We start from the raw sequence: 57,671 nt of genomic DNA on the forward strand, positions 1-57,671 counted from the left end.
GGCATTGTGTACAAGGAATCTTCCTTCGGACAGACACGCTTCATGATTCACCATGTGAACAACACGGGCAAAAGCGTAAAAATGTATGTTGTAGCGACAAACAACAACGCATACACGGCGTCCATTGACCAGCAAAACATGGGCTTTGCAGGACCGTCTCCTTTTGCAACGGTAGCTGGAAAGTTGTCGATTGACCGTTGGTTCCAATCCATGCAGAATGGTACCGGACAAAAGAAAGTGTACATCCAGCCAGGAGAAAGCAAGCTGATTCTCAATGATCTGAGCGTTCTTCCGATGAAACAGGGACAAGTCATTTCCTTGTATTCGGATGTATTCAGTGACTATGAACTGGATTACAACATTATCATGATCGAAGAAAACAAGGACCCGATGGAAGTATTGTCGAGCCTGCCAGTTCTGGATCGTGATGGGGTTCACAACCGTGGTACCTATCCAAATGCAACACGGATCATTACGTACGATCAAGAAGTAGGGTCCAAGCCTGCACGTCTTCCACTTGGAGACAATGCAAGTGATCCAAACCTTGTGGGAACGGACCCTATGGCTTACACGGAAGCTTCCAACGCAGGTAACTTCGGTGTATTGTACAAAATTACATTGAATAATGTTGCTCCGCGCACGTTGATTTCATTCAACCCTCGTGGAGGCAGATACTCAGGTGTGGCACTCGTGAACGGACAGGTCGTTCAGATTTCCACAGGTAAATCTGTAACTGCACCTAATGAGCAAAGCGTAATGTATCGCACAGGTTCGTACGGCGAGAGTGTAACTATTCTCTTCTCGGCGGCACCAGGAAGTAACTTGCCTGTTAACCTGCTGTTCACGCCGCTTCCGGCTGAAAAGTAATATCATGAACATGCACGGACGGTTTGGAGTGAAAGCTTATATCATATATACCCGTTCACCCCAAAAGTCGCCCGAACGATTGATCATCTGAACCGTCAGGAAGGGACTCCATCAAAATGTAATGTCATTAGCTCAAGCTAGACTAATGGCAATGCATGTGTATGGAGTCCTTTTTATGTGATGTTGAAATGACCTAACCCGGTGTCTTCGTTGACTCTAATCGTAATTTGATGCATTATTAGAGGTATACAAGAAAGCGAAAGTTTTCGCTTTTGCCGAATAAACTGTCGCTTTATGAATGATGCAAAATGCTCGTATGACAGGAGGTGCTTAAGATCATGCTGTCGACAGAACAGATTATTTCGACCATGTCCTCACAGGGGCTTCGCATTACCGATCAGCGGAAAACACTGGCCCGGTTATTTGCCGAGTCTCCCGGGTATCTTACACCCAAGGACGTCTATGAATATATGGGTAAGACTTATAGCGGACTGAGTTTTGACACAGTATATCGTAATTTGCGGGTGATGCAGGAACTGGGTGTACTGGAACAGGTCATCTTCGAAGATGGCGTTAAATTCAAAGCACACTGTAGTGAAGATCATCATCACCATCATATGATCTGTCTGAAGTGTCAGAAGACATATCCAATTATTTTTTGCCCGATGCAGCTTGCGGATGCGCCTGAGCAATTTCAGGTTGTGGACCACAAGTTTGAGGTATTTGGATATTGCAAGGACTGTGCTGAGCATGCTCCGGCCAAAGCGGCATCGGGACATCAACACGCTCATGGGAAGCACTGACCATGAAGTTATCGCGCAGAATTGCACAGGCACCCATTCGGGTGTACCGCAACTATATCTCTCCATTAACACCGCCAACATGTCGGTTCTATCCGAGCTGTTCGGCTTACGCTATGGAGGCGATTGAAGTGCACGGTGCGCTCAAAGGCTCGTTGTTAACAGCGAAACGTATTGCCAAATGTCACCCGTTTCATCCAGGTGGAGTGGATCTGGTGCCACCAAAGGCGGAGAAATCCATGATGGTATCGGAGTAACGAGGTAGCTGGATGCAATCAGTTGGCATGGAGGCAGGCCGGGATTGAACTTGAGGATGCTGTCCACTTGACAAAGGGGTCCGCATTTCAGTATATTTTTCCTATATGATTTTCCAGTGAAGGGATAAGTACAGACACACCCCCAGTGCAGAGAGCCGGATGAGCTGAGAACCGGTCTGGGAGGAGGATGGAATATGGTCCCGGAGGAACCTCTTTCGAGCGTGCAGACAGTGATTTCAGAGCTGCTGTCGTAAGGCTGAGGCGTGATCCAGCGTTAATGGGCGGTCGAAGGACCGACAGAGCCTGTGTTTTGCGAAAAACATGGGGAATTTGGGTGGTAACACGTGAGAGCAACTCTCGTCCCATAGGGGCGGGAGTTTTTTGTGTTCTTTTTTAGTTGTTTTGGACGAAGGGATCACATGAAGCAGGAACATTTGAAGGAGGAGAAGTCATTCATGGCTGACCAAAAAACATTTTATCTGACAACCCCGATTTATTATCCGAGTGACAAATTGCATATTGGGCATGCGTATACAACTGTGGCGGGAGATGCGATGGTTCGTTACAAGCGTCTACGCGGTTACGATGCTCATTATCTGACAGGAACCGATGAACATGGCCAGAAGATTGAGCGCAAGGCACAAGAGAAAGGACAGACACCGCAAGCTTTTATCGACGATATCGTTGTGGGGATCAAGGAACTGTGGAACAAGTTGGACATTTCCAATGACGACTTTATCCGTACAACCGAAGAGCGTCACAAAACCATTGTTCAGGATATCTTTGACCGTTTGCTGAAACAGGGAGATATCTACAAAGGTGAGTACGAAGGATGGTACAGCATTCCGGATGAGACGTATTACACGGAGACTCAACTGGTGGATGTAGAGAAGAATGAGAAGGGTGAGATTATCTCGGCCAAGAGCCCTGATAGCGGACACCCGGTTGAATTGGTCAAAGAAGAATCCTACTTCTTCCGTATGAGCAAATATGCAGATCGTTTGTTGAAATATTATGAAGAGAACCCAGGCTTTATTCAGCCGGAATCCCGTAAGAACGAGATGATCAACAACTTCATCAAGCCAGGCCTTGAAGATTTGGCCGTATCGCGGACTACATTTGAATGGGGCGTCAAAGTTAAAGGCGATCCAAAACACGTCGTTTACGTGTGGATTGATGCGTTGTCCAACTATATTACAGCTCTGGGCTACGGTTCATCCGATGCATCACTGTATAACAAGTTCTGGCCTGCGGATGTACATCTGGTAGGGAAAGAAATTGTTCGTTTCCATACGATCTACTGGCCAATTATGTTGATGGCATTGGATCTGCCTTTACCGAAGAAAGTCTTTGCACATGGCTGGTTGTTGATGAAAGATGGCAAGATGTCCAAGTCAAAAGGCAATGTCGTTGATCCAGTGACTCTGATTGATCGTTACGGTCTCGATGCACTGCGTTATTACCTGCTGCGTGAAGTACCGTTTGGTTCCGATGGTACATTTACACCGGAGAGCTTCGTAGAGCGTGTTAACTCCGACCTCGCGAACGATCTGGGTAACCTGTTGAATCGTACAGTTGCCATGGTGGACAAATATTTTGAAGGCAAAGCCCCGGCGTTTGCTTCGAATGTAACGGAATTTGATGCTTCGCTGGAAGAAGCAGGCCATGCTACAGTGGAAAAAGTGGAACAGGCCATGGAAAACCTGCAGTTTTCCGTAGCACTGACAGCGATCAGCCAGTTTGTCAGCCGCACCAACAAATATATTGATGAGACGCAGCCATGGGCGCTGGCTCGTGATGAAGCAAAACGCGATGAATTGGCATCCGTTATGGCTCACCTGATCGAAAGCTTGCGAATTGCTTCGATTCTGTTGCAACCGTTCCTGACACGTGCTCCTCATAAAATCTGGGCACAGCTCGGTATTCAGGAAGGTGAACTTACGGCTTGGGATACAGCCAAGCAATGGGGTCTGGTTCCAACTGGAAACGCATTGCAAAAAGGTGATCCAATCTTCCCGCGTTTGGATTCCGAACAGGAGATTGCTTATATCTCCGAAGCGATGACTGGTGGCCAAAAAGCAGCAGAGCCTGAAGCAAGTCAAGCAGATGCTGGAGCTTCAGCAGCTGTTGAACCGGTAACTGCACCTGAAGGTACGGAAGAGATCGGGATTGACGATTTTGCTAAAGTTGAACTGCGTGTGGCGCAAGTCATTGCCTGCGAACCGGTTAAAAAAGCGGATAAGTTGCTGAAATTGCAGCTCGATCTCGGTTATGAGCAGCGTCAGGTCGTATCTGGGATTGCGAAGTTCTATTCACCAGAAGAGATGGTTGGACGCAAAGTTATCTGTGTGACGAACCTCAAACCAGTGAAACTTCGTGGTGAACTGTCTCAGGGCATGATCCTTGCAGCATCCCATGGCGACCAACTAACACTGGCTACAGTACCGGACAATATGCCTAATGGCGCACAAGTGAAATAAGAATTGAGTTATGAAATTGATTCAAATTCTGTCATAAAAATGACACAAGGTGGCCCGATGTAATTCGGGCCCCTTTTTTTGTTGATATAAATCGCATCTTAAGGGAAGAGAACAAGCATATACTGTTATGAACTCTGTACTTCAGGAAAGAATGAATAGGACGAGATAGCTTGACAACTGGGTTCAGGTTACCTATAATTCTTTCAGTAATGTTTACGATTAAGAGATGCGGAGTGAATCATAATGACATTTTATAAAGTGCAACATCAAGTTCAGGATAACCGGGCTGGGAAGACGGGCAAAAGAGGGAACATGAAGTTACTGTGGACGGGTTTGCTTATTCTCACTTTGCTGGTATTGTCAGCGTGTGGGCAGGAAAGTTCCAATAGTGCGAAGATTGTGGAAGGCAAGGTAAACGTTGTGACGACATTTTATCCTGTATATGCTTTTACGACTGCAATCGGTGGTGAGGATGCCAATGTCATTAACCTGCTGCCAACGGGAGTAGAGCCGCATGACTGGACTCCGAAGAGTCAGGATATTGTTAATACGTCCAAGGCACAGCTGTTTTTCTATAATGGAGCTGGACTGGAAGGATGGGTGCCAAATTTCCTGAAGTCGCTGAATAGTGATACTCAGGTGAAGTCTGTTGCCGTCAGCGAAGGGGTTAAGCTGTTAACCGCTGAGGGTGATGATGGGCACGGTCACGGCGAAGAGCACGAAGACGAGCATGCAGATGAACATACAGATGAGGCTACCAGTGAAGATGTCGCTGATCATCATATTGATCCACATACGTGGGTTAGTCCGAAATCAGCCATGATCATGGCTGAAAACATCAAAAATAGCCTGATCGAGGCTGATCCTGATCACAAAGCAGGTTACGAACAGCGTTATGAAGCGCTTCGTTCGAAGCTTGAGACGCTGGATCAGCGTTTTACAGATGAATTGGCTACCGTACCGAACAACGAAATTGTTGTCTCGCACCAAGCGTTTGGCTACCTTGCACGTGATTATGGATTAACCCAGCATGCCATTATGGGACTTTCCCCGGATGCTGAACCGACAGGACAGGATATTGTGAAGCTTGCGAAACTGGTTAAAGATGAAGGCATTAAGTATATTTTCTTCGAAGAGCTGGTATCTGACAAATTGGCGAAAACACTGGCAAGTGAAGCAGGAGTGGAGACCATGGTTCTTAATCCGGTTGAGGGATTGACCAAGGAGCAGGCAACAAACGGGGATGATTATTTCACCCTCATGGAGAAAAATTTGCAAAATCTGCTGATCGCATTAAAATAAGATAGAATGAAGAATTCAGATCGAAGAGTCTTTACCGTTAACGGTGAAGGCTCTTAGGACGCTATGGGATTCTTATATATAATGAAGGGCGGCTTTGCCATGCAGCAAATCATGCCACTATGTCATGATCCAATTATAGAGATCGAGAAACTATCATTTTCCTACGGGGACCAGCGAGTGATTGAGAATCTCGATTTTATGGCCCAGGAGCGGGACTTTGTCGGGATTATCGGTTCCAATGGGGCGGGTAAAACGACATTGCTGCGCATGCTGGTAGGACTTCTTCCTCCTGCGCAGGGAGATATCAAACTATTCGGAGAGTCGATCCGCAGGTTCAAGGACTGGGACCGAATCGGGTATGTGCCGCAAAAGAATGCATTTAACCCGTTGTTCCCTGCGACCGTTCGTGAAGTGGTCATGTCAGGCTTGTATAATAACAAAAACATGTTCCGTCGTATGTCTCGCAAATGTCAGCAACAGTGCACGGATGCGATGCAGGTCATGCGGATCGAGGATCTGGCGAACAAACGAATTGGTCAATTATCCGGCGGGCAGCAGCAGCGTGTATTTTTGGCACGAGCACTTATCAATCACCCGGATCTGTTGATTCTGGATGAACCTACCGTAGGTATTGATGCTGAATCACAGGCCAGTTTCTTTGAACTGATTACCCATATGCATGAACATCACCGTATGACTTTTCTGATGGTGTCTCATGATATGGATCGAATGGAGAGTTATCTGGGTTCTGAAGCTGCGGTAACGAATGGCAAAATTAATTTCCATGTCCGTCATTCGCATGAGGTACAGGATTGTGCTGAGACCAATCTGCAACATACCACTGCACAGGTACGCTAGCCGTATTTATGGCCCATTAGATTAGAGTAAGGCCGAAGGAGTCGTGTTTGTTTTGGAAATATTAATGAGTGATTTTTTTCAGCGTGCCCTGGCGGGTGGGTTGTTAATTGGCATTACCGCTCCGTTAATCGGACTGTTCCTGGTCTTACGGCGGTTATCCATGATTGGAGACACCTTGTCTCATGTGACCATTGCCGGTGTTGCACTTGGATTCCTGATTGAAGTGTATCCCATTGCAGTGGGCTTGATATTTGCCGTGCTTGCTTCATTTGCGATAGAGAAATTGCGCAAAGCGTACAAGAGTTACGCCGAATTATCGATTGCCATTATCATGTCCGGTGGCGTGGCTCTTGCTTCCTTGTTCTTCACGCTGGGCAAAGGATATAATGCAGATGTCATGAGTTATTTGTTCGGCAGTATATATACGTTAGACGCTACGGATCTGAAGCTTGTCGGTGTGGTTACGCTGATCGTGGTGATTGTAGTGGCATTGTTACATAAGGAATTTTTCCTGCTTAGCTTTGAGGAAGATGCGGCAGCGGTTACAGGGTTGCCTGTGAGAATTCTGAACATGTTGATCACTGTGATGACAGCACTTGTCATAAGCACGGCGATCAAGATTGTCGGTGCGCTTCTGGTGTCAGCGCTATTGACCATTCCGGTAGCAGTCAGCCTGTTGATGGCCCGAAGTTTTAAATCCGCTATTATTTTGTCCGTGGTGATTGGCGAAATTGCCGTAGTCATTGGACTGGTTGTAGCAGGTATCTGGAACCTCGCACCTGGAGCAACGATTGTATTACTGCTGATCATGATGCTGATTCTGACGATGATTGGAAAAAAAGGGTTCCGAGCCTGACGATTGAACGAGCAAGCACGTGAGCCCGGGGAAGGGAGACATCCGCTTCATGCCTGATGTTAATGTATGGATGGCTTTTGTAGCAGGTTTGGTCTCATTTATATCACCATGTTGTCTTCCGCTGTATCCATCATACCTCTCCTACATTACAGGTATGACGGTGCAACAATTGAAGGATGACCGCAATCAGCGCGAAGTCCGCTTTAAGACCATGACGCATACGCTGGCGTTTATTTTAGGCTTCTCGGCTGTATTTTATTCGCTTGGCCTTGGTGCTGGACTATTTGGCCAATTTTTCAATGATAACCGAGAACTGATTCGGCAATTGTCTGCGATTCTGATTATGCTTATGGGGTTATTTTTGCTTGGGGTGTTCAAGCCGCAGTTTCTGATGAAGGAACGCAAGCTGGATATGAAATGGAAGCCTGCAGGATATCTGGGCTCTTTTATATTTGGGATTGGTTTCTCAGCAGGATGGTCGCCTTGTATTGGTCCCATTCTAACAGCGATCATTGCGATGGCTGCGAGTGAGCCCACAACCTGGCTGGCGCTGATTACAGGTTATACGGCAGGGTTTGCCATACCGTTCTTCATTTTGGCGTTTTTCATTGGTTCGACACGCTGGATCTTACGGTATTCCAATGTCATGATGAAAGTCGGCGGAGCATTAATGTTGTTCCTTGGGGTATTGCTTTTTACAGATCAGATGACGAAGATTACCATCTGGTTGCAGCAGATTACACCAGACTGGATGATTATTTAAACGGATGAACTGAATTTAAGTATTATTATGTATGGCATAGCAGGCTACATGTTACCAGAGACACTCTGGGTCATGTAACCTGCTTTTTAATCGTTTGTTAGAAATGCATATACCAGCATATCATTATAAGCAGTCCTGTTTTTCGTTTAGGTGAAGTAATCAATATTGGCTAGTGGAAAATGTTCAAAGATCCGTTCCGTAATGAATTCGCGCAGCGCATCTTGCTGGTCATCCTTATACACATACTTATACTGGCCCCAGCGGCCCCATTTCATCTTGCGTTTCTCGATATCCATCTCCAGCTTGGTTTTGGGATATCGCTTTTCAATGGTCGCTTTGGCCGTTTTGGTAAAACGGTGCTGGATCATCTCAAAGGTAAGATCCTTGGTTGCTTCCTCTGGAAGTGTATCTGCCAGTTTCTGCAACAGCTCCGAGTATCCTTCTTCCCAGCCTTCATACCACATAATCGGAGCGATAATGAATCCCAGGGGATAACCAGCGTGTGCAATTTTGCCAGCAGCTTCAATGCGTTCCTCAAATCTGGAGGTAGCCGGTTCAAAGTTTTTGATGACATAATCCGAATTGACACTAAACCGGATACGGGTGTGGCCGTTATGTTTAAGATTCAGCAACGGATCAACGTGATGATATTTGGTTACAAATCGCAAGCGCCCGTATTCTTCATCCGCCATAAAGCGGATCAGGTCACTTAGGTTCTCCGTGATATGCTCGAGTCCTACGGGATCAGACGTACAGGCGGCTTCAAATCGTGTGATTTCAGGCGCGCGTTCTTCGATGTATCCTTTTGCAGCCTGAATGATCTCCTCGGTATTAACATAGACACGGACATAAGGTTTCGCACCAAGTGTAGTTTGAAGATAACAATAATGGCAGTGCCCCATACAGCCTGTAGAAATGGGAATGGCATATTCCGCTGAAGGTTTCGACTGGTCGAACTTAAGTGTTTTGCGTACACCAACGACCAGAGTACGCTTTGCCATCCGATATTTTTCTTGTTCGGTTTCACCCGGCAAGTTTGTGATACGGTTATGGGATGTGGTCATTTGATAAGGGATGTTTTTGGATGTGACCCATTCCATAATCCGTTTGCCTTTATCATATTCCAACGCACCGGGTTCAAAATACACCAAATCGGGAATAAAGGGTTTAGTGCCTTTTGCTTTACGAACTGGCGGTGAGGCTACACTTGTACTCACGAAATCACTCCTTTCGATGCGGAACTTTGTTTAGTTTGCCTCGTATGGGGAGAAGTCACGCCTGCCAATTACTTGTGTAACAGCGCGCTCTGAACTGTGCAGGACTTGCCAATGCGTATTGATAACATGTATCATTATAAGATAGGGACCAGGCACGAATAGGGGCCGGTCAGAGAGAAAAGAGGGAAGCAGATGCCAACGCCCAGTATGGAAGATTATTTGGAGCGTATATACAAATTAATTGATGAAAAGGGCTATGCTCGTGTGTCTGATATAGCTGAAGGACTGGAAGTACATCCTTCATCGGTGACGAAGATGATCCAAAAGCTGGACAAAGACGAGTATCTGATCTATGAAAAGTACCGCGGACTGGTGCTTACACCAAAAGGCAAAAAGATGGGCAAACGTTTGATGGAGCGCCATCATCTGCTTGAACAATTTTTGACAACGATTGGTGTTCAGGAACAAAATATCTACAATGATGTTGAAGGCATTGAACATCATCTGAGCTGGGACTCCATTACATGCATCGAGTCCTTGGTTGAATACTTCCGTCAGGATGAGAGCCGGTTGCGTGACCTCAAAAATCTTCAGGACGTCATGAGTAATACGGAGTCTTAAGTTTCAGCAGTGGAATACACATGGTGATATACAATGAATCGTATCCTGTGATCAAAGGATGCTTCTTGCCGTTTTAATGGCAGGAAGCATTTTTTTGTTTGTATTCACACCATAATTTGGTGATTTTCGCAACTAAACGAACAGTAGGAGCGTCTATTAAACTAGTAGAATTTACCGCAAATTTATAATGATTTTGGAGGACTGCACTAATGAACGTTCGTAAAGGATTGATGCTGCTGCTCATTTTTGTACTTGGATTACAGACAGCAGGCATGACAGCACAAGCAGCCGGGCAGAAGGAAATCGCTATTTTTCTAGACGGCAACCGTTTGGAATCGGATGTATCACCCTACATCTTGCCCAAAGTAAATGTAACGATGGTACCTCTGCGTGTTATTAGCGAAGGACTGGGTGCGTCTGTTTTATGGTCTCAAGCTACTCGTACCGTGACCATTCAGAAATCCGATTCGGTCATCTCTATGACAAGCGGGCGCCAGCAGGCGACCGTGGATAACGCTGTAGTTGGTCTGGATGCATCGGTCGAATTGAAACAAGGTCGGGTCATGGTACCCATTCGATTTGTCAGTGAGAACCTTGGCATTCGAGTGAACTGGAATCAGTCAGCCCAGACTATTGATCTGTACACAGGAGACGAATCAGTCCCAACTCCTGAACCAACCCCGGCAACCCCAGCGGAGCCTGGAGGCACGGGCACTGTACCAGCTTCTGAAGAGATGCGGGGAGCCTGGATTTCCACAGTGAATGGAGACTGGCCTACATCCGGTGCCAAGGGAAATGTAGAGAAGCAAAAACAGGAGTATACAAAACAGCTAGATACTTTGCAAGGTATGGGCATTAATGCCGTATTTGTCCAAGTGAGAGCCAATGGGGATGCCATCTATCCTTCAGGTCTGGTACCTTGGAACAGCGTATTAACAGGAACACAAGGTAAAGATCCAGGTTATGATCCCCTCGCGTTTATGGTCGAGGAAGCACACAAACGAGGTCTTGAGTTCCACGCCTGGTTTAATCCGTTTAGAGCAACGAACTCAGCGAGTACATCGAACTTGGCTGCAAATCACATCTCGAAGCTTCATCCCGACTGGATTGTGAATGCATCCGGCAAATTGTACATTAACCCGGGCATCCCGGAAGCCAGACAGCATATTATCGATACGATCATGGAAGTGGTCAATCAGTATGATATTGATGGCGTACATCTGGATGATTATTTCTATCCGTCCAATGTGACTTTTAATGATGATGCAGCCTTCAAAACTTACAACACATTGAATACCAAAGACCGTGCTGAATGGCGTCGGGACAATATCAATCAGTTTGTTAAGCAGCTCGGGCAGAGCATTCACAGCGTGAAAGCTAACGTTGAATATGGAATTAGTCCATTTGGTGTATGGCGTAACAAATCTGTTGATCTGACAGGTTCTGATACCAAAGCAGGAGTAACCGCGTATGACAGCATGAATGCAGATGTGCGGACATGGATTAACCAAGAGTGGATCGACTATGTCGCTCCGCAGGTGTATTGGAGTATGACATTGAGCGTAGCCCGATACGACAAAGTCGTGGACTGGTGGGCGAATGAAGTGGCTAACACAAATGTAAAATTGTATATCGGTCACTCTCCTTATAAGTTAGGTACGCCGGAAATTGGCTGGCAGACTTCACAGGAGATCATCGATCAGCTGAACTACAACAAGAAGTATGGTTCGGTCAAAGGGGATATATTCTTTAGTTCACAATACCTGACGAAGAATCCTCTTGGCTTGATTGCCAAATTAAAAGCCTACTATGGTCTATAAAACATTTTAACAATACAGTGATAAGACAAACCCTTGTTCTCATAGAGTGGCAGTAGAAATGTGGCTGCCTGGAGAACGGGGGTTTTGTTGTGTTAATTAACGCGGTGTTTGAAGGTGGAGGCGTGAAGGGAATCTCACTTGCGGGAGCTGTGCAGGGTGCTCAAGACTGCGGCATTCAGTTTAATCGAGTGGCAGGCACATCATCCGGTTCCATTGTAGCTGCTCTGCTAGCGGCCGGTTACAGGGCCGAGGAGATGAAAGTCATTATTGAGAATACCCCCTTTGTTTCATTGCTGCGTCGTTCCCCCATATTTAATACCCGATGGATTGGACCCGCGGCAAGGCTGTTCTTGAAGAAAGGACTATATTCGGGAGAAGCGCTGGAATCATGGATTCGCAAGATGCTGGAGCAGAAAGGGATTCGCACATTTGCTGACTTGCCGCAAGGCAAGTTGCTTATTACGGCGTCCGATATATCCAATGGGACCATTCTGGTGCTGCCAGACGATATTCGGCGGTTCGGCATTGATCCTGCCAAGCTGGATGTTGCAAAAGCGGTACGTATGAGTTGCAGTATTCCATATTTTTTCGATCCGGTAGTCATACGCAAATCACCAGTATTCTCCAAAGGACTTCCTTTTCAAGATCAGTTCGTGTATGTCGTGGATGGTGGATTGCTTAGCAATTTTCCGTTGTGGCTCTTCGATGGTGATCGTTCGGAACGAAGAGGAGACGTTATTCCGGTTGTCGGATTCAAAATGGTGGGGAAGACGGAAGTGGAACCTGCCCGGATTAAAGGACCGCTAAGCATGCTTCAGGCCCTTGTGGAGACGATGCTCACAGCACATGATGAACGCTATATCGAACAGATTAACCGGTTTCGTACAGTGAAGATACCAACGCTTGGGATTAAACCAACGCAATTTCATTTATCGTTACAGGACAGCACAGCCTTATATCGATCAGGTGCAACCGCAGGGAACGAATTTTTCAACGGATGGAATATGAAAATGTATGATGAACAGCTGGACAAACAACGAAAAGAATTGCGCAAGAAACAAGCAGAAGCTCCACCTCTGATTCCTGTATAAACGTAAAAAAAGCAATTCTCCACAAGTTGGGAGAACTGCTTTTTTGTATGTTCAGTAGCTTTTAGTGAAATTTCGGAATATCTTCATCGCTTTTCCCTTTTTGTCCTTGAATCACTTGGAAAGGATAATCCTTACGTTTCTTTGAAGAGCCGCTGCTCTTTCTGGCACTGGACTGTGCATTAACTTTCGCCATGGTTCGTGCCGATGGTTTAATCTTCGGTGATTTGGTTTTGCTTGCCCAGCGACGAGGCGGATATTTGTACAGCAGGAATACGGCTCCGAACACGACCAGAGGAATAATGATCCTGGATGGACTAGCGTTCCCCAGCCAAGTCAAGACTCCAACAGCAGCTAGTGCGATGAACGTCCAAAATAAGATTGCCTGCTTGTTCATATCATTCACCCTTTCACAGGATCGAGTGTTGCAACAGGTACTTCTGAGGTAGCAGAGACATTGGCAAGCTTGGCATCCAACTCACGCATACGGTTAAACGAAGCAATAGATACTTCTACCTGTTCGTTGGTCGGTTCTTTTGTTGTCAGCAATTGCAGCCACAATCCCGGGTATCCGAGATAACGCAGTACAGGGATATCACGTACCGAATTCGTGAGCTTTAACAGTTCAAAAGAAATGCCTAGCACAACTGGCAATAACAATAGACGCTGACCCATCCGTTCCCAGAGGTTATCGTACGTGAAAAGGGAGTATAGAAACACTCCAATGATGACAGTCAACATAATGAAACTGCTTCCGCAGCGGTAGTGCAGTCGGCTGTACTTTTGCACGTTCTCCGGTGTCAGTTCTTCACCAGCTTCATGTGCGCTGATTACTTTGTGTTCCGCTCCATGATACTGGAAGAGACGTTTAATCATCGGCGTCTGTGAGATTAACCACAGATAGGCGAGTAACAGGATCAGCTTAATGCCGCCTTCCAGTAAATTATGCAAAAACTGATTGTCGAATGCATTTTTGAATAGAAAATTCTCGATAACAACAGGAAGCAATGTGAGCACAACTTTACCAAAAAGGAATGAAAGAATGGCTACGGCGGTCACACCAATAATCATGCTAAGGCTCCAGCCCGAACCTTCTTTCTCTTTTTGCTTGGCTTTCTCTTCCGGTTCCAGTTCATCATCAGCATAAGCGTCAGCAGAATAATTAAGATGTCTGCTACCTTTAACACTTGAATCTATAATGCTGACAATTCCGCGTAATAAAGGAATCCGCCGCAATTTCGTGACCCAGGACTTGTCTTGCTTGGGAACTTCCAGATACGTAATTTCGCCGTCTTTTCTACGAACAGCTGTAACGTTGACATGTTTCCCACCGAACATTACGCCTTCAATGACAGCTTGCCCCCCATAGCTGACAGGCTTGGATTGTTGAGGCAAATTATTCACCTTCCTATTCTGTTCTAGGCCTTCGCGATCAAAGGCAGTTTTATAACCCTATTGTATCGAATTTTAAGCGCAATTTCTAGTTTGTGAGTCAATCCTTGAAGGATGTTGTTAAGATTGTCCTGTTTTGAACATACTACCTCGTAGAATCAGGCAGAAAATTCGAGGCATAGTACGGGATTATCAACTGAATGAAGGAGAATATCGATGACAGAGCGTACGCATGAAGATACATTGCGAGATGAAGGCCAACGTCCGAAAGAACGGCAGCAAAAAGACAGAGGCAGGCGCCCTACCCAGAGGCAAGGTCAAGCTCACTACTACACGAAGCCATTTTCCTTTGCGTTAGAGCTTGGCTTCTTTGCCGGTTTTATCTGGGGCGGGCTGCATTGGCTATTCTATCTGCTGCATTTTACGATTGTACCTGTCGGATTTCTGGCCGAGCCTTTTTTCAAACATGAATATATATATACCGCAGCTGGACATTTGACAGGCTGGTTGTTTTTTATCGTTTTTTCCATCTTGGCTTCCTTGCTCTACACGTTCACGATTAGAAAATTAAAAGGACCGGTACCCGGCATGGTGTATGGAATTGTCTGGTGGCTGATTCTCTTTATACTGGTAGGACCGAAACTCGGGATGATGAAGCCTTTGAACGGTTTAACGTGGGATTCGATCATCACGGAACTCTGTTTCTTTTTGCTATGGGGGCTGTTCATTGGTTACACGGTGGCCATGGAGTACACGGATGAACGCAAACGCGAGCCGGAGCAAGCGGGGGCATAGCGCAAAAAAGCTTCTCAATCCGGCAATGGCTGTGTTAAAATAGCAGATGGTTATTTGCAGAGAGGGTGGAGCAGCGATGAAACGAATTATTGTGATCAATGGTCCGAACCTGAACATGCTTGGTGTACGTGAACCGGGCATCTATGGAACGCTTAGTCTGAAGGATATTGAGGACAAAATTCGCAGACAGGCTGATGAAATTGGCGTCTCCATCGCTTTTTATCAATCGAACCATGAAGGGGACATCATTGACCGCATTCATGCAGCGATGGGTGAGGCAGACGGAATAATATTGAATGCCGGAGCATTTACCCATTATAGCTATGCTATACGTGATGCAATCAATGCTGTAAAAGTCCCTACGGTGGAAGTACATCTATCCAACATTCATGCACGCGAAGCGTTCAGACATCATTCAGTGATTGCAGCGGAAACAATCGGGCAGATTGCCGGATTTGGCGAAGTAAGCTATGAACTGGGATTGCTGGCTCTTGTGCGTCATCTGGACAAACAAACCTGAGCCGGGAACCCGGGAATGTGAGAGAAAGAAGGGTTACCGATGGAAAACAAACGAGTAAATAAGTTGCGTGAAGCCATGCGTGAGCATGAACTCACTGCAATGCTGATTACAAACCCGATTAACCGTCGTTATATGACGGGCTTTACAGGCTCGGCGGGATATGTGCTGATTACGGAACAGGATGCCTATTTGCTGACTGATTTCCGATATATGTCACAAGCGCCTCAGCAAGCCAAAGGATTTACTGTTGTCGAGCACGGAGCCAAGCCGATGGATACGGTGCGCGAACTACTGACATCCGCGAATATTAAAGCAGTTGGCTTCGAGCAGGATAGTGTTACATTTGGCACGCACTCCGCTTATGCTGAAGCACTGCAGTCTATTGAACTGAAAGCTGTATCCGGGATCGTGGAACAACTTCGTATATTCAAGGATGAAGACGAGATCGCGGTCATGCAGAGAGCAGCAGATCTGGCGGATGCCACGTTCAGCCACGTTTTGCAGTTTGCAAAACCAGGTATGACGGAGCGTGAAGTGGATCTGGAGATGGAGTTTTTCATGCGCAAACATGGAGCAACGTCCTCTTCGTTTGACACCATTGTAGCATCGGGTGAACGTTCTGCTATGCCTCACGGTGTAGCAAGCAGCAAGGTCATCGGACAGAATGAGTTAATTACATTTGACTTTGGTGCACTTTTGGACGGATACTGTTCAGATCTGACACGTACCATTGCAACAGGTACACCTGTACCTGAACTGCGCAAAATTTATGACATTGTACTGGAAGCTCAGTTACATACGCTGGAGAACCTGAAACCGGGCATGACCGGACGGGAAGCAGATGCATTGGCTCGTGATATCATTGCAGGTCACGGATATGGAGATCAATTCGGACACAGCACAGGCCACGGTCTGGGGATGGAAGTTCACGAAGCTCCTCGCTTGTCCAAGCTTAGCGACGATGTATTGAAACCGGGTATGGTTGTTACCGTTGAACCGGGTATATATATTGACGGGCTTGGCGGCGTGCGTATCGAGGATGACGTAGTGATTACCGAGACGGGTATTCATATTCTCACGAAGTCGGACAAGAAGTTCACCGTAATCGGCTAAATTACAGCCACAGGGATATAAGACGATTTTTAATGTGTTATTTAAATTGAAAATAAGAAATTTCACCATAACGGAGAATGCAGAACCAATCTGAAGAAGCGAAGCGTTCGCCTTTATCACCGGATTTTCCCATGGATAATGGGATCAAAAAAATCTGGGGATAACAGCGGTCGGAGGATGGTACTGCAATCGAAGTGAACGAGGTGGCCTTTCTTGGGCTCATTTTACATATAACTTTAACCCATCGTTTTATATCACCTACTTTTTAACCATATCAGGAGGGATTTTTTGTGATTTCAGTAAACGATTTTAAAACAGGCTTGACCGTGCAAGTAGATAACGATATCTATACCGTGCTTGATTTCCAACACGTTAAACCAGGTAAAGGCGCTGCCTTCGTACGTTCCAAATTGAAAAACCTGCGTAACGGAAACACCGTTGAAAAAACATTCCGTGCAGGCGAAACTATTGGTCGTGCCATCATCGAAAATCGTGGCGTATCCTACCTGTATGCAAGCGGTACAGAGCACACGTTCATGGATAACGAAACATATGATCAGTTCACATTGACTAGTGATCAACTGGAATGGGAATTGAACTTCCTGAAAGAAAACATGGTCGTTAAGATTGTTAGCTACCAAGGTGAAATCCTCGGAATTGACTTGCCAACAAGCGTTGAGTTGAAAGTCATCGAGACTGAGCCAAGTGTTAAAGGTAACACTGCACAAGGTGCTACCAAAAATGCAAAAGTGGAAACAGGTCTGAACGTACAGGTTCCTTTGTTCATTAACGAAGGTGACGTTCTCCTGATTGACACACGTGAAGGTAAATACTCTTCCCGTGCGTAACTTTCACAAGCTGTAAGCTAAAAAAGGTTATTAACAACCCTTTGCCATTCCTTTGGCAGAGGGTTTTTTCGAAAAAAGATTAGCCTATCAGGCGCTTTCGTAATATACTGGGTTAAAGTCATTTCTCGTAGAGAATAATGACGATGGACATTAATTATGCATACTGCACAAGGTAGGGAGTGGATTTGCGTTGTCATTGTACGTCATGAAATTTGGGGGCAGCTCGGTCGGAGATACAGAACGCATGAAGCGTGTAGCCGGACGTGTTGTAGAAAAAGCTGATGAAGGACATCGGTGTGTAGTCGTGGTTTCGGCCATGGGGGATACAACAGATGATTTGATTGATCAGGCAAAACAACTGAATAGTGATCTGCCTGCTCGTGAGATGGATATGCTCTTAACGACAGGAGAACAGATTTCGATCTCTTTGTTATCGATGGCTATTCAAGCGCTTGGACGTAAAGCAGTATCGTTTACGGGCTGGCAAGCGGGATTCCGCACAGAGCCGGTTCACGGAAAAGCGCGTATTCATGATATTCAACCTGCCCGTGTGAATGCAGCACTTGCCGAGGGCAATATTGTTATTGTTGCAGGCTTCCAGGGCATGACGGAAGACGGCGAGATCACAACGCTGGGTCGTGGTGGTTCGGATACGACAGCTGTAGCGCTGGCAGCAGCAATTAAGGCTGATGCGTGTGAGATCTATACGGATGTAGACGGAATCTATTCTACGGACCCGCGGATCGTTAAGGTTGCGCGCAAGCTGAAGGAAATATCCTATGACGAAATGCTGGAACTTGCTAATTTGGGAGCAGCGGTGCTGCATCCGCGTGCAGTAGAGTACGCGAAGCATTCCGGTGTACCTTTAATTGTAAGATCCAGCTTTAACCATAATGAAGGAACGGTTGTGAAGGAGGAAGCAGCAATGGAACAAGGCGTAGTGGTTAGTGGTATTGCCTATGACAAAAATGTGGCTCGCATCAGTATTCTGGGTGTGCCGGATGTACCAGGAGTTCTGGCTGAAGTATTTGGTGCGCTTGCATCCAATCAGCTGGATGTGGACATTATCGTTCAGAGCGGTGTGATGGATGGCAAAGCGGACTTCTCTTTCTCTGTGGCGCTGTCTGATCGTGAGAACGCATTACGTGTCATTGAAGGCCTTCACAGCCGTTTGCCTTACCGTGAAGTCACATCAGAGGAGAACCTCGTTAAAATCTCCATTGTTGGCGCAGGCATGGTCAGTCACCCAGGTGTAGCTGCGAAGATGTTCAAAGTTATTTCCGCTGAAGGCGTAAGTATCAAGATGGTGAGCACTTCCGAGATCAAAGTATCTTGTGTTATTGACGGAGATAAGCTGCATGACGTCATTAAGGCATTGCACACAGCATATGATCTCGACACTGCCGAGCAAGCCGTTATCGGTGGACCTCAAGATCGCAGATAAGTATTTTCTGTGTATGTAAATTAGCAAAGGTGTACTGTTGCCAACGGGCAGCAGTACACCTTTTTTGTTGTTCTCATAGCAATTCTCACATCAACTTGAACATCTTTCCGCCGCGTGTGCCTCTATATGGTTGCATGAGGTTCCCCTCCCCCATCTCGGGAACACAATCCAGCAAGTTTAATTGAGAACAATATGAAATGTCATGAACCCTGCCTAACTTTTCAAGCCTACGCCCGCTAACAGATCCCTGCACCAGCTCCGGGATGCTCTCCTGACATTGGGATACCGCCTGATGAAGTACTATGCCGAGATCGTTTAGTTGGATGGGAGAACAGGATTGACGGTGCAGTTCGTCGATGATACATCCAGCACACAAGGCGTCCTCCAGTGCAAACTCATCCTGATTCCCCGCACATAACAGCAATACATCTCGTTGAAGTTGGCAGAGAACTGCTGCGACAGCACTGACATTGAGAAATGATCCAGCTAGTACATGTTTCGCCCTGGAAGCTTTAATCAAGGCTCGGGTTCCATCGGTTGTGGTCAGTATGATCGTTTTATTAGCAATGTCCTTAGTCATATATTCATAGGGGGAATTACCCACCTCGAATCCGGTGATTTTTTTGTCAAAACGCTCCCCGCCTCGTATGCAATCTTTCACTTCCATTTGTTTGGCTTGTGGAACGGTCTCTACGGCAATCACAGCCGAAGCGTCATACGCCAGAGCCGTAACAATTGTACTGGTCGTACACAATACATCAATGACAACTGCACTTCGCCCTGCAATATCAATAGTACGTACTTCATTCACATTGCCAACGACATCAACTCGCACTCCCCACAACTCCTTTCTTTATCTGGGGATCGGTAGTTCTGTTTTGAACCGAAATGGAACTTACCTATCTGCAATTACTATATGCATGCACATCTAGACGGGTGCCTAGAACAGAAGGTGCATCTATGGTTTCAACTCTCAACCGTATTCTGAAGAATTGATAGATTTCAGCGTCATAAATTAAATGTACAGGCATAAACTTGAGATATGAACAAGCGCCAGAAGTGTGAACCAAATGATCTCAAGGTTGGAGGAGCCTACTCATGAAGGTGAACTGGAGGGAACTTTTTCCGGAACCGATACGAACCATTCTTGGAAGAATGCCACCCGCTCTATTGGAACAAGTGGAGGAAGTACGTATTCGTGAAGGCAGACCCCTGGAGATTAATGCAGGCAACACATACCACTTCCTGACACCTCAAGGTTGTCCGACCGGGAATCCTGAAGAAGCGTATGTTCCTCAGAAAGAAGTGACGCACAGGTTGCTGGACCTGATCAGTAACCATTCACTTTATACATTGGAAGAGGAACTGCGTAAAGGGTTCATCACCATACCTGGGGGACATCGAATCGGGCTTGCTGGACGAACGGTACTAAGCGGTGGGCGTGTCGAATACCTGCGTGACATCAATGGGTTTAACGTTCGCGTAGCCCGTGAGGTACATGGAGTGGCTGATCGTATCCTTCCTTATCTTCTCGATATGAAGAGCGGACAGGTCCTGCACACGTTGATCTTATCACCACCACAACAAGGGAAAACGACGTTACTGCGCGATCTGGCGAGACAAATTAGCAGTGGTACAAAGCTTACAGGGGGAACTGAACTGGTTCAGGGAATACGTCCGCGTCTGAAAGTGGGCATTGTGGATGAAAGGTCCGAAATCGCTGGTAGCTACAAAGGAGTACCTGGATTCGACGTAGGTCCCCGAACAGATGTGATGGACGGTTGTCCGAAGGCTGAGGGTATGATGATGATGCTTCGCTCCATGTCGCCCGATGTCCTGATTGTGGACGAGATCGGTCGTCCGGAGGATGCCGAGGCGGTGATGGAAGCCCTGCATGCAGGAGTCTCAGTGATTGCGACTGCGCATGGCCGTGACCTATCGGAGCTGTCGGCCAGACCGGCGCCCTCAGAACCTTAATAACGGAGCAGATGTTTCAACGTTATGTCCAGCTGCAGCGGACGAGCCGGGGCATGACCTTTCGGCTGGCTGATGGCAAAATGCGTGGGTTGCAGCAGACCGGGGCAGGAGGTGAAGCCTTTGGTTAACATGTTTGGTGCGGTAATTATTCTGTTAGCCAGCACCCTCGCCGGATTTTACAAGGCCAGACAGTATGCATTAAGACCGAGACAGTTGCGAGAACTCATTGCAGCCCTCCAGCGACTAATGACGGAGATTAACTATGGGCTCACTCCACTTCCCGATGCCATGGGCAAGATGGGAGCACAGACCAAAGAACCTGTAAAGACGCTGTTTCTTCATGCAGCTACACAGATGGAACCTCCTCATGGACTCACTGCCCGGGAAAGTCTGCAGTCAGGCGTGGATTTGGCGTGGGGAAGATCGGCCATGAAGGCTGACGAGAAGGAAGTGATGCTGCAATTAAGCTTCAGCCTTGGCACAAGTGACCGTCAGGATCAGACCAAACATATATCGTTAGCCATTCAACAACTAATGCATGAGGAATCCCGCGCCCAGGCCGATCAAATGAAATATGAACGAATGAGCCGAAGCCTCGGGATGCTTGTCGGAGCGTTAATCGTCATTCTGATCTTCTGAAATAGCCGGGATAGTGAGGTGCCAAGGTCATGAATCTAGAAGTGAACGCAATCTTTCAAATTGCGGGTATCGGGATCATCATCGCCATGATTCACACGGTACTGAAACAAATGGGAAAGGAAGATATGGCTCACTGGGTGACCGTAATCGGATTTGTCGTTGTATTGTTCATGGTGGTCCGTATGCTGGACAGCCTGCTACAAGAGATCAAATCGATATTTCTTTTTCAATGAAAAACGGTCATGAAGCCGGATGGTGGTGACCTGTGGAAATTATCCAAGTTGTAGGTTTGGCGCTCATCGCAACAGTGCTCATTCTGGTCATTAAGGAACAGAAACCGATGTTTGCCTTTCTGATTGCTGCCGCGACCGGCATTGTCATCTTCATGTTGTTGATTGGCAAAATCGGTGCAGTCATCGAAGTGTTGAAGCGACTTGCCGAGAATTCAGGCATGGAAAGTATTTATCTGAAAACGGTACTGAAAATTATTGGCATAGCGTACATCGCTGAATTTGGCGCACAGATTGTCAGGGATGCAGGCCAGGAAAGCATTGCGTCCAAGATCGAATTGGCTGGTAAGGTACTGATCCTTGTACTTGCTATACCGATCATCAGCATTATTATCGAAACCGTCATGAAGCTGATGCCGGTGTAGAAAGGGCGTGCGGACTCCATATGAAATCAATGCATCTTAAGCCGCAGTGGCGCCTTACGGTTGTGCTGATGCTCTGTTTTCTGTTTGGTATCCTGGGACAGGTTACTGCAACCTCGCCTTCCGGTGAGTGGATGGAACAGCAGGCCGATCAGCTTCCCAAGGATCAGGTGGAGAAATACTGGGATCAACTGATGCAACAATACGGTGGTTTCTTCCCGGAGGGGAAGACCCCTTCCTTCATGGATATGTTAATCCCCGGCAATGAAGGATTCAGCCTGAAATCGGTGTTTGTGGCGATAGGAACCTTCATGCTGCATGAAATTTTATATAATGGCAAACTTCTGGTCACGATTGTGATGTTAAGTGTACTCAGCATGATTCTGGAGACTCTTCAGACTGCATTTGAGAAAAATAATATTAGCAAAATCGCCTATTCCATCTGTTATATGGTCATCATCATTATTGCAATCAACAGCTTCAGTGTGGCGATTGGATACGCCAAGGATGCCATAACCGGCATGATCAACTTCATGATGGCCATGGTTCCGTTGTTATTCACACTGCTCGCGTCCATGGGTAACGTCATCACCGTCTCCGTGACCCATCCACTCATCATTTTCATGATTCATCTGGTGAGTACTTTGATTCACTTGCTGGTATTCCCGTTACTCTTCTTCTCAGCTGTTCTGCATCTCGTCAGTTCATTGTCTGACAAGTACAAGCTGACACAGCTGGCAGACCTCCTGCGCAATATTAGTGTGGCACTGCTGGGTATCCTGCTGACGATGTTTTTGGGTGTAATCTCAGTTCAGGGAGCATCGGGATCGGTAGCGGATGGAGTCAGCCTGAAGGCCGCCAAATACATCGCAGGCAACTTTGTCCCTGTCGTGGGCAGAACATTTGCGGATGCGACGGATACGGTAATTACAGCTTCTTTACTTGTCAAAAATGCAATTGGACTCACCGGAGTGATCATCATTTTGTTTCTATGTGCCTTTCCGGCACTCAAGATCCTGGCTCTTGCCTTGATATACAACGTAACTGGTGCCATTATGCAACCGCTAGGAGACACCCCGATTGTAGGATGCCTCCAGGCCATCGGCAAGAGTATGATCTACGTATTTGCGGCGCTCGCAGCCGTCGGTCTGATGTTTTTTCTGGCCATTACCATCTTGCTGACCGCGGGTAATATGACTGTCATGATGCGCTGAATGTATGTTGGCAAGAAAGGGGATGGAAAGGATGGGGTGGCTGAGCAACTGGCTCCAGGAATTGATTATGATCGTTCTGCTGGCGACTTTTGTGGATATGCTGTTGCCCAATAGATCCATGGAACGTTATGTCAAGCTTGTGCTGAGCCTTCTCATCCTGCTGACCCTTTTATCACCCATAACCAAGCTCCTCAAAAGTGATCCGGTTGGCGAACTTAAACGGGCAATGTCGGCAATGGATGCTCCATCGGATGGGAATGCAACGCTCGAACAGATATTAGCTCAGGGCAAGCGGCTGCAATCCAATGAACAGGAACAATCCTTACAATGGACAGCCAAAGAACTGGCTAATGTCATGAAAGGCCAGATTGAAGAAACAACAGGAGCCAAGGTGCGGTCCGTAGAGGTACAGCTGACCATGAGTAAATATGAAACCGAGATGGAAGCTGCCTCATCGGTCGAACTGCCTGTGATCCAGCGTGTGTTGGTCGAGATGGCCGGAGAGGGTGCAGAAGGAGAAGTGAAGGCAGGGCAGCAAGAAGTCGCTGCAAATACACAACCCATATTCGGAACAGACACAGAATCCGAGAAGGATAAATCACCTCAAACACAGCAGCCCATCCAGGTTGGTCAGATTGAAGTGCCTGATGTTCAGATTGATGTGAGTAGAGGGCAACGTGATGGAAATGAAGCGTCTTCCGAGCCTGTTATACGTGATCAGGGAGATGAGACGAAGCAGCAAGGTGAGACATCCACAAGGTCCGAACATGCGGTGCAGATTATTACATTGTTGACTGAAAAGTGGGATGTTGATGCGAACAACGTTCAAGTGACAGAACCCAAAAGTGCTGAAGTGCTCTGAGAAGGAGGGTGTCCGATGAAACAATGGTTCAAAAAGATGGAAACCTGGATGGGTGGCGGAGAGGGTGGAGCAAGGCGAAGTCAAACCTTCCGCTGGCTGATAATCCTGGGTTTGATTCGGGGTGGGAATCATGCTGTTCAATTCCTTCGTGAATGTCAAAAAAATTGATTCCGAAAATATCGGTCGGGAACCACCGGACCCGACAACATCCATGGCATCCATACAGAGTGATCCGTCAGAACAGAATCCTTTTCAGGCGATCGAAATTGCATTTGAAGACAAAATCAAAGGTGTGCTGGAAAACATTGTTGGTGTGGGAACGGTTGATGTGATGGTTACCGTGGATTCCACAGAAGAATTGGTCGTTCAGCGGAACGTGAAGGATTCTCAGCAACTTACCGAAGAAACGGATGCTAGCGGGGGCAAACGACATATGACGCAATATACCCGTGATGGCGAGATTATTACGTACGAAATATCAGGGGATCAGACACCTATAGTGACCAAAAAGCTCAAACCGCAGATCCGTGGGGTGCTTGTGGTTGCGAGGGGTGCAGAGAACAAGGTTGTGAAGGATCTGATAACCGATGCTGTGGAAAAAGGACTGAATGTGGCAGCCTACCGGATCTCGGTTGTACCGCGCAAACAAGACTAATCTGATGTGTTGAATCACAAGATTCAATTCTCATAAGATTGAAGCCAATTTGAGGAGGAAGTTCTAATGAATAACAAACGTCAAACGGTATGGCTCGTTTCCATGCTGAGTCTGATGGTCATTTTGTCCGCGTATTATCTGTTCACTGAGGATTCTGGTCCAGTCAACGCGCCTGTGGCTGACAGTCAGCAAGTGGATGGAATCAAGCAAGGGGAAGCAAAGGAGACGGCAGGCATTCTTGATCCTACAGAAGGTTTGGTTGTAAATGAAGTGGTGAATAGCGGTGAAGTTGAAAGTGATCCAAGTGCGGCTGGCGCTGTGGAAGAACCGGCGGCTACAGAAGGTAAAGAAGCTGGAAATACAGAGAAAACACCTGCTGTCGAACCAGGCGAGAATAAGGGTGAGGCAGGCAAAGAAACCAAAAAAGAGACAGACAAAGGGGCAACAACTACACCGGAGACAGACGGTCAGGCAGGGGGTACGGCAACCAAGACAGATGAGGAAGTCCTCAAGGAGATGGAAGAGCAGAATACGACAGCATCTGCGAGCAGCCAATTCCAGAACTACCAGTGGCAACGTGAGGAAAGCAACAATCGCAAGTATGAGGAACTGATGACCGTGGCAGGTGATTTGAGCAAAACGCCAGAGGAGAATGCCAAAGCAACGGAGCAGCTCCGTACACTGGAAGAAAAAGAAGCTAAAATCACTGGCATTGAAGAGACGCTCTCTCAACAGTTCGCTAATGCGATCGTTGAAGAAGATGCCGACAAGTATAAAGTTGTGGTCCTCAGTGACAAACTGGATGTAAAACAGGCGGTATCCATTGTGGATCTGGTGATGAAAGAATTGGCGGTTTCACAGAACAAAATCAGCGTGCAATACGTCACAGAACAGTAATCCAAATGATGGAAATGCAGTCCCGGGAGCTGGTTGTACTCTCGGGCTCTTTCCATTTTTAATGATTATGATATAATACATAAAGCCATATGACCGTCCTAGTGAGACTGGCATGATGCCGAAGGAGTGAATAATGGAAATGTTTAAATTGAGTGAGATCAAAGAACTGATTAAACTGGTAGATGAAAGTTCCGTTCAAGAGTTGGAAATTGAAAATGAAGGATCACGGTTATCAATCCGCAAACCGGGCAAAACGGAGTATGTTCAAGCAGCTGCTGTGCAACCGCAAATGATTGCTGCTCCGCAAGTACAGCCGGCCGCAGTGGTAAGTGAAGCTGCACCGCAGGTCGATACTACAAGTCATTTACATAAAATTGTATCTCCGATGGTAGGTACTTTTTACAGAGCTTCCTCGCCGGAAGCGGGTCCTTTTGTGAGCGCTGGTGATAAAGTTGTTGAGAAAACAACGGTATGTATCATCGAAGCTATGAAGCTGATGAACGAGCTTGATGCGGACATCAAGGGAGAAATCGTTGAAGTGCTGGTTGAGAACGGACAGCTGGTCGAGTATGGGCAGCCCCTTTTCCTGGTGAAACCGGAATAACCGTTATAGCTGGTTAACAGCTAACCGCATGAGCTTCGAAGGAGGACAAAACGAAATGAAATTTCAAAAAATACTGATTGCGAACCGTGGGGAGATTGCGGTACGTATTATTCGTGCCTGCCGTGAAATCGGCATCTCAACGGTAGCCGTCTATTCGGAAGCGGACAAGGATTCTCTGCATGTTCGTCTTGCAGATGAGGCTTACTGTATCGGACCGACACTGTCTAAGGACAGTTATCTGAACTTCACAAACCTGATGAGTGTAGCCACATTGACGGAATGTGATGCAATCCACCCTGGATACGGTTTTTTGGCGGAGAATGCTGATTTTGCGGAAATTTGTGAGTCTTGCAATATTACGTTTATTGGACCTTCTCCTGAAGCCATCACCAAAATGGGTGACAAGGCTGTTGCCAAACAGACGATGAAAGATGCAGGAGTACCTGTTATTCCTGGATCAGACGGCCTTGTTGAAAATATGGATGAAGCCATCATGATTGCTAGAGATATCGGATATCCTATCATTATCAAAGCTACTGCTGGTGGCGGAGGTAAGGGAATTCGTATTGCCGAAGATGAAGAAACGCTGATTAAGCAGATTACCGCTGCTCAGCAGGAAGCACAAAAGGCATTTGGCAATGCAGGTGTATATCTGGAGAAATTCCTGACAGGTATGAAACACGTGGAAATTCAGATCATTGCTGATAAACACGGAAATGCAGCACATTTGGGAGAGCGTGATTGCTCGGTTCAGCGTCGTCGCCAGAAATTGGTAGAAGAAGCTCCGTGTCCGATTCTCTCCGAAGATGTGCGCACACTGATGGGTGAAGCTGCGGTACGGGCTGCTCTTGCTGTGGATTACTCAGGAGCGGGTACATTGGAGTTCTTGCTCAGCCCGAATGGCGAGTTCTATTTCATGGAGATGAATACACGTATTCAGGTAGAGCACCCGGTAACTGAGATGGTTACTGGCGTGGATCTGATCCGTGAGATGATCTCGGTAGCTGAAGGCAACCCACTCTCATTCCGTCAGGAAGACGTGGTTATCAATGGCTGGTCCATTGAATGTCGTATCAATGCAGAAGATCCGGACCGTAACTTTATGCCATCACCAGGCAAAATCGGATTCTACCTTGCACCGGGAGGACCTGGCGTTCGTGTAGATAGTGCTGCTTATCCGGGTTATACCATTTCACCTTTCTATGACTCCATGATCGCAAAATTGATTGTGTGGGGAGCAAATCGTGAAGAGGCGATTGCCAAGATGAAACGTGCGCTTGGGGAATTTGCGATTGAAGGCATATCTACAACTATTCCTTTCCATCAGAAATTGCTGGAGCACCCAACGTTCATTCGTGGTGACTTTGATATCAAATTTCTTGAGGAAAACGAGATTTAAAAGGTATATTGGGCTTGTTTGTCATAATGTAGCCCAAATGATATAGTATGAATAATAAGAGCGCATGTCTCCTGCAAAGGATAAGCCCGCACTTCGCGGATGTTTGCAGGAGTTCCGGTAAAGCCGGACCGGAAGGGTTCTGAAGGTTGATTAACCTGAGTCCAGCGCCCTGACGGATGGCCGCAAACTTATCTCGCGAAAGGTGTGTTGAACAGTTATGAGTACACTACCGACTGAATTTGAACGAACGGATATCGGTGAAATCCAGATCGCACCTGAAGTTATTGAAGTGATTGCTGGATTGGCGACCCTTGAAGTGAAAGGTGTTGCAGGCATGAGTGGCGGATTCGCAGGCGGATTTGCTGAATTGCTTGGCCGCAAAAACCTTTCCAAAGGCGTTAAGGTTGAAGTGGGCCAACGTGAAGCTGCAGTCGATGTTTCCGTAATTATCGAGTACGGATACCGTCTTCCACAAGTGGCTACGGAGATTCAACAGAACGTGAAACGTTCCATTGAGAACATGACAGGATTGAATGTGAATGAAGTGAATGTTCACATTCATGACGTTCAGTTCAAGAGCACTGAGAAAGTGGAAGAAATTGACCTGAACAGTCAGCGCGTAAAATAAAAGAAGACAGATTCCCCCGGCATCATCTGCCGGGGGTTATCCCGTCTTGGACAGGTCTTCATTATAGCGAAAGCTGAATGAGGATCTGATTTTTGCTAGTGAACAGGTTAAGTGATGTTAGTGAGCAAGGGAGGCTGTGCAGTTCGTGGCTAAAATACTGGATCGGCTTCTGTTGTTTATATACAGCATAAGCGTTGGAGCAATATCGGCAGCCGTCATTCTTCTGATTAGCGGTGTGCTGCCTTACGAATTGAATTACCAGCAGGAACAAAACGTTATTGTTGCGTCGGTTATTGCAGCAGCGATTTTGTTTATCCTGAGTTTGCGATTTTTCTACATCTCGGTTCGGCGTGAGCGTGCTTCGTTGCCGTCTGTGGATCAACGCACAGAATTTGGTGATGTACAGATTTCGATGGAGACGATTGAGAATCTCTGTTTGAAGGCGACTTCCCGTTTCCGGGGAGTACGTGATGTCAAGGCACGCATACGTGTGGTTGAGTCAGGACTGGAGATTATGATCCGTGCAGTAGTGGATGGCGAGACACCTATTCCTGCGCTGACTTCTGATCTGCAAAAGGCTATACATGATCATGTGCAAGAGATTACGGGCATTCCGGTATCTTTTGTCACGGTGTATATCGCTAATGTAACCCAGTCGCCTAACTACAAGAGTCGAGTGGAATGAGGTGAGTTTCACTGATGCTGTGGAAAGAGATTTGGGATAGTCACAGAGGCCGAATTACCGGGATTATCGGCGGCATCTTTTTTGGATTTCTTTATGTATGGATCGGTTTTTGGGATATGTTGTTCTTTGCACTCTTGGTGTTCATCGGTTATACGTTAGGCAGACGAAGCGATTCGAAGCTGGGTTCGTCCATTCCCTGGAGGGAGTGGGGACAATGGCTTGGCGATCGCTGGCGTCCGTTTAAGTGACCTACCTGAACCCTGCAATATGTTTCTTCCGAAAATAGAGCTGTAGTTTAGGTTGCCCGTTTTTTGGAGGAAACGTATTGCAGGTTTTTTTGTGAAAAGGGATAACAATAACAATACCGTGTAAGCCATTGATCTAACCGATACAGGATTTGATGAGATGGATGCATGGATTATAAAATAAGCATGATGACGCTCCAGACGGAGCGCTGCAGGAGGCAGGACATGAAAAGACGTTTGGCAAGGGAAATTGCAGTACAAAGTCTGTATCAGATGGAAATGAATGAGGTGGGTGCAGCAGAAGCTGTAAACATGTTGATCAATGAAGCTGCTGAAGATAATGAAACCGAAGTAGTTATCCGCGATGCAGATGTAATGCGTACTTATGTTACTGAGATTGTACAAGGAGCCTGGAACAATAAGGAAGCAATTGACGGTCTGCTTGTGGATTATTTGAAAGGTTGGCAGATCAGCCGTCTATCACGTGTAGATCGCCAGATTCTACGACTGTCAACGTATGAAATGGTGTTCCGTGATGATATTCCGGCAAAAGTATCTGTCAATGAAGCAATCGAACTGTCCAAATATTTTGGTACAGAAGAATCCGGTAAGTTCGTCAATGGCGTACTTGGACGCATGATTCAGGAAGTTGACGCGATTAAAGCAAAATTATCTTAAGTTAAGAATAATTATAGTGTGTGTTCAAAAAGACCGGTTTTCAGTATCCTTCGTAATCAAAAGCGGGCTTTTTGAACAACCTCTAAATTTATATTCACATAAGGGAGAGAGAGTACAATGACAGCATCTATTATTAACGGTAAAGAAGTATCCCAAGAGATCCGCGCAAGCATGACAACAGAAGTAAAACAGCTTAGCGAACAGGGGGTAGTACCTGGTCTGGCTGTTGTGCTCGTCGGGGAAGATCCGGCATCCCAAGTCTATGTGCGTAATAAAGAAAAAGCATGTCACGACCTCGGTTTCTACTCCGAAGTGCATCGCTTGGATGCAGATACGTCCCAAGAAGATCTGCTTGCGCTGGTGGACAAGCTGAACAATCAACAATCCATTAACGGAATTTTGGTTCAACTCCCACTGCCGAAACATATCGAAGAGAAAGCGGTCATTGATGCAATTGCCGTGGATAAAGACGTAGACGGATTCCATCCAGTTAATGTTGGTAATCTTGTTATTGGAGACGATAGTCTGCTTCCATGTACCCCAGCGGGTGTAATTGAACTGATCAAACGTACTGGGTTGGAAATGTCCGGTAAACATGCGGTAGTCATCGGAAGAAGCAACATCGTTGGCAAACCGGTATCGCTGTTGCTGCAACGTGAGAATGCAACGGTAACGATGTGTCATTCCCGCACAGCCAACATGAAAGAAATTACACGCCAGGCGGACATTTTAGTTGTAGCCATCGGCCGTGCCAATTTTGTGGATGCTGATTTTGTGAAACCGGGTGCTGTTATTATCGATGTCGGCATGAACCGTTTGGAGAATGGCAAACTGGCAGGAGACGTTGATTTTGAGAGCGTGAAAGAAGTTTCTGGTCCAATTACACCCGTTCCTGGTGGTGTTGGTCCGATGACAATCACAATGCTGATGCAAAATACATTGATCGCTGCCAAGCGCGCTCACGGATTGGCCTAGGGTTTTGTCTGTGGCAGATCAAAAGATATACTCCATCAAAGACCTGAACCGATACATCCGGATGAAACTGGAATCGGATCAGGTCCTGTCGGACGTCTGGCTGCGCGGGGAGATTTCGAATTTCACGCATCACTCCAGCGGCCATATGTATTTTACATTGAAGGACAAGGACAGCCGGATCAAGTCAATTATGTTTGCGTCCCATAATCAGCGATTACCCTTTGTACCGAAGGAGGGTGCAAGGGTTATTGCCCGTGGTAATGTCTCGGTGTATGAACGGGATGGGCAGTATCAATTCTACGCTACACATATGCAGCCGGACGGAATTGGAAGTCTGTATCTGGCTTACGAACAGCTGAAGAAAAAGCTTGAGGATGAAGGGTTATTTTCACCTTCGCGAAAAAGACAGATCCCTCGTTATCCACAGACCATCGGGGTTGTAACTTCACCGACGGGAGCGGCGGTGCGAGACATTATGATCACACTCCAGCGCAGATACCCTTCTGCCAAAGTTGTTTTGTATCCTGTTCTGGTTCAAGGCAAGGGTGCAGCACCTTCCATTGTCAAAGCGATTGGCAACCTGAACCGGATGGGAGAAGCCGATGTACTTATCGTTGGACGCGGAGGCGGTTCACTGGAGGAGTTGTGGGCCTTTAATGAGGAGATTGTGGCAAGAGCAATAGTCGCTTCGGATATTCCTGTCATTTCTGCGGTTGGGCACGAAACGGACTTCACTATTGCTGATTTTGCAGCCGATTTGCGTGCGGCTACACCTACAGCAGCTGCTGAATTAGCTGTACCTAATCGAGCTGAGTTGCTTGATCAGATCGGACAACGTCAGCGCCAGTTACAGCACAGCTTACGTCAGCGTGCTGTACATAATCGTGAACGGCTTGCAAGATTACAGCGTTCGCCAGTGCTGGTGCATCCAAGACGTACCTTGATGCAGCATACGGAACGACTGGATATGATGTACCAACGGCTTTTGAGAACAGTGGATACGCGTATGAAATGGACAGGAGAGAAGCAGGAGCGTTTGCGGGCAGCACTGCAACGATTCAATCCTCGTGAGCAGGTCAATGCAGCACGCCGTGAGAATGCGGCAGCACGCAGACAACTTGAACTTGCGATCAGGTCTATAACCAGATCAAAGCAGCAACAGTGGAAATCATCTGTGCGGCATCTGGATGCGCTTAGCCCGCTTAAAGTCATGTCACGGGGATACAGCCTTGTCTATGATGAGCAAGAACAGCGATTGATCAAGTCAACGAAGGATGTACAGCCTGGAGATTCAATTAAGATTAAATTAACAGACGGACAGCTGGACTGTCAGGTTTGGGGAATGAAGGAGGACGACAATACCCATGGCGAATGAACCGGAATTGAATTTTGAAGAGGCAATGGCGGCATTGGAAGACATCGTAGGTCAGCTGGAACATGGTGATGTTCCGTTGGAACAGGCCATCGATCTGTTTCAACGCGGGATGAAGCTTTCGCAACTTTGCGGTCTGAAGCTGGAACAAGTGGAACGGAAGATCGAGATGATCGTAGAAGAAGATGGAGAGCTTCGCAAGAAGCCTTTCGGAACTGCTGACGATGAGAGCGGTGAAGTCCATGAGTAATCGTCCTTCGTTTCAAGCATATCTCGAAGAGGTCACAGCTGAGGTGACAGAAGCGTTGAAACACACGCTTCCCGATCACTGGGATGTACCCCAATCGTTGGCGGATGCGATGCAGTACTCACTAATGGCCGGAGGCAAACGCCTTCGTCCTCTTCTGGTCGTTGCTGCGGCGGAAGCCTTCGGTGCACAGCGTACAGCTGCAATGCCGGTAGCCTGCGCCGTGGAGATGGTTCATACGTATTCACTGATCCACGACGACCTGCCTGCTATGGATAATGATGATTACCGTAGAGGAAAATTAACGAATCACAAGGTATATGGTGAGGCAACAGCCATATTGGCAGGGGATGCGCTGTTAACCCATGCTTTTTATAGCATTGTTCAAGCTGGACGCCGTAGTGGTGTGGCGGCAGATGCGTTGCTGTCCATCGTAGAGGACATGTCCGAACTAGCTGGAGCAAGAGGCATGGTCGGCGGTCAAGTTGCGGATATGGAAGGCGAGCAAGGCATGACTGATCTTGCACAGCTTCAATATATCCATTTGCACAAAACGGGTGATCTGATTGTTTTCTCCCTCATTGCTGGAGCACGAATCGGTGGAGCAACGGAAGGACAATTGGAAGCACTGCGTGTGTTCGGTCGTGATCTGGGGCTGGCGTTCCAGATTCAGGATGATATTCTCGATCTGACGGGTGACGAGCAGAAGATGGGCAAGAAAACACAGAGCGATGTGAATCAGCAGAAGGTAACGTATCCTTATTTTATTGGCATGGAGGCTTCTGTAGAGGAAGTGAAATCCCTTACCCAATCTGCAAAAGATGCAATTGAAAGAGCCGAGTTACCTGATTCATCCAGATTGCTGGAAATTGCAGATTATCTGATGCGTCGAGACCATTAGATTTTGAAGGCGTGGTCTGTTTCAAAACCTGTATAACCGTGTAATGAATGTAATGTCCTTTTTCCGAGTGGATGGAAAAAGTCTGTCCCAAGTGGATGCGCGAATACATATGGAGAAGAATTTTAAATAACTTGCTGGCGAGAATGCTCGTTATCGGGAGTATAGTGCAGTAAATTATGATTCTTGTTCTTTTATGTTATAATGATTTAATGTCATTTGATTCATAATGTATATATCGATTTACAACAATAACTAAACAATCTAGGAAAGCGGGGAGATTCTCGTGCTGCTTCCACAAATTAAACAACCCAGTGATCTAAAGTCGATGTCTCAGGATGATCTTGCCCTTTTATCGGCAGAGATCCGGCAGTTTCTGATTGAGAAACTGTCAGTTACAGGTGGGCATCTCGCACCCAACTTAGGCGTGGTTGAGCTCACGGTAGCCCTGCATTACTGCTATAACAGTCCAGCAGACAAAATGATTTTTGATGTAGGGCATCAGGCTTATGTGCATAAAGTCCTGACAGGGCGTATGGATCGCTTTGATACATTGCGTCAACATAATGGCCTGTGCGGGTTTGTAAAACGCAACGAAAGCGAACATGATGTATGGGAAGCTGGACACAGCAGTACTTCATTGTCCGCTGCGATGGGGATGGCCCTTGCACGTGATCTGAAAGGTGAGGACAATCAAGTCATCGCGATGATTGGTGATGGAGCGCTTACAGGCGGTATGGCTTTTGAGGCCCTCAATCATATCGGTCATGAGCAGAGAAAACTGATGGTTATTCTGAATGATAATGAAATGTCCATTGCTCCAAATGTTGGGGCCATGCATAAATATTTAAGCAAGATTCGTTCGGATCGTCATTATCTGAAAGCGAAAGATGATGTCGAGGGGATGCTTAAAAAAATTCCTGCTATCGGGGATCGTTTGGCCAAATCGGCAAGCTGGATCAAAGATAGTGTCAAATATATGATGGTACCAGGTGTTCTTTTCGAAGAACTGGGCTTCACGTATTTAGGACCGATTGATGGGCACGATATTCCCAAATTGATTGAAACCTTCAAACAGGCAGATAACGTTGATGGTCCTGTGCTCGTTCACGTGCTCACGACCAAAGGCAAAGGTTATCAGCCAGCAGAAGCCGATTCGCACAAGTGGCACGGGATTTCTCCGTACAAAATTGAATCTGGGCAAGTGCTGAAGGCAGTCGGAAAACCGATGTACACGGAAGTGTTTGGTCAAACACTAATTGATCTTGCGAAGCAGGATAAGCGGATCGTAGCTGTAACGCCAGCAATGCCTACAGGATCAGGTCTCATTCCTTTTAGTAAGGAATTTCCTGACCGCATGATTGACGTGGGGATCGCAGAACAGCATGCGGCAACCATGTGTGCTGCACTGGCTATGGAAGGCTTGAAGCCGGTCTTTGCCGTATATTCTACGTTTATGCAACGTGCATATGATCAGATTGTACATGATATTTGCCGACATAACGCTAACGTGATGTTTGCCATTGACCGTGCCGGGTTTGTTGGTCCGGATGGGGAAACACATCAAGGGGTATACGATGTGGCATTTATGCGCCATATTCCAAATATCGTTCTGATGATGCCAAAAGACGAAAATGAATTGCGTCATATGATGAAAACGGCGCTTGATTATAACGAAGGTCCAATTGCATACCGTTATCCACGAAACAATGTGGTCGGTGTACCTCTGGATGATGTACTTGTTCCGATTCCGATTGGATCATGGGAGCAACTGCGTCCATCCGAAGGATATGCTGTCATCGCTTCAGGATCGATGGTGCAGCTTGCAGAAGAAGCAGCAGAGATGGTGAAACGGGAAGGGATTACAGCAGGCGTAATCAACGCTCGCTTCCTCAAACCTCTTGATGAGCAGATGTTGCGTGATCTGGCTGTTCGAGGCACCAAATTGATTGTACTTGAAGAAACATCCCAAGCAGGCAGCATGGGTAGTGCAGTTTTGGAGTTTTATGCAGAACAGGGACTGCATGATGTTCATGTACAATTGATGGGGATTCCGGATCGCTTCATCGAGCATGGCAGTATTAAGGAACAACGTGAGGAAGTGGGGCTTACCGTTGAGAATGTATGTGCTGAACTGCGCAAGATGGCTGTTCAATCATCTTACGGCATACCCAAAACACGTTTTCCTTCGTAAATTTACATGATAGGAGACAGACATGTCACTCCCGAAAGAACGAATTGATGTTCTGCTGGTTGAGCAGGGCTATTATGAAAGTCGTGAGAAGGCAAAAGCTGCAATCATGGCTGGACTGGTATATGCCAATAATGAGCCGATCGAAAAGGCGGGCATGAAAATTCCAAGGGAAGCCGAGCTGAAAGTTAAAGGCTCGGTACATCCCTACGTCGGCAGAGGCGGATTGAAGCTCGAAAAAGCGATCCGTCATTTCGGCCTTGATATGAATGGACTTGTCATGCTCGACATTGGCTCATCCACCGGTGGATTTACGGATTGTGCACTTCAGCATGGCGCGTCTCACGTCTACGCTATTGATGTGGGGTATAATCAGCTCGACTGGTCTTTGCGTAATGATGAGCGGGTTACTGTTATGGAACGAACTAATTTCCGCTATGTGACTCCTGAAGATCTGGCGGGACCCGTGCCGAACTTTGCGAGCATTGATGTGTCGTTCATTTCACTGCGAATCATATTGCCGCCACTTCTGGCTCTTTTGAAACAACCTGCAGATATCGTTGCATTGATTAAACCTCAATTTGAGGCAGGGCGTGAAAAAGTAGGTAAGTCCGGTGTGGTACGTGATACGAAGGTACACAAGGATGTATTGCAGACGATGCTTCATTTTGCCAGTCAACTTGGTTTACATCTGCAGAGTTTAACTTTTTCACCGATAACCGGTGGAGAAGGTAATATTGAATTTCTCGCACATTGGCGTCTGGAAGCACCAGAGGCAACACAACCAGAGATCGATCCAGCTTCACTTGATGCACTTGCGGAGCAAGTCGCGAAGGAAGCAGCTCATACATTTACGGGAAACTCATCATAAGATGGGTTTCTTTTCGCTGGAAAGGTGATTGACGTAAAGGGAAATCGTTACTGAACCTCGAATATGTCTTCGAGGTGAGCGATAATGGATGGTCAATATGACACAATCTTTATAGGTGTACTTGCTGTCTGTTTGATCTTGTGGCTGTTCTTTGGCTTTCGTAATTGGGTAAACCGACCGATACCGGTAAGCTTGTCTGGAATGCAACTGAACGTGAAGATTCAGGATTCCCCGGCCTTGGATTTGCTTGAAGCACAGGGTTACGAAGTCATCGGTGGCAAAATGAAAGTCCCTCTGGCTTTTGAGGCCAATGAATCCGTTTATTACAGCAGATTATTCATTGATTATGTTGCAGAACGTGAGGATCTCAGATACCTGGTGAAAACGTCCCGTCGCAGACAGCCAATTGAAATGACCGGCCCTGCGCTAAGGGATCGCTTCCTCAATTATCTGTTGTTATATCCTGGCTGTGAAGGATTGCTGTATGTTGACGTGGAGGATTCCGATATTAAGTTAATCAGGCTCATGGACTATCAGGAAGATGTGTATGATGGGGATGATCTGGACTAATATAAAAGAATGAACATTGCAGGGCAAAGTCTGCGGCGAATTACAAATGCTGCTTTATTGCAATACATTTAACTGGAGGCATGTATGAAAGGACAAAGGCACATCAAGATTCGTGAAATCATTAGTCAAAATGAAATTGAGACCCAGGATGATCTGGTTGAAGCACTGCGCAAATCAGGTTTTCAGGTGACTCAGGCGACGGTATCCCGGGATATCAAGGAACTTCTGTTAATCAAGATTCCGATGGATGACGGAAGATACAAATACTCTTTGCCAACAGATCAACGATATAATCCGATTCAAAAGTTGAAGCGTGCACTCGTTGACAACTTCTTGCACATTGATCACACAAACAATCTGGTTGTGATGAAATGTTTGCCAGGAACAGCCAACTCCATTGCAGCTTTGCTTGATAATATTGAGTGGAATGAAGTCATGGGCACGATCTGTGGAGATGATACCATTCTGATTATCTGCCGGACTGAAGGTAACAGCGTGACCGTTATTGAGCGGATCATGGGTTACATTTCTTGAATAAATAAATGGTTCAAAAACATAATTTCTGAGTTAGTCATCCGGAGGTGTTTTTGCAGATGTTAGTTACGTTATCAATTCGTAATCTGGCTGTGGTGGAAGAAGTGGACGTTGTATTCCATCCGGGATTCCATGTACTTTCAGGGGAAACGGGTGCAGGAAAATCGATTATTATAGATGCACTTGGCTTAATTGCTGGTGGACGAAGTTCAGCGGATCTGATCCGGTACGGTTGTGATAAGGCAGAGATGGAAGCCTTGTTCGAGATGGAGCAGAGTCATCCGGTATGGCAGACATTAGAGAAGCTGGGTATCCATTGTGAGCCTGAAGAGCATCTGGTCATTCGACGTGAACTGAACACACAGGGGAAGAGTACGTCCCGCATTAATGGGCAATTGGTCAATCTGACCATGCTGCGGGAAGTAGGCGAGAAGCTGATCAATATTCATGGACAACATGAACATCAGAGTTTGCTGCGTGCAGAGAGCCATCTGGGGCTTCTCGATACTTATGGCTCGGAAGTCATCGGACCTGTCAAAGCGAAGTATCAAGAGCGTTACAGCAAGTTTATCACGGCGGAAAAGGAACTGCGTGCGCTTCAGGAGTCCAGTCAGCGGGCATATCAACTCTTGGACATGTATCGCTTTCAGCTTGAGGAGATCGCAGCGGCAAGCCTTACACGAGGCGAGGATGAATTACTCGGGGAAGAACGGGTCAAACTATCCCATAGTGAGAAAATGATGGACAGTGTTGCTGGTGCATATGATCTGCTCAGTGGTCAACGCGGGCTTGAAGCTGTGAGCATTGCTCTTTCAAGAATTGAAGACATTTCTGGATATGATAACAAAGGACTGCAACCTATTGTAGAGCAGCTGCAATCCGCATTTTATCAATTGGAAGATGCTACATTTCAGTTAAGGGATTACCGGGAGAAGATTGAATTTAATCCGGCAAGGCTGGAAGAAGTGGAGCAAAGGCTGAATCTGATTTCTGGCCTCAGACGGAAATACGGGGACAGTGTTGAACTTATTCTGAGTTATTATGATCAGATTAGCCATGAAACCGACCAACTGGAGAACAAGGACGAACGGCTGGAGAAATTGCGAGCTGAACGTGACAAAATGCTTAACCTTGTGATGGAGTCTGCGGAAGAACTCAGCAAGGTTCGCAAACAATGCGCCGAGGAACTTGCTGCACAGGTGGAAAGCGAGCTCAAGGATCTGCAAATGGAGCGGACTACACTGCGTGTTCAGATTACTCCTTTCGAAGATCCAAAGGGCATTGAATGGAATGGACGTCGTATTCGTCTGAATCGTCAGGGTGCGGACAATGCGGAATTCCTGATTTCACCGAACCCGGGCGAGCCATTACGACCACTTGGCAAGATTGCTTCAGGTGGTGAGTTGTCGAGAATGATGCTTGCGATGAAGAGTATCTTTGCGCGACATGACCGGATACCTGTGTTGATTTTTGATGAAGTTGATACCGGAGTTAGCGGTAGAGCAGCTCAATCCATTGCGGAAAAACTGTTCCGCTTGTCTTCGACTTGTCAGGTTTTCTCAATAACGCACTTACCACAAGTGGCTTGTATGGCAGATCATCAGTATCTCATTGAGAAACATGTCTACGATGGACGGACGATGACGCAGGTGGAATCGCTGTCAGACGAAGGCAGAGTGAAGGAATTGGCACGTATGCTGGGCGGCGTGGAAATTACAGAAAAAACGCTGCATCACGCACAGGAAATGCTGAATTTGGCGGAAGCCAAAAAAGGGTGAAACGGACGGCTGGCGTAATGATTGACAGTAATAAAAGCCTGGGGGCGAGGTTATCTTAAAGGTACGCAATTGGCGACCACCTTTCGTCAAGCGAAAGAAGCAAAGGGAGTGTGACAGCCATTGAATTCCCCCCTCAGGAAGAAATTGCTAGGTCTTTTATTTGCCTTCTTTCTTTGTGTGATTAGCCAGGCCATTCAGCCTGTGCAAAGTTATGCTTCACTGCCGGATGAATTGCAGGTGTTTGCTGGCAGGCAAGCGGATGTCCGGCTCGCTGTACCTGCTGCTTCAAGCGCCGTTGTAGATCGTCCTGATATCGTTGGTTTGGATGATCAGGCAGCGATGCATTTTACCAGGCAACAACCTTTGCATCTTCACCCCCAACAGACGGGACATGCCAAATTAACGTTGAAGTTGTGGGGTAAAATTCCGGTCAAAACAGTCCATGTGAATGTGATACCGGATTTGCGTGTTGTACCCGGGGGTCAAACGATTGGCGTCAAAGTTAAATCGGCAGGCATTCTGGTGGTTGGTCATCATCTGGTCCATTCTGGGCAGGATGAGCGTGTATCGCCAGGAGAGACGGCTGGCATTAAGCTCGGAGATCTGATTACGCATATGGATGGTAAACGTCTTGATGGCGTGGCAGGTGTCTCTGAAGCCGTTGAACTTGCAGGTAAAAGTAAAAAAGGTATTGATGTTGTGTTAAAACGTGGTAAGGAAACGGTGAAGACACGATTAACTCCGGCGTATGACTCCGAGGATCAAGCGTGGAGGCTTGGATTGTACATTCGTGATTCTGCAGCCGGTGTTGGCACACTTACCTTCTATGCTCCAGATCAGGGCGTATACGGCGCACTGGGCCATGTCATTACAGATATGAACACACAAACATCTATTGTTGTAGGTAGTGGTCAGATTGTTCAGTCCAATGTGACGTCCATTTCAAAAAGTGAAACCGGTGATCCGGGTGAAAAACGTGCTCATTTCCTCAAGGAAAGCAAAATTTTGGGCAATATTGAACGTAATACGGCTTTTGGCATCTTTGGTAAAATGTCCGGAAATCCTGAGCACAGTCTGTATTCGAAAGGTATTCCCGTCGCTTTTTCTCATGAAGTCAAAGAAGGACCGGCCGAAATACTTACCGTTGTTGACGGCCAACAAGTTGAACGCTTCTCCATTGACATTGTTCATGTAGCAGATCAAACCGAACCAGCAACAAAAGGTCTGGTACTTCGAATCACGGACCCGAAACTGCTGGATAAGACCGGAGGCATTGTTCAAGGGATGAGTGGCAGCCCCATTGTACAAAATGGTAAGTTGATCGGTGCAGTTACTCATGTATTCGTGAATGATCCGAAATCGGGTTACGGTTGCTTCATTGAATGGATGTTACAAGATGCTGGCGTTATGATGAAAAAGGAAAACGATAAGAACCTCAAGGCTGGCTAAACAGCCCTGAGGTTCTTTTTTGTCGAAAGCAAACATAATATATCGGATAATGAAATAAATTATTTATTATATAGGATCAAGAAAAAAAAATAAAGAAAAATAATTTTCGACAGGAGGAATTTAACTTGCTGTGTCGAAAATTTAACCTGTAAGGAAATGTACGAAACGATGTTTAATTTAAAGGAGGATACCGTTTTGCAAAAAATTGAGGTATTGCTGGCCGATGATAATCGTGAATTTACGAATTTGCTTGCCGAATATATATCTGAGCAGGAAGATATGGAAGTAACCGGTATTGCATACAATGGAGAAGAAGTACTGCAATTGCTGGAGCAAACTCGGGATGTGCCGGATGTATTGATTCTGGATATTATCATGCCTCATCTGGACGGTCTGGGTGTGCTTGAGCGCTTGCGCAACCTGAACCTGTCTCCACAGCCTAAAGTCATTATGCTTACGGCATTCGGACAAGAGAATATCACACAGCGTGCCGTGCAACTCGGAGCTTCTTATTACATTCTCAAGCCGTTTGACATGGAAGTGCTTGCGAATCGTGTGCGTCAACTGGTGGGAACACAGACGGCGATGTCCACAAGCAGCGGATCATCCATGTTCATGAAATCCAATGTTGTGCCAATGGGCAAACACAAAAATCTGGATGCAAGCATTACGTCCATCATACATGAAATCGGCGTTCCTGCGCATATTAAAGGATATCAGTATTTGCGCGAAGCCATTACGATGGTGTATAACAATATCGAAATTTTGGGAGCCATCACCAAAACACTGTATCCGGCGATTGCCGAAAAATTTAAAACCACGCCGTCCCGCGTCGAACGTGCGATCCGTCATGCCATTGAGGTGGCGTGGACGCGTGGTAACATCGACAGCATCAGCCACTTGTTTGGTTACACGATCAACATCAGCAAGTCGAAGCCGACAAATTCGGAATTCATCGCCATGGTTGCTGACAAGCTGAGAATTGAGCATAAGGTAAGCTGAAAGGGTCAGGAGTAATGTTGGGCAAGAAATTTTGGATTCAGATTAGATTCTAGCCAAATGAATTTTGGGGGTCAATGTCTGATTCGTTCATTTCATGCCGATAAACTTCTGTAATATATGCCAACGAATACCGTCATTTAATGGATTAAAGATATCCAGTAAATGACGGTATTTTTGCATAACGAAATAACACAGAACATGATGATGAAATTTAGTTTTGCATGATTGCTTCTCAATTTAGAGTTTCTGCATTAAAGAAAGCTCCCTATAGCAAAATTCAGAAAAGGAAATATTTCATAAACTTTTACCCTCAGTTAACGCTTTTTCAAGTAGAAAGTGGTACGATGTGACCATTGACAAAGACCTACATATATATTTAAAAAGTTTGGATTAGATGCTACGAACAGAGGAGCAGAATAGTATGTTTACGCAAATAGGCCAGATTGCTGAACCAATTCCTGTAGTACAATCTGATACAAAATGTGATATCGTCTATCATCTTTTCAAGTCCAATCCTAGTCTGGAAGGTATAGCTGTTATGGGGGAGAAGGTTGTGTCATTAATGATGCGGCCCCGATTCTTTCAGCAGATTGGCACCCAGTATGGCTATAATCTGTATATGGGACGTCCTGTAGAACTGGTGATGAACACGCAGGCACTGGTCGTGGATTATTCGGAACAGATTACAGATGTCAGTGTTCTAGCCATGGACCGAGATGAAGGGGAAATATATGATCTTGTGTTGGTCACGTCAGGAGAAAGTTTCTTTGGAGCTGTGAGTATTCGGCGTTTGCTACTTGCTGTTGCTGATGTACGGGCTGAAATGGCGATTTTTATGAACCCGCTGACTGGTCTTCCTGGTAATCATATCATAGATGAAAGGCTGTCTCAGGCTCTTCAGATGGACCAATTTAGCGTACTGTACGTTGATCTTGATCAATTCAAATCCTACAATGATAGCTACGGCTTCAAAATGGGGGATCAGCTTATTCAGGCGACAGCTAACTTGCTTCGCAAGCTATTTGTTCCCCCTGAAGCTTTTCTTGGACATATCGGTGGTGATGATTTTATTACAATCCTGAATCACCATGATTACAAATATATTAGTGAGGAAGTCATCTTAGGTTTTGAGGAAATGAAAAGGACATTCTACAACGAACATGATTGGCATCATCAATATGTTCTGGGGGAAGGACGTTCCGGGCTAAATCGGCCCATTCCTCTCGTGTCGGTATCCATCGCCGTTGTAACCAATAGCAAGCAAAAATATGAAAACATAGATCAGATTATTGATGAGGCTACACGCATCAAAAAAAGTTGTAAAGCGATTGCTGGCAGTATCATCTGTGCAAATGATATCATCAGTCATCCATGTTAGAAGTAAATACACATACGAAATAAACTGAAATATACATTTATACGAGAACGTAGAGGACAGAATGAACCTCAAGAATTGAAGCATCGCATTAATACCCATAACAGTAAAATGCAGAAATGCAGAAAAACCGCTATTCATCAGGCTTCAGTCACCTGTAATAGTGGTTTTTCTATCATTGGATGCGAGTTGAGAACTGTGTTGCGAAAAGAAACACTTCAACCTCATTATGTATACATATAAGTATGTTTGAGCAAAGGGTACTCAGATTCGAATATCGACGGATGGATATGAAGCAGCAGGAGATGTAGAAGCCGTAGTTTGCGGACCATTTCCTGATTCCTGATCTGTGGTTCCGCCATCTGATGGGTGCTCCTTACTTCCCGTTCTCTTTCCTTCATTTACTTCCTGATTGTCTTCTCCAGATGTTGCAGAGATAGGAGGTTGTGCCGATTCTTTAGGGGCGGGCTGATGGATCTCTTCTACCAGTTCCCCAATCTTCTGATTGACCTTGCTGAGCTGAGAATTGATGTCCTGAACAACCTCTCGTTTTGCCTGAAAGACGGTACGTTCTGAATTTTCCAGCATCATTGATTTGCCGAGATCGAGATCATTTGCGGGAGGATTGATCTCCAGAACAAGTCGGTCGAAGCGGGTTTCTCCTTCGGTGGTCTGAATGGAGCCCTGCATGCGATCGCGCAAACCGACCAGCTTACCCAATTGATCATAAGTCTGACTATGTTTAATTAGATGATCCATTGATGGGACTTGTGTCTCGTCGGTTGGTTTGGGTTGTTGCTGTTGAGTCTTTTCGGGCTGTCTTAATTTGTTCTTTTCTTGCAATTCTTCAGCTTTAATTTGGGCAATCTGGCTGTCGATCTGTGATATGGAGCTTGTTAGGGATTTAATTCGCTGAGCCTTGGTTTTGGTATCCAACTCGTCATTGGTTTTTACACCTTGCATTTCTTCATTGAGCCGGATCTTCTGCTGCATGAGTCCCTGAATTTCTTTATCCCGACTGGAGACTTGATTCCCGGGAGTGAAACTGCTTTTGGTTGCAGATGAGATTGAATTCATATACTCTGTTCTCCTTCTACTCTTTATCATGGTTCTATTTACATATATCGGATGTTAAGAGAAGCATTTGAATAGCTCTTTTTTCGTCTGATTGGATTCAGTTACATTCGGTTGTATTGCGTACATCATCATAATAATTGATAATAGTTATCAATAAATGAGTAGAGTACAGACACAAATTTATGTAGACGGAGATGGGTTAGTAAAATGTGGAATGATTATTATATCCTCTGGAACTATGCTGCGGTGAGTATAACAGATATCCGTTACATGGAATTAGAGGCATATGAAAAGATGAAATACAAATTTCCGACAAGTACCTTTGTACTCACCATTCAGGGTGATGCTGGAGTGACGATTGACAATCAAACATATGAAGTGAGTCGCTTTTATATTTTCCATGGGGGAAAAGGGAGTAAGTTGGTGATTCAAGCAGGCGAATCCGGATTGCGCCTATATTACTTGATGTACAAAGCAAACCTGCCTAGTGGAGGGAGAAATGATCTGGGAAGGTTAATGGAGCGTATCAATCCTTTCCAAATGAACTATGGCTTTACCCCCGATATGCCAACCATTCTATATGAGCAATTGAAAGAGATGCACTTTTTGTGGGATCAAAAGAACCCTATTCAGCACTTTCAGACCAAGAGTTTGTTCTATGCATTTGTGGAGCAGATCTCATCACAGATTCCTCGTATATCCAATCGCTATCCAAGTATTATGGATCAGGTCAGCAAAGTCATTGAAATTGTAGAGTCTTCCTACACCCAGCCACTTACACTTCATGTTTTGGCAGAAATGATCGGTACCAGCCCAAGAAGTTTGTCACGCAAGTTCAAGCAGTCGACGGGATATAGTCCCATTGATTATCTGATTCAGTTTCGTTTGTTCAAAGCCAAGGAGATGTTGCTGCAAACGGACGCCACATTGGATGAGATCGCAGCAGGGATCGGTTATCCTGATGGATATTATTTGGGACGTATGTTCAAGAAACATACTGGTCTTTCTCCTTTGCAATTTAAAGAAAAGACCTCAGCACCCCTATATTGGCCTGATCTGACATCAGGCGTGGCGCGAAATGACATTTTCAGAGGTGGAAGTGGAAGGTATGTTTATACTGATGGTGATAATCATTATCAATATAAGCATGGAGGGTCATTAAATATGAACAGACAGACAAGAACGGGAATGCTGCTTAGCATTTTACTAAGTCTTACGTTACTGCTAAGTGCCTGCTCTACAGGTGTTGCCAGTAATTCAAGCGGGGATGCATCCGGAAGCAAAAGTGCGTCAAGTTCCACGAAGACAGTAACAGCGGAGAATCAAAGCAAATCATCGGTACCCCGCACAGTCTCAACGGTGAAGGGAGATATTACAATTCCGGCTGAACCTAAACGGATTGTGGTTGACTTGTATCTGGGAAGTCTGATCGCCCTGGGGATTAAACCTGTGGGTACACCCGAGATGAACCTGAAAAATCCTTATTTTATCAAATCACTTGAGGGCGTGCAGAATATAGGTGAATATGAAACCATTTCTCTCGAAAAGGTGTTGGAACTTGAACCGGATCTCATTGTGACAGGTAATCCTGATTTATTTGATTCCTTTAGCAAGATTGCACCTACCTTGGTTGTACCTTATGGTGAATTGAAAAACACCCACGAAGAAATTGCCTATTTCGGTGAAGTACTAAATAAAGAAAAAGAATCTGAGGCATGGTTAGCCGATTATGACGCAAGAATTGCAGATGCTAAGAAACGTGTTGGTGAGGCAATTGATCCGCAGGCCGAGGTGTCGGTCATGCAGTTCTATGATAAAGCACCGTTGGCCTTTGGAGATAATTTTGGTCGGGGAGGTCAGGCAGTCTATAGCGCGCTTGGTATGAATCCTCCTGCAGATAAAAAAGAGATCTTAATGAAGGATCAACTGGTTGAAGTTTCATCAGAAGCGATTCCTGAATTTGCCGGAGACTACATTATTCTAACAGCGGACAATCTGACCCTGGAAGAGTTGAAATCGAAACCGGTCTGGAGTTCACTGGATGCCGTTAAAAATGATCGTGTGTTTATCTGGAGCCCGGATCGTTCATGGTACTTTGACCCGATTGCAACATTGGATCAAACAGAGGAATTGGCCGCGTGGTTTACGAAGATCTCTGAACCAAATTAAGTCTAACAAGTGATTGATGAGATGAAATCCAATTCCACTCTAAATTTCAGTTGATAATGAAAATTATTATCATTTATAATAAAGGTACATTAGTGAACCTCTGCTACGCATATGTTATTGGATGTGTGGCAGAATGATGACCTTGTAAGGCCTTTGTTCCGGGTGAGGTTGGGATTGGAGAGTATTCGATGCAATTAGACGAACAGATGAAATGCTGGAATCATGCCGCTGTTAAGGTTCTGGATATACGCCGAATCGTTATGGAGGCAGGGGCACAACTGAGTTCCTACACACTTCCGGCAAATGGTTTTATATATACGATTCGAGGATCGGCTGTGCTTCAGTTGGATGGACAAACATACAAGGCAGAGCGGTTCTACATGCTTCATGGGGCCAAAGGATCTTCACTGGATATCCAAACCAACGAAGATTTCGAATATATGCTGCTCTATTACAGAGCATTCCTTGCCTTTCCTAGTTATCGTAAAAAGTGGTTATTGGCACAGCCGGAAGTTGCACCGTTCTCTTTGCAATATGGATTTGCACCGAGTAGTCCGCTGGGGTTATTACGTTACCTTGATGAGCTTGAGGGTGCATGGATTCAATCTGGCAGTCTGGATCTGCTTCATACAAAAAGTTTATTTTACCAGTTCATTCATGAAATGATGGTTCAGTTGGCAGAGCAGGAGATCAAAACAGAGCTTGCTGACCCGGTGAAACAAACACTTCGTTATATACAGAACCATTATAGGGAACAGGTCACGCTTGATTTCCTGGCTGAACAGTTCAACTACAGCTCCCGACATTTATCCATGCAATTCAAACGACAGACGGGTTACAGTCCCATTGATTATTTAATTCAGACTCGAATCGCCAAGGCTCGAAATCTGCTTGTACGATCTGATGCAACGCTGAGTGAAATTGCAGCAGAAGTGGGTTATTCGGATGTGTATTATTTTAGTCGTATCTTCAAAAAACATGTGGGGATCTCTCCGATTCAGTATCAACGAAAGATAAGAGAAGAAGCGAGAGCAGAGGATCGTCCATTGGTAATCTCTGAATCGTCCATTGGCCGAAGATGGAAGTCGGGATATATTGATTATGAGAATCATTATCAATATATAGACGGAGGGTCTACACCAATGAAAAGAAGAAAAACAAGTTCCAGTATGATTATGGTTGCATTATTGAGCATAACGATGCTCCTCGCAGCCTGCTCTCCAGGTACAGTAACAACACCAACAGCTGGCGAAGGAACGGGTGCCAGTTCCAATAACAGCAGTACGGCAGTATCATCAGATACAGGAAGCCAGACGAACAAAGACAATGAAACACGCACGGTCTCAACGGTTAAGGGTGACGTAGTTGTTCCAGCGAATCCAAAACGGGTTGTTGTATTGTATCTCCAGGGGGATGTCGTCGCACTTGGAGTTAAGCCAATCGCTACCTCAGATGTATATGACGGAGCTGCATACAAGAGTGAGCTAGAGGGTGTAAACGCATTGGGTACCTGGTTTGAACCGAATCCTGAAGCAGTCATTGATCTTGATCCGGATCTGATCATTGTTCCTTCAGAAGAGACATATACGTTATTAAAAGATATTGCACCTACGGTATATATTCCGTATGAGAAATTGACTACAGAAGAGAGACTTCATGATATAGCGAGTATCTTTGGCAAAGAGCAGGAAGCCGAGACGTTACTCACCAATCTCAACAACAAAGTCGAAGAGAGTAAAAAAACTCTTGCAGATGCAGGCATACTGGACAAAACAATCTCCATTGTGGAGGGCGGTTTGAAAGGTATGGTTATAGTGGAGAGCAAACAATTTGGCCGTGGATCTCAGGCGGTATATGAGTACTTGGGAATGAAAGCACCTGAAGTCGTACAGAAAAAAATCGACGTGGTTTCGGACGCGGCAGGCTCCACGATCTCCATGGAAGTCCTTCCAGAATATATCGGAGACTATGTGTTTCGCTCTGTCTATGAAGGGGCAGATAACTTGACGGATAATCCAATATGGAGCAGCATCTCTGCGATCAAAGAAGGTCGTCTGATTGAGATTGATTTCGATTTCTTCTATTATTCGGATATCTATTCAATTAATAAACAACTTGATTTTGTCGTTGAAAAGCTGTTGGCGGCACCAAGAGCGCAATAGTAAAGAGCAGATGTGTTCGTAGAATTTTTGTACAAGAAATGTTTGTTTTTTAGCCATTGTATTTTGATAAGATTACCATTACACTAGGATTTAAGTGATAATGAGAATCGATATCAAATACTCGATGTTCTGGATCGAATTAACGGAGGTATTTTTAATATGAATCAGCAGTTGGAACTTTATGATGTAACCATTATCGGCGGTGGCCCTGCGGGCATGTACTCTGCCTTTTATAGCGGCATGCGAGATATGAAGACCAAGTTGATTGAGGCACGTGACAGATTGGGCGGTCGCATGCTCTTTTATCCGGAGAAAATGATCTGGGATGTCGGGGGTGTGACGCCAATTCTGTGTGAAGATCTGATCAAACAATTGGAAGAACAGGCAAGAACTTTTGAGCCAACCCTCGTATTTGAACAACAGATCGAAGGATTCGAGCGTCAACCTGATGGCACAATTCTGTTAACTTCTGCAACAGGTGAGCAACACTGGACACGTACCGTCATTATGGCAATCGGATATGGTATATATAAAATGGCCAAGCTGGAGCTTGAAGGTGCAGACCGTTACGAGGTTAGCAATCTCCACTATACCGTGCAAGAACTGGAGCCATTCCGTGGTAAACGCGTGTTGATCTCGGGTGGAGGCGACTCTGCTGTGGACTGGGCGAATGAACTGGAAGCCCTGGCAGAGCAAGTTACGGTTGTGCATCGTCGTGACCGCTTTGGCGGGTTGGAGCGTAATGTACTGCGTATGAGAGACTCCTCTGTAGATGTCCGTACACCTTACGCGGTAGAGACCTTGCATAGTATGAGTGGTGATGTGATTGAACAGGTGACCATCTCACACGTGGACACAGGTGAAACTGAACTGCTTGAAGTCGATGCTGTCATTGTAAACCACGGCATGAAGAGTGACTTTGGTCCAATCCGGGATTGGGGACTTGATCTTGGCGAATGGCATGTCACTACAACGGAGAGATTACAAACCAATATTCCTGGTGTTTTTGCCGCAGGTGATTTTGTAGATTATGGCAGCAAACTGTACCTGATTGCGGGTACTTTCACTGATGCAGCTCTAGCGGTAAACAGTGCGAAGCTTTACATGGACCCTGAAGCAGAAAAAGTCGCTTATGTTTCTTCCCATAACAGTCGCTTTAAGGAGAAAAATAAAGCCCTTGGTGTTGTAGAAGAATAAATGTTTACATTTGGATACGAGTAAGATGACTTCGGGTTAATCCCGAAGTCATCTTTTTTTGCATAAAATGGGTAATAAGAAGGCATAATTTCAACAGATACAATGGTTGCAGAATTGAATATACACTACCAAATGTCTATAATAAGCCTGAGAAACATTAGAATAACATCAAGATACAATAACTAGATCAGAGTGGAGTGCAGCGTATGAAAAAGGGATCACAGCCACAACGAGGTTTCACCTTCATCCAGCGGTGGTTCAAACGATCTGATAAAAAAAAGATCAAATGGTCTGAAATGTATCTCGCACTGGCGGGCGCGCTTCATCGCTTGTTGGTTGAAGGGCGGCGTGAACGTTCAGCAGCCAAACGGCTGCATCAGGACTTGCCCATTAACGCGTTGGGCGAATTGAAGCTAGAGCCAGGGGATATTGTGTACACGCCAAGCTCGGAATCAACGTATTACGCCGGGCATATGGGCATTATTGGTCTCGACGGCAAGGTGTATCATGTGCACCCTTATGGGCCTGTATTTGCTGATTCATTAGAGTGGTATCTCACACGGTTTTATGAAGGTGATCGCTTCATTGTATTCCGTTCCAGATTGAATGAGGCAGGAATGAAAGCAGCCGGGTGGGTACATGACCATTACAAGCAGGTAAAATTCTACCGTTTGCAGACCAATCTGCGTAGTATTGAGCGCAATTACTGCTCCAAGTTTATATATCAGGCCTATCAGTTCACATCGGGACTGGATCTGTGGAGCCGCAAATTTACCCGAATGAATCAGGGTTATATCTATCCATTTCGAATTGAGCGCTCATCAGAGCTGGACGTTCTGGGAACTTTTTATAAATAAGTCTGGAACCGACTAAAATACTGTTCTTCCGAAAAAAAGGAGAGCGGGTTCTGTCGGTTTTTTTTATATGTGTAGAGATTAAAAACAGGAAAAACGCTCAAAACGTCGAATAGATTATGAGATAGGCACGCACAACTTGGAATCGTATACATAAAAAAAGGCGAGATGATTTTTAGCCCAGAGCACAAAAATGACTACGAAGTAGACGGACAAGAGAGAGTGAAGCGAGATGAAATGGCCGGGCTTCTTACAACGATTCCGACCGAACAAAAACGTGGTTAAGCTATCGGACTATATCCCAAAAAAGGAAAGGAGGCACTACTGTTCCATATGCAAGAAAAACGTTAAATCGGTTGTGCATTATGCGGCTCCACAGGGAAATGTTTCAGGTGTATGCAGTTCTTGTAAGTCTTTGGCGGATGAACGAGGAATGTTTCCCATTTAATAAGAAGAGATGCGCTCAGGAAATAACAATTCTTTGATTTATGCGCGTTTTTGTAGTACATTAGCAAATGTATTCGAAGGAGGATTCTAATGTACTCAGGTAGACAAGACGATACTTTATACATCATGACCTACACCTTAAACAGCGGTATCAAGGGTACGGTTCCACTGTCTAATAAGCAGATTATTGAGTGGCTGGATTGCTACAGAAATGAGAAGCGCTTCGTGACCGAAATTGGCAAGGAGTTTTTTGGATTGAATGCAGGATTGGTAGCAGACTTCAAGGTTCAAAATCATTTATCGGATTATCAGCAGACCATTATGCCTACACAACAGCAGGATAACCTGGAACGCTTGTCCAGTGCTTATAAATCAACCGAGTTATTAATGAAGATTGATTGTAAATGTGGCACGGCTTATGTGACGGAATCCCCATACAAGCGCACAAAATGGTACTGTACAAAGTGTAAAGAGATTGTATTTTTGGATGCCAAAAAAGGAATGGTGGAAACGTCGCGTGGTGACGCTTACTACATGACCAACAAATATTTTGTTTCCCGTGACTAGCGGGAAGTGACTCTGGAAGCATCGCTGCGAAGCGGTGCTTTTTTGTGCGAATGTTTGCTCTATAACAAAAAAAGCCCCAAGGGGCCTTTTTGGAAGATATCTAAGATCTTTTAGAAATTATGATGAGCATTCAACTTTGTGAGGAGGAATGAAGCAGCAACGACAGCGTGGCTCGTAAGCTTCTGAATCGCCAATCATGACAACAGGACCCAAGGTAACAGGCTCCCCATTGACGATACGTTGCGTAAAGGCTGCATCCGGGCTGCCACATACCGCACAGAAAGCCGAGAGTTTCTCAATGTCATCTGCCATGGCAAGCAAACCACCGACATATCCGAATTCCTTACCACGGTAATCCATATTAAGTCCGTCCACAATGACATGTTTGCCACAATACGCTAACTCCGAGACAAGTTCCATAATGGCACTGCTGAAAAATTGTACTTCATCAAATGCAACAACATCAGCATCTATGGTTTGGTTCAAGATCATTTCTACGGATTCCGGGGTTAATTGCCGGGGAATGGAATGGGCAGGGAGTTGATAACCAATTCGGCTTACGATCTCGTCCTGGGCAAACCGATTATCCTCGGCTGGTTTGTAGGCCACAACCTTTTTACGGCCAAATTGTATTAATTTCTGACAACGGCGAATGAGTTCACCGGATTTTTCACTGAACATGGGTCCAGTAATTACGGTAATACGTCCTGTTTGCACGGTGCTGCTACTCCTCTCACATACGGGATTCAACAAAAAAAGCGACCTTTACAGAGTACCACAAAATCTTTGGAAAGAGCCAGAACTAATCTGCGCAGCTTTGTGTTACTATATGGATTGTTAAGGTATTGGTTACGGCAGCTAGTTAACAGGAGTTGTGAAAAGAGGTGTTTAGTATGAGTGAAGCATTAACATTACTTCAAGAGCGATATGAAAGCCTGAAAGAACAGGGATCTCTAGATGAAGCGACGCAGGCGTTATTTGCAGAACTGTTCGCAGAAGCGGAGAGACTGCAGGCAAGTAACCTTACCTTGCGTAGAACGATCTTGAAGTCTTCTTCCAAAGAATCACGTATGTCTACCAAACTGCGGGATGCCTTATACGAATGACCCGGAGATTACTCCGGGTCCTCTTCTGTCTTTAATTTGCGAGGGAACAGAATACCTGCTGTAATTCTGGCAATCATGGCAAAGGTGAGACCAATACCTGCAAACATGTAGATTACGGTAAAGGCTTTGCTGAATCCGGTGGTTGGCACAAACTCAGGATGTCCCACCGTAGTCAGGGTAACCGCACAGAAGTATAACGCATCGATCCAGTGCAGACCTTCAACACGAGTGTAAAATAAAGTGCCTGACAGCAACGTTGCTGCCGTTAACGCAAACAAAGCCAGAAACTTGGGGTCTTTGAACGCATGGAAAATGCCTTTGAGCAATCGTTGTAACGTGATTAGAAATGATACCATGATGATCCATCCTGTCTATGTAAAGTAGGCGGTGTGTTGTATAAACGCACAAAAAGCCCGGACTCATGGAGTCCTTCCGGGCGTCTCTGCTTTTTCGGGTACACTTTTGGACCGGAAACGGGGACCTACATAATTACGCTTGCGGTCACGGAACAGGATCCAGCCTCCCAGAAAACTCATACCTGCGGCAAAAAGGACAAGTCCACCGCCAAAGGAAAGCCACTGGAATCCTGGTGAAATCAGTTCGTTCCCGTGCTCGGCATAATATAGGAACAGGGCATCTTTCATCATCAGAAAACCCTTCATTGCCATTAAACCGGGGATGACCAGAACAACAATTGCCAAAAATCGCGCAAAGACCAATCTTGTATTCATGAGCATTATACCCTTTCTGCCAAAGTCGACATTAAATAAAGGTTACGCTTACAGATCATACCTGATTCCATCATAGCTTGGAATGCATAGGCTGTCCATGTGTGATTGGTTCAAACTTTGAGTTGACCGCTCAAGGAGAGTACAATGGCATATAGAGGGTATAAGCTAAACCATGATTCAAGCCATCATAAATTATATTGAAATTTGATTCATAGAGGAGAGCATGAGAGATGCCAATTACATGTGATGTTGCAATTCTTGGAGGAGGGACCGGTGGATATGTTGCCGCGATCCGGGCTGCACAACTGGGGAAACAGGTCGTTATCATTGAGAAGGACAAGCTTGGCGGTACCTGTCTGCATCGTGGCTGTATTCCGAGTAAGGCTTTGCTGAAAAGTGCGGAAGTATACGCCGAGATCCAGGAGAGCGAGACGTATGGTATCGAGACAGCTGGAGCTACACTTGTATTTCCCAAAGTACAGGCACGCAAGGATGCAATTGTCGAACAGCTCCATCAGGGCGTTCAATATTTGATGAAAAAAAATAAAATCCAGGTTGTACACGCGAAAGGTCGCGTCATCGGACCATCCATCTTCTCACCGCAGAGCGGAGCAGTCGCTGTGGAGTTTGAAGATGGCGAGATGGATACGGTAGTTCCAACCAATCTCATCATTGCCACTGGTTCGCGTCCTCGTGTGCTGCCGGGCCTGGAACCGGACGGCAAATTCATAATGAGCAGCGACGAAGCCCTGCGTATGGATGAACTTCCTGCCTCACTCATCATTGTCGGTGGGGGTGTGATTGGACTGGAGTGGGCATCCATGCTGAATGACTTTGGCGTAGACATCACAGTAGTAGAAGCGGCTGCTCACGTGTTGCCTGCGGAGGATGAGGATGTTGCCAGAGAAATGCAGCGATTGCTCGGCAAACGAGGTGTTCGTTTCCTGACAGGTGCCACTGTTCTAACGGAAACATATAACACGGATCAAGAGGGCATCCAGATTGATGTGCAGCTTGGTGACGATAAGCAGGAAACGCTGAGAGCGGAGAAAATGCTCGTGTCGGTTGGACGTCAGGCTAATGTCGAAAATATCGGACTCGAAAATACAGATATCAAACTGGAGCGTGGGTTCATCGCTGTGAACAAACAGTTACAGACCGGTGAAGGTCACATCTACGCCATTGGTGACTGCATCGGCGGTTTGCAGCTTGCACATGCCGCAAGTCATGAAGGCATTCTCGCTGTCGAACATCTGGCGGGCGAAACGGTACATGCCGTAGAATCCCACCGTATCCCGCGCTGTGTGTACACACGCCCGGAAGCAGCAAGCATCGGATTCACCGAGCGTGAAGCCAAAGAACGTGGCTATGATATTAAAACAGGCAAGTTCCCATTTTCGGCCATTGGCAAATCGCTTATTCACGGAAGTCGGGATGGATTCGTGAAGGTGATCGCAGATGCCAAGACGAATGATATATTGGGGGTACATATGATTGGCACCCATGTGACGGAATTAATCGCTGAGGCTTCTCTGGCTCAGATGCTGGATGCCACACCTTGGGAAGTCGGACAAACCATTCATCCGCACCCTTCTCTGTCGGAAATTATGGGTGAAGCCATGTTGGCGGTCGATGGAAAGGCCATTGGAATGTAAGCCAAACAAGCTTATGAGAAAGGTCCTTTCCTTTTTTGGGTAAAAGGGATTATAATAAGGTTAAGCCAAGTCTTAGTACCAGGTTATAAGATCGGGTAGTAAGAGTGGCACAGGCTCTGATTAAAAGGAGGTACCTCATATGAGTTCACAAGGTACTGCAGACGCGGTCCACCGGCATCAACAGCTGGGACTTAGCGATGGTGAAGTATTGGATATGTACAAATACATGCTGCTCGCGCGCAAGTTTGACGAGCGTTGCTTGCTCTTGCAACGGGCTGGCAAAATTAACTTTCACGTATCCGGTGTAGGACAGGAAGCTGCGCAAGTAGGCGCTGCTTTTGGTCTGGATCGGGATCACGATTATTATTTACCTTATTACCGCGATTACGGTTTTGTACTTGCCGTAGGCATGACTCCGCGTGAGTTGATGTTGTCTGCTTTTGCGAAGGCAGAAGATCCGAATAGTGGCGGTCGGCAAATGCCGGGTCACTTCGGTCACAAAAAGCTACGGATTGTGACGGGTTCCAGCCCGGTTACAACACAGGTTCCGCACGCTGTTGGATTTGCGCTGGCTGCCAAAATGAAGAAGCAAAAATTTGTTTCTTTTGTTACGTTTGGCGAAGGATCAAGCAATCAGGGTGACTTCCACGAGGGAGCCAACTTTGCAGGTGTGCATAAATTGCCTGTCATTATTATGTGTGAGAACAATCAATATGCAATTTCGGTACCGATTCACAAACAGTTGAGCGGCAAAATATCCGATCGAGCACAAGGATACGGGTTCCCCGGACTGCGTGTAGATGGTAACGATGCATTAGAAGTATATGCTGCAGTGAAGGAAGCGCGTCGCCGTGCCATAGCCGGAGAAGGCCCGACACTGATTGAAGCGATGATGTATCGGTTGTCACCTCACTCCACCTCCGATAATGATCTGGCTTACCGGACAAAAGAGGAAGTTGAGGAGAACTGGAAGAAAGATGGCGTTCCTCGCATGAAGAACTACTTGATCGATTGCGGCATCTGGGACGAAGCCCGGGATGCGGATCTGGCTTCCCAGCTTGCGATGGAAATGAAAGAAGCAACTGAATATGCAGACAACGCGCCATATCCTAAACCTGAGGACACTCTGACGCACGTTTATGCGGACAGCGAAGAAGGGGGACGGTAAGTATGGCAGTGATGGAATATATTGATGCAATCCGTCTCGCGATGAAAGAAGAGATGGAACGGGATGAGAATGTTTTTATCCTTGGTGAAGACGTAGGTCTCAAAGGTGGTGTGTTTACCACAACTAAAGGGCTGCAAGATCAGTTTGGCGAAATGCGAGTGATGGACACACCTTTGTCTGAATCCGCTATTGCAGGTGTTGCCATTGGTGCAGCGATGTATGGCATGAAGCCGATTGCCGAAATGCAATATTCGGACTTCATGCTGCCGGCAACCAACCAGATCATTAGTGAAGCGGCGAAGATCCGCTATCGTTCCAACAATGACTGGAGCTGTCCGATTGTTATCCGCGCGCCGATTGGTGGCGGAATCTTCGGTGGGTTGTATCACTCCCAATGTCCGGAGTCGATTTTCTTTGGTACACCTGGTCTGAAAATTATAGCTCCCTACTCGGCATACGATGCTAAGGGACTGCTCAAGGCCGCTATTCGCGACCCAGACCCGGTACTCTTTTTTGAAAATAAAAAATGCTACAAACTTATCAAGGAAGATGTGCCTGAAGATGATTACATCGTTCCGATTGGTAAAGCCAATGTACTTCGTGAGGGTGCGGATATTACGGTGATCGGTTACAGTCAGCCATTGCATTTTGTCATGCAGGCTGCTGAGGAGCTGGAGCGTGAAGAAGGCATTACAGCACATGTTCTCGATCTGCGCACATTGCAACCGTTGGATCGTGAAGCGATTATTGCTTCCGCTCGTCTGACAGGCAAAGTGCTGATCGTACACGAAGATAACAAAACCGGTGGTGTAGGCGCCGAAGTTGCAGCTATTATTAGTGAGGAATGTCTATTTGAACTGGATGCACCGATTCAGCGTCTCTGCGGACCTGATGTGCCGGCCATGCCAATTAGCCCAACATTGGAGAAATTCTACATGCTGAGCAAAGACAAAGCCAAAGCAGCAATGCGTACACTGGCCGAGTTTTAATTTCGTTTTTTGGATCGTTTAAAAGTAAAGTTTGGAGTGATAATCAAATGGCTGAACGTATGAAATGGATCGAGGTCATTATGCCGCAATTGGCGGAATCGCTGGTCTCGG

57 protein-coding genes and 3 pseudogenes (1 of these 60 running past the window's edge) are annotated in these 57,671 nt (G+C 46.1%); 52 read left to right on the forward strand and 8 right to left on the reverse strand.

Translation table 11 applies throughout. The annotated features are described in order from the left end of the window. The 8 genes and pseudogenes from QF041_RS00005 to QF041_RS00040 all read left to right on the forward strand — a co-directional run. Positions 1-867, forward strand: a pseudogene (locus QF041_RS00005) (copper amine oxidase N-terminal domain-containing protein); the annotation flags it as partial. Between the two features lie 338 nt (positions 868-1,205). Further along, complete coding sequence (locus tag QF041_RS00010; protein WP_074095707.1) at positions 1,206-1,670, forward strand: Fur family transcriptional regulator; 465 nt, start codon at positions 1,206-1,208, stop codon at positions 1,668-1,670. A 2-nt stretch (positions 1,671-1,672) separates the two neighbouring features. After that, the gene (gene yidD, locus QF041_RS00015; protein ID WP_017687565.1) at positions 1,673-1,924 is read left to right on the forward strand and encodes a membrane protein insertion efficiency factor YidD; all 252 of its coding nucleotides are present in this window, start codon (positions 1,673-1,675) and stop codon (positions 1,922-1,924) included. A 419-nt stretch (positions 1,925-2,343) separates the two neighbouring features. Continuing rightward, on the forward strand, positions 2,344-4,404 hold the full coding sequence (metG, locus tag QF041_RS00020; RefSeq protein WP_307410457.1) for a methionine--tRNA ligase: 2,061 nt from the start codon (positions 2,344-2,346) through the stop codon (positions 4,402-4,404). A gap of 243 nt (positions 4,405-4,647) precedes the next feature. Continuing rightward, complete coding sequence (locus QF041_RS00025) at positions 4,648-5,706, forward strand: metal ABC transporter solute-binding protein, Zn/Mn family (protein WP_373461239.1); 1,059 nt, start codon at positions 4,648-4,650, stop codon at positions 5,704-5,706. A 99-nt stretch (positions 5,707-5,805) separates the two neighbouring features. Then, positions 5,806-6,564 carry a metal ABC transporter ATP-binding protein gene (locus tag QF041_RS00030; protein WP_100527644.1) on the forward strand — a complete coding sequence of 253 codons (759 nt, stop codon included), beginning with the start codon at positions 5,806-5,808 and terminating at the stop codon, positions 6,562-6,564. Positions 6,565-6,616: 52 nt separating this feature from the next. Next, on the forward strand, positions 6,617-7,420 hold the full coding sequence (locus tag QF041_RS00035; RefSeq protein ID WP_105409230.1) for a metal ABC transporter permease: 804 nt from the start codon (positions 6,617-6,619) through the stop codon (positions 7,418-7,420). A 49-nt stretch (positions 7,421-7,469) separates the two neighbouring features. Continuing rightward, positions 7,470-8,183: a cytochrome c biogenesis CcdA family protein gene (locus QF041_RS00040; RefSeq protein WP_036614418.1), complete on the forward strand. Its 714-nt coding sequence runs from the start codon at positions 7,470-7,472 to the stop codon at positions 8,181-8,183. Positions 8,184-8,329: 146 nt separating this feature from the next. Here the strand turns inward: QF041_RS00040 and splB are convergent, their stop codons facing one another. After that, positions 8,330-9,400: a spore photoproduct lyase gene (splB, locus tag QF041_RS00045; protein ID WP_307410465.1), complete on the reverse strand. Its 1,071-nt coding sequence runs from the start codon at positions 9,398-9,400 to the stop codon at positions 8,330-8,332. A gap of 192 nt (positions 9,401-9,592) precedes the next feature. On the opposite strand from splB, the gene mntR reads away from it, so the two are divergent. From mntR to QF041_RS00060, 3 genes are all read left to right on the forward strand, one after another. After that, positions 9,593-10,021, forward strand: a complete 429-nt coding sequence (gene mntR / locus QF041_RS00050) for a transcriptional regulator MntR (protein ID WP_036614415.1) — start codon at positions 9,593-9,595, stop codon at positions 10,019-10,021. Positions 10,022-10,230: 209 nt separating this feature from the next. Further along, positions 10,231-11,841, forward strand: coding sequence for a family 10 glycosylhydrolase (locus QF041_RS00055; protein ID WP_307410469.1), 1,611 nt, complete (start codon positions 10,231-10,233; stop codon positions 11,839-11,841). An 89-nt stretch (positions 11,842-11,930) separates the two neighbouring features. Next, positions 11,931-12,932, forward strand: coding sequence for a patatin-like phospholipase family protein (locus QF041_RS00060; protein WP_307410472.1), 1,002 nt, complete (start codon positions 11,931-11,933; stop codon positions 12,930-12,932). Positions 12,933-12,993: 61 nt separating this feature from the next. Here the strand turns inward: QF041_RS00060 and QF041_RS00065 are convergent, their stop codons facing one another. Further along, positions 12,994-13,326: a hypothetical protein gene (locus tag QF041_RS00065; protein ID WP_036614407.1), complete on the reverse strand. Its 333-nt coding sequence runs from the start codon at positions 13,324-13,326 to the stop codon at positions 12,994-12,996. 5 nt (positions 13,327-13,331) lie between these two features. Continuing rightward, a complete protein-coding gene (locus QF041_RS00070; RefSeq protein ID WP_062835280.1) occupies positions 13,332-14,324 on the reverse strand; it encodes a DUF1385 domain-containing protein in 993 nt (330 codons plus the stop codon). A 213-nt stretch (positions 14,325-14,537) separates the two neighbouring features. Here QF041_RS00070 and QF041_RS00075 point away from each other — a divergent pair, with 213 nt between their 5' ends. From QF041_RS00075 to QF041_RS00095, 5 genes are all read left to right on the forward strand, one after another. Then, positions 14,538-15,116, forward strand: coding sequence for a YqhR family membrane protein (locus tag QF041_RS00075; RefSeq protein ID WP_307410475.1), 579 nt, complete (start codon positions 14,538-14,540; stop codon positions 15,114-15,116). Positions 15,117-15,192: 76 nt separating this feature from the next. Further along, positions 15,193-15,636, forward strand: coding sequence for a type II 3-dehydroquinate dehydratase (gene aroQ / locus QF041_RS00080; RefSeq protein ID WP_036614400.1), 444 nt, complete (start codon positions 15,193-15,195; stop codon positions 15,634-15,636). 39 nt (positions 15,637-15,675) lie between these two features. Continuing rightward, positions 15,676-16,749, forward strand: a complete 1,074-nt coding sequence (locus QF041_RS00085; RefSeq protein WP_307410478.1) for a M24 family metallopeptidase — start codon at positions 15,676-15,678, stop codon at positions 16,747-16,749. Between the two features lie 290 nt (positions 16,750-17,039). Next, positions 17,040-17,597, forward strand: coding sequence for an elongation factor P (efp, locus tag QF041_RS00090; RefSeq protein ID WP_017687580.1), 558 nt, complete (start codon positions 17,040-17,042; stop codon positions 17,595-17,597). Positions 17,598-17,787: 190 nt separating this feature from the next. Further along, complete coding sequence (locus QF041_RS00095; protein WP_237174542.1) at positions 17,788-19,041, forward strand: aspartate kinase; 1,254 nt, start codon at positions 17,788-17,790, stop codon at positions 19,039-19,041. An 85-nt stretch (positions 19,042-19,126) separates the two neighbouring features. On the opposite strand, the gene QF041_RS00100 is transcribed toward QF041_RS00095, so the two are convergent. After that, the gene (locus QF041_RS00100; protein ID WP_307410483.1) at positions 19,127-19,876 is read right to left on the reverse strand and encodes a 2-phosphosulfolactate phosphatase; all 750 of its coding nucleotides are present in this window, start codon (positions 19,874-19,876) and stop codon (positions 19,127-19,129) included. Between the two features lie 263 nt (positions 19,877-20,139). Here QF041_RS00100 and spoIIIAA point away from each other — a divergent pair. The 26 genes and pseudogenes from spoIIIAA (at position 20,140) to QF041_RS00230 (ending at position 43,441) form a co-directional block, all read left to right on the forward strand. Further along, positions 20,140-21,146, forward strand: a pseudogene (spoIIIAA, locus tag QF041_RS00105) (stage III sporulation protein AA). After that, the gene (spoIIIAB, locus tag QF041_RS00110) at positions 21,139-21,657 is read left to right on the forward strand and encodes a stage III sporulation protein SpoIIIAB (protein ID WP_036614389.1); all 519 of its coding nucleotides are present in this window, start codon (positions 21,139-21,141) and stop codon (positions 21,655-21,657) included. Before spoIIIAA ends, spoIIIAB begins: the two are co-directional and overlap by 8 nt. Before the next feature lie 29 nt (positions 21,658-21,686). After that, positions 21,687-21,890 (forward strand): stage III sporulation protein AC, encoded by a 204-nt coding sequence (gene spoIIIAC, locus QF041_RS00115; RefSeq protein WP_017687585.1) that lies wholly within the window; start codon positions 21,687-21,689, stop codon positions 21,888-21,890. A gap of 32 nt (positions 21,891-21,922) precedes the next feature. Further along, positions 21,923-22,312 (forward strand): stage III sporulation protein AD, encoded by a 390-nt coding sequence (gene spoIIIAD, locus QF041_RS00120; RefSeq protein WP_017687586.1) that lies wholly within the window; start codon positions 21,923-21,925, stop codon positions 22,310-22,312. A 68-nt stretch (positions 22,313-22,380) separates the two neighbouring features. Further along, positions 22,381-23,523 carry a stage III sporulation protein AE gene (gene spoIIIAE / locus QF041_RS00125; protein ID WP_372238414.1) on the forward strand — a complete coding sequence of 381 codons (1,143 nt, stop codon included), beginning with the start codon at positions 22,381-22,383 and terminating at the stop codon, positions 23,521-23,523. A 31-nt stretch (positions 23,524-23,554) separates the two neighbouring features. After that, the gene (spoIIIAF, locus tag QF041_RS00130; protein ID WP_307410488.1) at positions 23,555-24,385 is read left to right on the forward strand and encodes a stage III sporulation protein AF; all 831 of its coding nucleotides are present in this window, start codon (positions 23,555-23,557) and stop codon (positions 24,383-24,385) included. A 15-nt stretch (positions 24,386-24,400) separates the two neighbouring features. Beyond that, positions 24,401-25,040 (forward strand): annotated as a pseudogene (spoIIIAG, locus tag QF041_RS00135) (stage III sporulation protein AG). A 66-nt stretch (positions 25,041-25,106) separates the two neighbouring features. After that, entirely contained in the window at positions 25,107-25,937 is an 831-nt protein-coding gene (locus QF041_RS00140) for a SpoIIIAH-like family protein (protein ID WP_307410491.1), read from the forward strand. A 139-nt stretch (positions 25,938-26,076) separates the two neighbouring features. Continuing rightward, on the forward strand, positions 26,077-26,541 hold the full coding sequence (gene accB, locus QF041_RS00145) for an acetyl-CoA carboxylase biotin carboxyl carrier protein (protein WP_036614903.1): 465 nt from the start codon (positions 26,077-26,079) through the stop codon (positions 26,539-26,541). Positions 26,542-26,596: 55 nt separating this feature from the next. Further along, the gene (accC, locus tag QF041_RS00150; protein ID WP_036614375.1) at positions 26,597-27,940 is read left to right on the forward strand and encodes an acetyl-CoA carboxylase biotin carboxylase subunit; all 1,344 of its coding nucleotides are present in this window, start codon (positions 26,597-26,599) and stop codon (positions 27,938-27,940) included. A 217-nt stretch (positions 27,941-28,157) separates the two neighbouring features. Continuing rightward, positions 28,158-28,568 carry an Asp23/Gls24 family envelope stress response protein gene (locus QF041_RS00155; RefSeq protein ID WP_017687593.1) on the forward strand — a complete coding sequence of 137 codons (411 nt, stop codon included), beginning with the start codon at positions 28,158-28,160 and terminating at the stop codon, positions 28,566-28,568. Between the two features lie 145 nt (positions 28,569-28,713). Next, a complete protein-coding gene (amaP, locus tag QF041_RS00160; RefSeq protein WP_017687594.1) occupies positions 28,714-29,253 on the forward strand; it encodes an alkaline shock response membrane anchor protein AmaP in 540 nt (179 codons plus the stop codon). A gap of 14 nt (positions 29,254-29,267) precedes the next feature. Then, on the forward strand, positions 29,268-29,501 hold the full coding sequence (locus QF041_RS00165; RefSeq protein WP_017687595.1) for a DUF2273 domain-containing protein: 234 nt from the start codon (positions 29,268-29,270) through the stop codon (positions 29,499-29,501). 222 nt (positions 29,502-29,723) lie between these two features. Beyond that, a complete protein-coding gene (gene nusB, locus QF041_RS00170) occupies positions 29,724-30,176 on the forward strand; it encodes a transcription antitermination factor NusB (RefSeq protein WP_017687596.1) in 453 nt (150 codons plus the stop codon). A gap of 117 nt (positions 30,177-30,293) precedes the next feature. Then, positions 30,294-31,151, forward strand: coding sequence for a bifunctional methylenetetrahydrofolate dehydrogenase/methenyltetrahydrofolate cyclohydrolase FolD (gene folD / locus QF041_RS00175; RefSeq protein WP_307410496.1), 858 nt, complete (start codon positions 30,294-30,296; stop codon positions 31,149-31,151). Positions 31,152-31,161: 10 nt separating this feature from the next. Continuing rightward, positions 31,162-32,526, forward strand: coding sequence for an exodeoxyribonuclease VII large subunit (gene xseA / locus QF041_RS00180; RefSeq protein WP_307410499.1), 1,365 nt, complete (start codon positions 31,162-31,164; stop codon positions 32,524-32,526). Continuing rightward, entirely contained in the window at positions 32,516-32,773 is a 258-nt protein-coding gene (xseB, locus tag QF041_RS00185) for an exodeoxyribonuclease VII small subunit (RefSeq protein WP_017687599.1), read from the forward strand. Before xseA ends, xseB begins: the two co-directional genes overlap by 11 nt. Beyond that, entirely contained in the window at positions 32,766-33,671 is a 906-nt protein-coding gene (locus QF041_RS00190) for a polyprenyl synthetase family protein (RefSeq protein ID WP_373461241.1), read from the forward strand. The genes xseB and QF041_RS00190 overlap by 8 nt, the downstream gene beginning before the upstream one ends. Positions 33,672-33,954: 283 nt before the next feature. Next, positions 33,955-35,862 (forward strand): 1-deoxy-D-xylulose-5-phosphate synthase, encoded by a 1,908-nt coding sequence (dxs, locus tag QF041_RS00195; RefSeq protein WP_133385416.1) that lies wholly within the window; start codon positions 33,955-33,957, stop codon positions 35,860-35,862. Between the two features lie 22 nt (positions 35,863-35,884). Then, on the forward strand, positions 35,885-36,730 hold the full coding sequence (locus tag QF041_RS00200; protein WP_307410507.1) for a TlyA family RNA methyltransferase: 846 nt from the start codon (positions 35,885-35,887) through the stop codon (positions 36,728-36,730). Between the two features lie 84 nt (positions 36,731-36,814). After that, entirely contained in the window at positions 36,815-37,300 is a 486-nt protein-coding gene (locus tag QF041_RS00205) for a hypothetical protein (RefSeq protein ID WP_307410510.1), read from the forward strand. 84 nt (positions 37,301-37,384) lie between these two features. Then, the gene (gene ahrC, locus QF041_RS00210; protein WP_145322615.1) at positions 37,385-37,834 is read left to right on the forward strand and encodes a transcriptional regulator AhrC/ArgR; all 450 of its coding nucleotides are present in this window, start codon (positions 37,385-37,387) and stop codon (positions 37,832-37,834) included. A 59-nt stretch (positions 37,835-37,893) separates the two neighbouring features. Further along, positions 37,894-39,612 (forward strand): DNA repair protein RecN, encoded by a 1,719-nt coding sequence (recN, locus tag QF041_RS00215; RefSeq protein WP_307410515.1) that lies wholly within the window; start codon positions 37,894-37,896, stop codon positions 39,610-39,612. 120 nt (positions 39,613-39,732) lie between these two features. Then, positions 39,733-41,061 carry a SpoIVB peptidase gene (gene spoIVB / locus QF041_RS00220; protein WP_307410518.1) on the forward strand — a complete coding sequence of 443 codons (1,329 nt, stop codon included), beginning with the start codon at positions 39,733-39,735 and terminating at the stop codon, positions 41,059-41,061. Positions 41,062-41,256: 195 nt separating this feature from the next. Beyond that, on the forward strand, positions 41,257-42,063 hold the full coding sequence (gene spo0A, locus QF041_RS00225; protein WP_062835258.1) for a sporulation transcription factor Spo0A: 807 nt from the start codon (positions 41,257-41,259) through the stop codon (positions 42,061-42,063). Between the two features lie 421 nt (positions 42,064-42,484). Further along, positions 42,485-43,441, forward strand: a complete 957-nt coding sequence (locus tag QF041_RS00230) for a GGDEF domain-containing protein (RefSeq protein ID WP_307410522.1) — start codon at positions 42,485-42,487, stop codon at positions 43,439-43,441. Between the two features lie 261 nt (positions 43,442-43,702). On the opposite strand, the gene QF041_RS00235 is transcribed toward QF041_RS00230, so the two are convergent. Next, positions 43,703-44,515 carry a hypothetical protein gene (locus tag QF041_RS00235; protein WP_307410525.1) on the reverse strand — a complete coding sequence of 271 codons (813 nt, stop codon included), beginning with the start codon at positions 44,513-44,515 and terminating at the stop codon, positions 43,703-43,705. A 294-nt stretch (positions 44,516-44,809) separates the two neighbouring features. On the opposite strand from QF041_RS00235, the gene QF041_RS00240 reads away from it, so the two are divergent. The 5 genes from QF041_RS00240 to QF041_RS00260 all read left to right on the forward strand — a co-directional run bounded on the left by QF041_RS00240 (position 44,810) and on the right by QF041_RS00260 (position 51,911). Further along, positions 44,810-46,684: an AraC family transcriptional regulator gene (locus QF041_RS00240; protein ID WP_307410529.1), complete on the forward strand. Its 1,875-nt coding sequence runs from the start codon at positions 44,810-44,812 to the stop codon at positions 46,682-46,684. Positions 46,685-46,872: 188 nt separating this feature from the next. Continuing rightward, entirely contained in the window at positions 46,873-48,846 is a 1,974-nt protein-coding gene (locus tag QF041_RS00245) for an AraC family transcriptional regulator (protein ID WP_307410532.1), read from the forward strand. A 159-nt stretch (positions 48,847-49,005) separates the two neighbouring features. Next, a complete protein-coding gene (locus QF041_RS00250) occupies positions 49,006-50,043 on the forward strand; it encodes an NAD(P)/FAD-dependent oxidoreductase (RefSeq protein WP_307410535.1) in 1,038 nt (345 codons plus the stop codon). 206 nt (positions 50,044-50,249) lie between these two features. Continuing rightward, a complete protein-coding gene (locus QF041_RS00255) occupies positions 50,250-50,900 on the forward strand; it encodes a hypothetical protein (RefSeq protein ID WP_307410539.1) in 651 nt (216 codons plus the stop codon). Between the two features lie 534 nt (positions 50,901-51,434). Further along, positions 51,435-51,911, forward strand: a complete 477-nt coding sequence (locus QF041_RS00260) for a hypothetical protein (protein ID WP_017687614.1) — start codon at positions 51,435-51,437, stop codon at positions 51,909-51,911. A gap of 117 nt (positions 51,912-52,028) precedes the next feature. Here QF041_RS00260 and QF041_RS00265 read toward each other — a convergent pair whose 3' ends face one another. Then, positions 52,029-52,628 carry a thymidine kinase gene (locus QF041_RS00265; RefSeq protein WP_307410543.1) on the reverse strand — a complete coding sequence of 200 codons (600 nt, stop codon included), beginning with the start codon at positions 52,626-52,628 and terminating at the stop codon, positions 52,029-52,031. Between the two features lie 176 nt (positions 52,629-52,804). On the opposite strand from QF041_RS00265, the gene QF041_RS00270 reads away from it, so the two are divergent. Next, the gene (locus QF041_RS00270; RefSeq protein WP_307410547.1) at positions 52,805-53,017 is read left to right on the forward strand and encodes a hypothetical protein; all 213 of its coding nucleotides are present in this window, start codon (positions 52,805-52,807) and stop codon (positions 53,015-53,017) included. 8 nt (positions 53,018-53,025) lie between these two features. Here QF041_RS00270 and QF041_RS00275 read toward each other — a convergent pair whose 3' ends face one another. Both QF041_RS00275 and QF041_RS00280 read right to left on the reverse strand, forming a co-directional pair. Next, a complete protein-coding gene (locus tag QF041_RS00275; protein WP_036607883.1) occupies positions 53,026-53,373 on the reverse strand; it encodes a potassium channel family protein in 348 nt (115 codons plus the stop codon). A 63-nt stretch (positions 53,374-53,436) separates the two neighbouring features. Next, complete coding sequence (locus QF041_RS00280) at positions 53,437-53,754, reverse strand: DUF2627 domain-containing protein (protein WP_017687618.1); 318 nt, start codon at positions 53,752-53,754, stop codon at positions 53,437-53,439. Positions 53,755-53,978: 224 nt separating this feature from the next. Between QF041_RS00280 and lpdA the strand changes: the two genes are divergently transcribed. From lpdA to QF041_RS00300, 4 genes are all read left to right on the forward strand, one after another. Next, positions 53,979-55,403, forward strand: a complete 1,425-nt coding sequence (lpdA, locus tag QF041_RS00285; RefSeq protein WP_307410550.1) for a dihydrolipoyl dehydrogenase — start codon at positions 53,979-53,981, stop codon at positions 55,401-55,403. A gap of 139 nt (positions 55,404-55,542) precedes the next feature. Beyond that, positions 55,543-56,571 carry a thiamine pyrophosphate-dependent dehydrogenase E1 component subunit alpha gene (locus tag QF041_RS00290; protein ID WP_307410555.1) on the forward strand — a complete coding sequence of 343 codons (1,029 nt, stop codon included), beginning with the start codon at positions 55,543-55,545 and terminating at the stop codon, positions 56,569-56,571. A 2-nt stretch (positions 56,572-56,573) separates the two neighbouring features. Then, complete coding sequence (locus tag QF041_RS00295; RefSeq protein ID WP_017687621.1) at positions 56,574-57,560, forward strand: alpha-ketoacid dehydrogenase subunit beta; 987 nt, start codon at positions 56,574-56,576, stop codon at positions 57,558-57,560. A 47-nt stretch (positions 57,561-57,607) separates the two neighbouring features. After that, positions 57,608-57,671, forward strand: partial view of a dihydrolipoamide acetyltransferase family protein gene (locus QF041_RS00300; RefSeq protein ID WP_307410558.1) — the 5' end (the start) only. It continues 1,382 nt past the right edge of the window; the window shows 64 of its 1,446 coding nt (coding positions 1-64); its start codon is at positions 57,608-57,610; its stop codon lies off the right edge, out of view.

Source organism: Paenibacillus sp. W2I17 (assembly GCF_030815985.1).
Lineage (GTDB): Bacteria > Bacillota > Bacilli > Paenibacillales > Paenibacillaceae > Paenibacillus.

What these genes read in the sequence shown, in the direction of transcription:
- QF041_RS00010 (WP_074095707.1), top strand. Translation starts at nt 1,206, where the DNA reads ATGCTGTCGACAGAACAGATTATTTCGACCATGTCCTCACAGGGGCTT.
- yidD (WP_017687565.1), top strand. Translation starts at nt 1,673, where the DNA reads ATGAAGTTATCGCGCAGAATTGCACAGGCACCCATTCGGGTGTACCGC.
- metG (WP_307410457.1), top strand. Translation starts at nt 2,344, where the DNA reads ATGAAGCAGGAACATTTGAAGGAGGAGAAGTCATTCATGGCTGACCAA.
- QF041_RS00025 (WP_373461239.1), top strand. Translation starts at nt 4,648, where the DNA reads ATGACATTTTATAAAGTGCAACATCAAGTTCAGGATAACCGGGCTGGG.
- QF041_RS00030 (WP_100527644.1), top strand. Translation starts at nt 5,806, where the DNA reads ATGCAGCAAATCATGCCACTATGTCATGATCCAATTATAGAGATCGAG.
- QF041_RS00040 (WP_036614418.1), top strand. Translation starts at nt 7,470, where the DNA reads ATGCCTGATGTTAATGTATGGATGGCTTTTGTAGCAGGTTTGGTCTCA.
- mntR (WP_036614415.1), top strand. Translation starts at nt 9,593, where the DNA reads ATGCCAACGCCCAGTATGGAAGATTATTTGGAGCGTATATACAAATTA.
- QF041_RS00055 (WP_307410469.1), top strand. Translation starts at nt 10,231, where the DNA reads ATGAACGTTCGTAAAGGATTGATGCTGCTGCTCATTTTTGTACTTGGA.
- QF041_RS00065 (WP_036614407.1), bottom strand. Translation starts at nt 13,326, where the DNA reads ATGAACAAGCAGGCAATCTTATTTTGGACGTTCATCGCACTAGCTGCT.
- QF041_RS00075 (WP_307410475.1), top strand. Translation starts at nt 14,538, where the DNA reads ATGACAGAGCGTACGCATGAAGATACATTGCGAGATGAAGGCCAACGT.
- aroQ (WP_036614400.1), top strand. Translation starts at nt 15,193, where the DNA reads ATGAAACGAATTATTGTGATCAATGGTCCGAACCTGAACATGCTTGGT.
- QF041_RS00085 (WP_307410478.1), top strand. Translation starts at nt 15,676, where the DNA reads ATGGAAAACAAACGAGTAAATAAGTTGCGTGAAGCCATGCGTGAGCAT.
- spoIIIAC (WP_017687585.1), top strand. Translation starts at nt 21,687, where the DNA reads ATGAATCTAGAAGTGAACGCAATCTTTCAAATTGCGGGTATCGGGATC.
- spoIIIAE (WP_372238414.1), top strand. Translation starts at nt 22,381, where the DNA reads ATGCTCTGTTTTCTGTTTGGTATCCTGGGACAGGTTACTGCAACCTCG.
- spoIIIAF (WP_307410488.1), top strand. Translation starts at nt 23,555, where the DNA reads ATGGGGTGGCTGAGCAACTGGCTCCAGGAATTGATTATGATCGTTCTG.
- QF041_RS00140 (WP_307410491.1), top strand. Translation starts at nt 25,107, where the DNA reads ATGAATAACAAACGTCAAACGGTATGGCTCGTTTCCATGCTGAGTCTG.
- accB (WP_036614903.1), top strand. Translation starts at nt 26,077, where the DNA reads ATGTTTAAATTGAGTGAGATCAAAGAACTGATTAAACTGGTAGATGAA.
- accC (WP_036614375.1), top strand. Translation starts at nt 26,597, where the DNA reads ATGAAATTTCAAAAAATACTGATTGCGAACCGTGGGGAGATTGCGGTA.
- QF041_RS00155 (WP_017687593.1), top strand. Translation starts at nt 28,158, where the DNA reads ATGAGTACACTACCGACTGAATTTGAACGAACGGATATCGGTGAAATC.
- QF041_RS00165 (WP_017687595.1), top strand. Translation starts at nt 29,268, where the DNA reads ATGCTGTGGAAAGAGATTTGGGATAGTCACAGAGGCCGAATTACCGGG.
- nusB (WP_017687596.1), top strand. Translation starts at nt 29,724, where the DNA reads ATGAAAAGACGTTTGGCAAGGGAAATTGCAGTACAAAGTCTGTATCAG.
- folD (WP_307410496.1), top strand. Translation starts at nt 30,294, where the DNA reads ATGACAGCATCTATTATTAACGGTAAAGAAGTATCCCAAGAGATCCGC.
- xseB (WP_017687599.1), top strand. Translation starts at nt 32,516, where the DNA reads ATGGCGAATGAACCGGAATTGAATTTTGAAGAGGCAATGGCGGCATTG.
- QF041_RS00190 (WP_373461241.1), top strand. Translation starts at nt 32,766, where the DNA reads ATGAGTAATCGTCCTTCGTTTCAAGCATATCTCGAAGAGGTCACAGCT.
- QF041_RS00200 (WP_307410507.1), top strand. Translation starts at nt 35,885, where the DNA reads ATGTCACTCCCGAAAGAACGAATTGATGTTCTGCTGGTTGAGCAGGGC.
- QF041_RS00205 (WP_307410510.1), top strand. Translation starts at nt 36,815, where the DNA reads ATGGATGGTCAATATGACACAATCTTTATAGGTGTACTTGCTGTCTGT.
- ahrC (WP_145322615.1), top strand. Translation starts at nt 37,385, where the DNA reads ATGAAAGGACAAAGGCACATCAAGATTCGTGAAATCATTAGTCAAAAT.
- recN (WP_307410515.1), top strand. Translation starts at nt 37,894, where the DNA reads ATGTTAGTTACGTTATCAATTCGTAATCTGGCTGTGGTGGAAGAAGTG.
- QF041_RS00230 (WP_307410522.1), top strand. Translation starts at nt 42,485, where the DNA reads ATGTTTACGCAAATAGGCCAGATTGCTGAACCAATTCCTGTAGTACAA.
- QF041_RS00235 (WP_307410525.1), bottom strand. Translation starts at nt 44,515, where the DNA reads ATGAATTCAATCTCATCTGCAACCAAAAGCAGTTTCACTCCCGGGAAT.
- QF041_RS00240 (WP_307410529.1), top strand. Translation starts at nt 44,810, where the DNA reads ATGAAATACAAATTTCCGACAAGTACCTTTGTACTCACCATTCAGGGT.
- QF041_RS00245 (WP_307410532.1), top strand. Translation starts at nt 46,873, where the DNA reads ATGCAATTAGACGAACAGATGAAATGCTGGAATCATGCCGCTGTTAAG.
- QF041_RS00250 (WP_307410535.1), top strand. Translation starts at nt 49,006, where the DNA reads ATGAATCAGCAGTTGGAACTTTATGATGTAACCATTATCGGCGGTGGC.
- QF041_RS00255 (WP_307410539.1), top strand. Translation starts at nt 50,250, where the DNA reads ATGAAAAAGGGATCACAGCCACAACGAGGTTTCACCTTCATCCAGCGG.
- QF041_RS00260 (WP_017687614.1), top strand. Translation starts at nt 51,435, where the DNA reads ATGTACTCAGGTAGACAAGACGATACTTTATACATCATGACCTACACC.
- QF041_RS00270 (WP_307410547.1), top strand. Translation starts at nt 52,805, where the DNA reads ATGAGTGAAGCATTAACATTACTTCAAGAGCGATATGAAAGCCTGAAA.
- QF041_RS00275 (WP_036607883.1), bottom strand. Translation starts at nt 53,373, where the DNA reads ATGGTATCATTTCTAATCACGTTACAACGATTGCTCAAAGGCATTTTC.
- QF041_RS00280 (WP_017687618.1), bottom strand. Translation starts at nt 53,754, where the DNA reads ATGCTCATGAATACAAGATTGGTCTTTGCGCGATTTTTGGCAATTGTT.
- lpdA (WP_307410550.1), top strand. Translation starts at nt 53,979, where the DNA reads ATGCCAATTACATGTGATGTTGCAATTCTTGGAGGAGGGACCGGTGGA.
- QF041_RS00290 (WP_307410555.1), top strand. Translation starts at nt 55,543, where the DNA reads ATGAGTTCACAAGGTACTGCAGACGCGGTCCACCGGCATCAACAGCTG.
- QF041_RS00295 (WP_017687621.1), top strand. Translation starts at nt 56,574, where the DNA reads ATGGCAGTGATGGAATATATTGATGCAATCCGTCTCGCGATGAAAGAA.